The sequence below is a fragment of the Adhaeribacter aerolatus genome (assembly GCF_007991635.1).
Taxonomy (GTDB): domain Bacteria; phylum Bacteroidota; class Bacteroidia; order Cytophagales; family Hymenobacteraceae; genus Adhaeribacter; species Adhaeribacter aerolatus.
The window spans coordinates 1-57,671 of the sequence record NZ_BJYS01000017.1; the positions used below are offsets into that span (position 1 = coordinate 1).

Annotated in this window: 49 protein-coding genes (1 of these 49 running past the window's edge); 19 read left to right on the top strand and 30 right to left on the bottom strand. The window is 43.9% G+C overall.

Features of this window, described 5'->3' with window-relative positions; genetic code table 11:
- Window positions 1–96: 96 nt before the first annotated feature.
- The 5 genes from AAE02nite_RS11985 to AAE02nite_RS12005 all read right to left on the bottom strand — a co-directional run bounded on the left by AAE02nite_RS11985 (window position 97) and on the right by AAE02nite_RS12005 (window position 5,633).
- Window positions 97–1,155, bottom strand: coding sequence for a DUF3500 domain-containing protein (locus tag AAE02nite_RS11985; protein ID WP_246150993.1), 1,059 nt, complete (start codon window positions 1,153–1,155; stop codon window positions 97–99).
- A 239-nt stretch (window positions 1,156–1,394) separates the two neighbouring features.
- On the bottom strand, window positions 1,395–2,474 hold the full coding sequence (locus tag AAE02nite_RS11990; RefSeq protein ID WP_146897980.1) for a dipeptidase: 1,080 nt from the start codon (window positions 2,472–2,474) through the stop codon (window positions 1,395–1,397).
- An 8-nt stretch (window positions 2,475–2,482) separates the two neighbouring features.
- On the bottom strand, window positions 2,483–3,601 hold the full coding sequence (locus AAE02nite_RS11995; protein WP_146897981.1) for a D-TA family PLP-dependent enzyme: 1,119 nt from the start codon (window positions 3,599–3,601) through the stop codon (window positions 2,483–2,485).
- A gap of 16 nt (window positions 3,602–3,617) precedes the next feature.
- Window positions 3,618–4,079: a RidA family protein gene (locus AAE02nite_RS12000; RefSeq protein ID WP_218033487.1), complete on the bottom strand. Its 462-nt coding sequence runs from the start codon at window positions 4,077–4,079 to the stop codon at window positions 3,618–3,620.
- Between the two features lie 402 nt (window positions 4,080–4,481).
- On the bottom strand, window positions 4,482–5,633 hold the full coding sequence (locus AAE02nite_RS12005; protein WP_246150994.1) for a cellulase family glycosylhydrolase: 1,152 nt from the start codon (window positions 5,631–5,633) through the stop codon (window positions 4,482–4,484).
- A gap of 446 nt (window positions 5,634–6,079) precedes the next feature.
- Between AAE02nite_RS12005 and AAE02nite_RS12010 the strand changes: the two genes are divergently transcribed.
- Window positions 6,080–6,946 (top strand): universal stress protein, encoded by an 867-nt coding sequence (locus tag AAE02nite_RS12010; RefSeq protein ID WP_170252590.1) that lies wholly within the window; start codon window positions 6,080–6,082, stop codon window positions 6,944–6,946.
- A 99-nt stretch (window positions 6,947–7,045) separates the two neighbouring features.
- Here the strand turns inward: AAE02nite_RS12010 and AAE02nite_RS12015 are convergent, their stop codons facing one another.
- The gene (locus AAE02nite_RS12015) at window positions 7,046–9,403 is read right to left on the bottom strand and encodes a M1 family metallopeptidase (protein ID WP_146897985.1); all 2,358 of its coding nucleotides are present in this window, start codon (window positions 9,401–9,403) and stop codon (window positions 7,046–7,048) included.
- Between the two features lie 7 nt (window positions 9,404–9,410).
- Entirely contained in the window at window positions 9,411–10,025 is a 615-nt protein-coding gene (locus AAE02nite_RS12020; RefSeq protein WP_307725535.1) for a HupE/UreJ family protein, read from the bottom strand.
- 39 nt (window positions 10,026–10,064) lie between these two features.
- Here AAE02nite_RS12020 and AAE02nite_RS12025 point away from each other — a divergent pair, with 39 nt between their 5' ends.
- Window positions 10,065–10,541, top strand: a complete 477-nt coding sequence (locus AAE02nite_RS12025) for a DUF6702 family protein (RefSeq protein ID WP_146897986.1) — start codon at window positions 10,065–10,067, stop codon at window positions 10,539–10,541.
- Between the two features lie 164 nt (window positions 10,542–10,705).
- Here AAE02nite_RS12025 and AAE02nite_RS12030 read toward each other — a convergent pair whose 3' ends face one another.
- Both AAE02nite_RS12030 and AAE02nite_RS12035 read right to left on the bottom strand, forming a co-directional pair.
- Window positions 10,706–11,590 carry a universal stress protein gene (locus tag AAE02nite_RS12030; protein ID WP_146897987.1) on the bottom strand — a complete coding sequence of 295 codons (885 nt, stop codon included), beginning with the start codon at window positions 11,588–11,590 and terminating at the stop codon, window positions 10,706–10,708.
- A gap of 235 nt (window positions 11,591–11,825) precedes the next feature.
- Window positions 11,826–12,065, bottom strand: coding sequence for a hypothetical protein (locus AAE02nite_RS12035; RefSeq protein ID WP_146897988.1), 240 nt, complete (start codon window positions 12,063–12,065; stop codon window positions 11,826–11,828).
- 621 nt (window positions 12,066–12,686) lie between these two features.
- On the opposite strand from AAE02nite_RS12035, the gene AAE02nite_RS12040 reads away from it, so the two are divergent.
- Window positions 12,687–13,799, top strand: coding sequence for a fatty acid desaturase family protein (locus tag AAE02nite_RS12040; protein WP_146897989.1), 1,113 nt, complete (start codon window positions 12,687–12,689; stop codon window positions 13,797–13,799).
- A 398-nt stretch (window positions 13,800–14,197) separates the two neighbouring features.
- On the opposite strand, the gene ccoS is transcribed toward AAE02nite_RS12040, so the two are convergent.
- Together ccoS and AAE02nite_RS12050 are read right to left on the bottom strand one after the other, a co-directional pair.
- Complete coding sequence (gene ccoS / locus AAE02nite_RS12045; protein ID WP_146897990.1) at window positions 14,198–14,362, bottom strand: cbb3-type cytochrome oxidase assembly protein CcoS; 165 nt, start codon at window positions 14,360–14,362, stop codon at window positions 14,198–14,200.
- Complete coding sequence (locus AAE02nite_RS12050) at window positions 14,359–16,830, bottom strand: heavy metal translocating P-type ATPase (RefSeq protein ID WP_146897991.1); 2,472 nt, start codon at window positions 16,828–16,830, stop codon at window positions 14,359–14,361. Before AAE02nite_RS12050 ends, ccoS begins: the two co-directional genes overlap by 4 nt.
- A gap of 213 nt (window positions 16,831–17,043) precedes the next feature.
- Here AAE02nite_RS12050 and AAE02nite_RS12055 point away from each other — a divergent pair, with 213 nt between their 5' ends.
- Window positions 17,044–17,439, top strand: coding sequence for a group III truncated hemoglobin (locus tag AAE02nite_RS12055; RefSeq protein ID WP_146897992.1), 396 nt, complete (start codon window positions 17,044–17,046; stop codon window positions 17,437–17,439).
- 60 nt (window positions 17,440–17,499) lie between these two features.
- Here the strand turns inward: AAE02nite_RS12055 and AAE02nite_RS12060 are convergent, their stop codons facing one another.
- Window positions 17,500–18,708: a porin gene (locus AAE02nite_RS12060; protein ID WP_146897993.1), complete on the bottom strand. Its 1,209-nt coding sequence runs from the start codon at window positions 18,706–18,708 to the stop codon at window positions 17,500–17,502.
- 667 nt (window positions 18,709–19,375) lie between these two features.
- On the opposite strand from AAE02nite_RS12060, the gene AAE02nite_RS12065 reads away from it, so the two are divergent.
- Complete coding sequence (locus tag AAE02nite_RS12065) at window positions 19,376–20,665, top strand: citrate synthase (protein ID WP_146897994.1); 1,290 nt, start codon at window positions 19,376–19,378, stop codon at window positions 20,663–20,665.
- A gap of 773 nt (window positions 20,666–21,438) precedes the next feature.
- Window positions 21,439–21,762: a YMGG-like glycine zipper-containing protein gene (locus AAE02nite_RS12070; protein ID WP_146897995.1), complete on the top strand. Its 324-nt coding sequence runs from the start codon at window positions 21,439–21,441 to the stop codon at window positions 21,760–21,762.
- A gap of 106 nt (window positions 21,763–21,868) precedes the next feature.
- Here AAE02nite_RS12070 and AAE02nite_RS12075 read toward each other — a convergent pair whose 3' ends face one another.
- The 4 genes from AAE02nite_RS12075 to lepA all read right to left on the bottom strand — a co-directional run bounded on the left by AAE02nite_RS12075 (window position 21,869) and on the right by lepA (window position 27,287).
- The gene (locus AAE02nite_RS12075; protein WP_246150995.1) at window positions 21,869–23,692 is read right to left on the bottom strand and encodes an OmpA family protein; all 1,824 of its coding nucleotides are present in this window, start codon (window positions 23,690–23,692) and stop codon (window positions 21,869–21,871) included.
- 104 nt (window positions 23,693–23,796) lie between these two features.
- Window positions 23,797–24,378, bottom strand: coding sequence for a 7-carboxy-7-deazaguanine synthase QueE (locus tag AAE02nite_RS12080; RefSeq protein ID WP_146898081.1), 582 nt, complete (start codon window positions 24,376–24,378; stop codon window positions 23,797–23,799).
- Between the two features lie 79 nt (window positions 24,379–24,457).
- A complete protein-coding gene (folD, locus tag AAE02nite_RS12085; RefSeq protein WP_146897997.1) occupies window positions 24,458–25,339 on the bottom strand; it encodes a bifunctional methylenetetrahydrofolate dehydrogenase/methenyltetrahydrofolate cyclohydrolase FolD in 882 nt (293 codons plus the stop codon).
- A 160-nt stretch (window positions 25,340–25,499) separates the two neighbouring features.
- Entirely contained in the window at window positions 25,500–27,287 is a 1,788-nt protein-coding gene (gene lepA, locus AAE02nite_RS12090; RefSeq protein ID WP_146897998.1) for a translation elongation factor 4, read from the bottom strand.
- A gap of 269 nt (window positions 27,288–27,556) precedes the next feature.
- On the opposite strand from lepA, the gene AAE02nite_RS12095 reads away from it, so the two are divergent.
- The 5 genes from AAE02nite_RS12095 (at window position 27,557) to AAE02nite_RS12110 (ending at window position 34,258) form a co-directional block, all read left to right on the top strand.
- Window positions 27,557–28,108, top strand: coding sequence for a DUF1003 domain-containing protein (locus tag AAE02nite_RS12095; RefSeq protein ID WP_146897999.1), 552 nt, complete (start codon window positions 27,557–27,559; stop codon window positions 28,106–28,108).
- A 355-nt stretch (window positions 28,109–28,463) separates the two neighbouring features.
- Complete coding sequence (locus AAE02nite_RS12100; protein WP_146898000.1) at window positions 28,464–31,871, top strand: methylmalonyl-CoA mutase family protein; 3,408 nt, start codon at window positions 28,464–28,466, stop codon at window positions 31,869–31,871.
- A 191-nt stretch (window positions 31,872–32,062) separates the two neighbouring features.
- Window positions 32,063–32,191, top strand: a complete 129-nt coding sequence (locus tag AAE02nite_RS26840) for a hypothetical protein (RefSeq protein ID WP_262713461.1) — start codon at window positions 32,063–32,065, stop codon at window positions 32,189–32,191.
- A 384-nt stretch (window positions 32,192–32,575) separates the two neighbouring features.
- Complete coding sequence (gene bamJ / locus AAE02nite_RS12105; RefSeq protein ID WP_146898001.1) at window positions 32,576–33,199, top strand: BamJ family beta-barrel-assembly machinery protein; 624 nt, start codon at window positions 32,576–32,578, stop codon at window positions 33,197–33,199.
- Between the two features lie 438 nt (window positions 33,200–33,637).
- Window positions 33,638–34,258 (top strand): C40 family peptidase, encoded by a 621-nt coding sequence (locus tag AAE02nite_RS12110; RefSeq protein ID WP_146898002.1) that lies wholly within the window; start codon window positions 33,638–33,640, stop codon window positions 34,256–34,258.
- A gap of 482 nt (window positions 34,259–34,740) precedes the next feature.
- Here the strand turns inward: AAE02nite_RS12110 and AAE02nite_RS12115 are convergent, their stop codons facing one another.
- Window positions 34,741–35,127 carry a hypothetical protein gene (locus AAE02nite_RS12115; protein WP_146898003.1) on the bottom strand — a complete coding sequence of 129 codons (387 nt, stop codon included), beginning with the start codon at window positions 35,125–35,127 and terminating at the stop codon, window positions 34,741–34,743.
- 262 nt (window positions 35,128–35,389) lie between these two features.
- Between AAE02nite_RS12115 and AAE02nite_RS12120 the strand changes: the two genes are divergently transcribed.
- Window positions 35,390–35,830, top strand: coding sequence for a DUF2147 domain-containing protein (locus AAE02nite_RS12120; protein WP_146898004.1), 441 nt, complete (start codon window positions 35,390–35,392; stop codon window positions 35,828–35,830).
- A gap of 123 nt (window positions 35,831–35,953) precedes the next feature.
- Here the strand turns inward: AAE02nite_RS12120 and AAE02nite_RS12125 are convergent, their stop codons facing one another.
- Together AAE02nite_RS12125 and AAE02nite_RS12130 are read right to left on the bottom strand one after the other, a co-directional pair.
- On the bottom strand, window positions 35,954–36,436 hold the full coding sequence (locus AAE02nite_RS12125; RefSeq protein WP_146898005.1) for a GreA/GreB family elongation factor: 483 nt from the start codon (window positions 36,434–36,436) through the stop codon (window positions 35,954–35,956).
- Window positions 36,437–36,993: 557 nt separating this feature from the next.
- Window positions 36,994–37,632 carry a cytochrome c oxidase subunit 3 gene (locus tag AAE02nite_RS12130; RefSeq protein ID WP_146898006.1) on the bottom strand — a complete coding sequence of 213 codons (639 nt, stop codon included), beginning with the start codon at window positions 37,630–37,632 and terminating at the stop codon, window positions 36,994–36,996.
- A 478-nt stretch (window positions 37,633–38,110) separates the two neighbouring features.
- Here AAE02nite_RS12130 and AAE02nite_RS12135 point away from each other — a divergent pair, with 478 nt between their 5' ends.
- The 4 genes from AAE02nite_RS12135 (at window position 38,111) to AAE02nite_RS12150 (ending at window position 42,305) form a co-directional block, all read left to right on the top strand.
- Window positions 38,111–38,596, top strand: a complete 486-nt coding sequence (locus AAE02nite_RS12135; protein ID WP_246150997.1) for a DUF4920 domain-containing protein — start codon at window positions 38,111–38,113, stop codon at window positions 38,594–38,596.
- Between the two features lie 217 nt (window positions 38,597–38,813).
- Window positions 38,814–40,868, top strand: a complete 2,055-nt coding sequence (gene ligA, locus AAE02nite_RS12140; RefSeq protein ID WP_146898007.1) for an NAD-dependent DNA ligase LigA — start codon at window positions 38,814–38,816, stop codon at window positions 40,866–40,868.
- Window positions 40,869–40,948: 80 nt separating this feature from the next.
- Window positions 40,949–41,830: a 4-hydroxy-tetrahydrodipicolinate synthase gene (gene dapA, locus AAE02nite_RS12145; RefSeq protein ID WP_146898008.1), complete on the top strand. Its 882-nt coding sequence runs from the start codon at window positions 40,949–40,951 to the stop codon at window positions 41,828–41,830.
- Window positions 41,831–42,011: 181 nt separating this feature from the next.
- On the top strand, window positions 42,012–42,305 hold the full coding sequence (locus AAE02nite_RS12150; RefSeq protein ID WP_146898009.1) for a hypothetical protein: 294 nt from the start codon (window positions 42,012–42,014) through the stop codon (window positions 42,303–42,305).
- 57 nt (window positions 42,306–42,362) lie between these two features.
- Here AAE02nite_RS12150 and AAE02nite_RS12155 read toward each other — a convergent pair whose 3' ends face one another.
- Both AAE02nite_RS12155 and AAE02nite_RS12160 read right to left on the bottom strand, forming a co-directional pair.
- Window positions 42,363–43,103, bottom strand: coding sequence for a (Fe-S)-binding protein (locus AAE02nite_RS12155; protein ID WP_146898010.1), 741 nt, complete (start codon window positions 43,101–43,103; stop codon window positions 42,363–42,365).
- A gap of 5 nt (window positions 43,104–43,108) precedes the next feature.
- A complete protein-coding gene (locus AAE02nite_RS12160) occupies window positions 43,109–43,957 on the bottom strand; it encodes a hydroxymethylglutaryl-CoA lyase (protein ID WP_146898011.1) in 849 nt (282 codons plus the stop codon).
- 245 nt (window positions 43,958–44,202) lie between these two features.
- Between AAE02nite_RS12160 and AAE02nite_RS12165 the strand changes: the two genes are divergently transcribed.
- The 3 genes from AAE02nite_RS12165 (at window position 44,203) to AAE02nite_RS12175 (ending at window position 47,786) form a co-directional block, all read left to right on the top strand.
- Entirely contained in the window at window positions 44,203–45,111 is a 909-nt protein-coding gene (locus tag AAE02nite_RS12165) for a Ppx/GppA phosphatase family protein (protein WP_146898012.1), read from the top strand.
- A gap of 423 nt (window positions 45,112–45,534) precedes the next feature.
- Window positions 45,535–46,542 (top strand): aldo/keto reductase, encoded by a 1,008-nt coding sequence (locus tag AAE02nite_RS12170; protein ID WP_146898013.1) that lies wholly within the window; start codon window positions 45,535–45,537, stop codon window positions 46,540–46,542.
- Window positions 46,543–46,763: 221 nt separating this feature from the next.
- Entirely contained in the window at window positions 46,764–47,786 is a 1,023-nt protein-coding gene (locus AAE02nite_RS12175) for an LLM class flavin-dependent oxidoreductase (RefSeq protein WP_146898014.1), read from the top strand.
- 140 nt (window positions 47,787–47,926) lie between these two features.
- Here the strand turns inward: AAE02nite_RS12175 and AAE02nite_RS12180 are convergent, their stop codons facing one another.
- The 9 genes from AAE02nite_RS12180 to AAE02nite_RS12220 form a co-directional block, all read right to left on the bottom strand.
- Window positions 47,927–49,288, bottom strand: a complete 1,362-nt coding sequence (locus AAE02nite_RS12180) for a DegT/DnrJ/EryC1/StrS family aminotransferase (RefSeq protein ID WP_146898015.1) — start codon at window positions 49,286–49,288, stop codon at window positions 47,927–47,929.
- A 71-nt stretch (window positions 49,289–49,359) separates the two neighbouring features.
- Complete coding sequence (locus AAE02nite_RS12185) at window positions 49,360–50,166, bottom strand: amidohydrolase family protein (protein WP_146898016.1); 807 nt, start codon at window positions 50,164–50,166, stop codon at window positions 49,360–49,362.
- Window positions 50,156–51,139: an amidohydrolase family protein gene (locus AAE02nite_RS12190; RefSeq protein ID WP_246150998.1), complete on the bottom strand. Its 984-nt coding sequence runs from the start codon at window positions 51,137–51,139 to the stop codon at window positions 50,156–50,158. The genes AAE02nite_RS12185 and AAE02nite_RS12190 overlap by 11 nt, the downstream gene beginning before the upstream one ends.
- A 40-nt stretch (window positions 51,140–51,179) precedes the next feature.
- Window positions 51,180–52,121 (bottom strand): amidohydrolase family protein, encoded by a 942-nt coding sequence (locus tag AAE02nite_RS12195; protein ID WP_146898017.1) that lies wholly within the window; start codon window positions 52,119–52,121, stop codon window positions 51,180–51,182.
- A 241-nt stretch (window positions 52,122–52,362) separates the two neighbouring features.
- Window positions 52,363–53,085, bottom strand: a complete 723-nt coding sequence (locus tag AAE02nite_RS12200; protein WP_146898018.1) for a 3-keto-disaccharide hydrolase — start codon at window positions 53,083–53,085, stop codon at window positions 52,363–52,365.
- A gap of 248 nt (window positions 53,086–53,333) precedes the next feature.
- Complete coding sequence (locus tag AAE02nite_RS12205) at window positions 53,334–54,797, bottom strand: sulfatase family protein (RefSeq protein ID WP_146898019.1); 1,464 nt, start codon at window positions 54,795–54,797, stop codon at window positions 53,334–53,336.
- Between the two features lie 181 nt (window positions 54,798–54,978).
- Entirely contained in the window at window positions 54,979–56,247 is a 1,269-nt protein-coding gene (locus AAE02nite_RS12210; RefSeq protein ID WP_146898020.1) for a RidA family protein, read from the bottom strand.
- Between the two features lie 191 nt (window positions 56,248–56,438).
- The gene (locus tag AAE02nite_RS12215) at window positions 56,439–56,885 is read right to left on the bottom strand and encodes a high-potential iron-sulfur protein (protein WP_146898021.1); all 447 of its coding nucleotides are present in this window, start codon (window positions 56,883–56,885) and stop codon (window positions 56,439–56,441) included.
- 11 nt (window positions 56,886–56,896) lie between these two features.
- Window positions 56,897–57,671: the 3' end of a PVC-type heme-binding CxxCH protein gene (locus tag AAE02nite_RS12220; protein ID WP_146898022.1), read on the bottom strand. Its footprint extends 1,358 nt past the window's final position; only the last 775 of its 2,133 coding nucleotides appear in the window; its start codon lies beyond the right edge, outside the window; the stop codon is at window positions 56,897–56,899.

Here is a 57,671-nt window from a genome sequence, read left to right on the forward strand (position 1 = left end):
CAAAAATAAATATCAAACTCACCCGTATAGAGTCTCCGCCCAATTAATTTTAATATCTCATTTTATTTGATTATGAGGACCTTATTTTAAATAATGTCACTTCTTATGCAGATGCTTTTGGTAGTGTACTTTAAGTGCATCTTCGCCGAAATCATTGGTAAGATCTCTGATTACTGTGTGGACGTGGTTGGCGTTGTTCTGGGAGTTATCGTACTCTATCAATATTACCGGACTATGAATGCGGTAATAATGTGGCTTACCGGCGCCCGGCTCCGGACTGCCGGCCCAGGCAAAATACATGTTATCCATACCGGCTTTCTCTACTTTTTGCCGCAAGGCCCTGGCCAAATCCTGCTGATAATTATTCAAATAAAGTTGAAGCAACTGGCTGAATATTTTTTGCTGGGCAGGCGTCATTTGAGGGTAACGCAAGCCAACCGGCTTTTCGAGCATGGCCTTGCGGGCGTTACCGGTAACAATTTCGTTTGGGGCCTTCTCGGCAATTACAACTGTTTTAAGTTGTTCGGCCGAAAAAGAATGCAATAATGTAAACCCCAGCGCTGCTTCCTGCTTTAATATTTGTTTGCCTTTTGCCGGGCCGTCCGGAACAATGGCCGGATTGGCTCCCATAAAGGCAGGAGTTTGAGAAATTACCTGGCCCGTTATTGAAGAAAAGTTTAAGGAGAGATGATGTCCTTCCACGCGCCAGCCCCAAGGATCCTGGGCGGTAGGATTTCCGAATATAGAGAAATAATATTTATCGGGATCGCGGTAGGTATCATCGGGAGGCCTGTTTTCCAGGGCTTTTAAGATTACTTCCAGTTCCATGATAGCCTTGGCTTTGCCGTAGCCCTGCTCACTCAAAGTTTTCTGCAGCAGCGCCATGGCCAGTTCCCGTTGCCGGACATCCATCTCTTTCAAAGGTAACCCTTTTCGTTCCCGCGGCACAAAATGCCAGTTAAACCGCTCTTCATCCGAAAATTCAAAAACCGCTTGCTGCTGTTGCCCGGGCGTTAAGGACTGTAAAAACACTTGTGCTGCCTGCACCAGATTGTTATTTTGGCGGGCAGTTCCGGTAGTACCCGCCGGCTGCTGGGCCCAGACAAAATTGACTGCCATTAACCACATCAAGCAAGTGCCGGCCAGCTTATTCATAGAAAAACCTTTAAAACTTTGACTCCCTACTACCCAATATAAATTTACGAATTTCAATTTAATATATCTACCTCTGAAAAGCAGTAAGGCTAAAATGAACTTAGTGGCCATAACAAATAGGTGAATATACCCAACTCTACTAAGGCCAGCGCAAAGAAAAATACGATGACTTTAACGCCAAGTCGTACAGGTTCCAGCTAAAAATTGTTTGGCTTTTAATATTTTCAAGGAGTCTGCAACTACACCGCCGCACCCCAGGCCCGCCTCAGAAATCGTAGCCAGTTACCATGCATGATGTTTTGAATATCAGCATCGGAATAGCCGCGCTGGGCAAGTAAAACCGGAATCCGCTGTAAATCTGCAATAGTTTCGAGGTCATAGGGGCTTTGTTCTTTCCCGAATGCGCCATCCAGGTCCGAACCAATACCCACGTGCAGGGCATTGCCGGCTAACTGGCAAATATAATCGAGGTGATCCAGTACCTTATCCAGGTTGCAGTTCATCTCTTCGGGCGTAGATTTGCCTCTTTCCCAACCTGGTACTACCATCCAGGCATCCATTACACAACCTATTACCGCGCCCCGGTTTATCAGTTCGCGCAATTGTTCTTCGGAGAATTGGCGGTTGTGATTTACCAGCGCCCGGCAATTATTGTGGCTGGCCCACACTGAGCCGTTAAAATGGTCCAGTGCTTCCCAGAAACTATCGTCGCAGAGGTGGGTAGCATCCAGAATAATATTTAACCGTTCCATTTCTTTTAATAAATCCTTGCCCTGCGGACCTAAACCGCCGGTGGCATCGGTGCCGTTGGCGTAACGGCCCGTTCCGTAGTGTGCTAAGCCCACCGCGCGCAAACCCTGGGCATAAGCCCGCTCCAAATGCGCCGGGGTTAAAATAGAATCGGCACCCTCCAGACTTAAAATATAACCGATTGGCTTCGTTTCGGCCGCACCATCCTGCTGCCACAAGTGGAGGTGATTTTCTAAGCCCGGCAGGTCTTTAATCTGCACCAGTTCGCCGGCTTCTTCCATGGCCCGGTACCAGGCCAACTGGGCTTGCGTTTGCGCCCAGGCTTGCTCCGGCGAATGCCAGCCGGGCAGCGGGTTATCGGGAGCCACAAAACGGGCAATTTGGGTAGCGACTACCAGGCCAATATTTCCTTGTCGTAACTCCGGAAAAGCCACCGTACCTTTTCCCCGGTCCGGTAAATCGGTTTTACCCGCCTCTCTTTCCCGAATTTGGTGTACTGATTGTCGTAAATCCCGGTTCCATTCCATGGCGTTCATGGCCAAATCCAAATGAGCATCTATACTAAACATAAGCTTTGTTAAACGGTAATAAAACGATTGCGGGACACTACTTTCCAGGTGGTTTTAACCTCGCCGGCTTCGGCTACATACGCCTGTTCGTAAAGCGCGCAGGTTGGACAAATATGAATGGGAACGCCGTAAAATACATCACCTACCTGATAATTATTTCCCGGATTTACTTTTACCACCAAATGTTCTTCGCTTTGGCTGATGGCCTGCACATCCGGAGCATTTAAAAATATTACCCGCGGAAATGGATTTTCGGCGGCTACGGATTTATGCCCCAGGTCGAGGCACAAGGTTTCATTATTGGGTTTAGATATTACCCGCGTCAGGACCAGGGCGGCAAAACTAAAATTTTGTTCCGGCAGCGCTTGGCTGTAGCCCCAATCCCAGAAAATAAAGGTTCCGGGGCTGCATTCCACGCCAGAACGCAAGGCATGCACCGGAAAAGTAGGGGAACCGCCCACCACCAAAATGGGGTTGGGTAAGCCTTTCCCGGTTATTTCAGCAGCTAGAGCCGCTACGGGCGCAAATGCCACATCGCTTTTTCTTTTCCTTTCGGCAAAATCGGTATCGCGCAAGTGGCCGTCATAGGCGTGTAGCCCAATGGGCTTAACGCCGTCTATTTCCTGGCATGCGAGGTAAAGGCCTAAAGCTTCCGGTCCCGGTTTAATGCCGGTCCGGTTCATGCCCACATTTAAATCAACAAAAACTGGTAGCTCCCGGCCGGCTTCGTCGAATATTCCGCCAATTTCCGCAGCCGAATGAGCATTATCTATTAAACAACTGTATTGCGTGTCCGGGTAAGTTTCAGTTAGTAGCCGCAACCTTTTTATTTTGGGGCCCACCGGCTGGTAGGCTAATAGCACATCGGGAGCACCGGCCATTCCCAGCATTTCCGCTTCGGCAATGGTGGCGCACTTAAATTTGGTAATACCTGCCGCCAGCAACAATTGGCTAACTTCGGCCATTTTATGGGTTTTAACGTGTGGCCGCAACCACTCCACACCAGCCACCATACTTTTCAGCAGCCGGATATTTTCTTTTACCCGCTCGGGATAAACCACCAGAGCCGGCGTATCTATTTTGGCAATATTTTTAATGGTAAACCATTCGGGCTCAGAACCAAACATAAGGTAAAGATTGATTTTAAATTAACTCAAAAAGCGCCTCAACCTCTACGGGAATATTGTCCGGCAACGAGCCCATGCCTACGGCACTGCGTACGCCAATCCCGTTTTCTTCCCCCCAAATTTCAGCAAATAATTCGCTACAACCATTAATAATAAAAGGATGCTTTTGGAATTCCGGCACACAGTTTACCATGCCCAAAACTTTAATTACCCGTTTTACCCGGTTTAAAGTCCCTAAATTACTTTTAAGCGTAGCCAGAATAGCCAAGCCCACCTGGCGAGCCGCCAGTTTACCTTCTTCCGGGGTAAGGTCCTGCCCTATCCGACCTATAATCAGGCTACCATCGGTTTGTACGGTGCCATGCCCCGATACGTAACAATATTTACCGTCCAGCAGCAGGGGTTTGTACACACCCAGGGGTTTGGGAGCAGGCGGTAAAATAATTTTTAATTTTTCGAAGTTTGTTTTGGGCGTCATAATGAAAAACTTGGTAAATATTTTCGGAATTTAGTAAGTGTTGTCAGGCGAGGACCTCACCCTAAATCCCTCTCCTCCAGGAGAGGGACTTTGAATAGTTTTACAGCTATTGTAATAACCTTGTTTATTTCTTCAGGAAGTTTATACAGCGGTTTGAATAACTAATTCTGGTATTTTGATAGCAATAATAAATCATATTGTAGTTCTAATGGAATTTCCTGAATCTGCTATATGCTTTAATATGATACATTAAACTATACCATTTCTCCTACTCATAAAAGTGTTTCCCTTAAATGAAGCATTACCGGAGCTCCCCTTCGCCTTAAGGAGAAGGGGTTGGGGGATGAGGTGCCTTCCATCACTATTCTCTATAATATTAATTAAATTAATATAAATGTTGTATTAGTGTTGCGCAGCGGCTTTCTGTCTTTTCTTAGTCCGGGTTTGTAGCGGCGCTCTTTGGTTTTTATCATTTTTTGCATTTGCCTGAGTCAGTTCCCGGATAAGTGCTACTTCCTCAGCCCGGTAAGGGTCGCCGCCAGGCCGGTAAATATCATGAAACCACAATTCCGGCTCTGTAGGGTACGGCTTCTGCCACGAATCCCAGGGATAAATGGTATTGGTTTTACCGGCGACAAAACCCCAGTTGTAAGCGGCCACCTTGTATTTTTTGGCTACTGATAAAGAACCCTGAAAAGTGCTTTTGTTACCTCGGGACATGTACTCAGTGCATAACAGGGGACGTCCGAATACCTGCAGCCATTTTACCCGTTTTTCAAATTCCTGGGCATCGTCGTAATTATGAAAAGAAATAATATCGGAATTTTCAACCATTATTTTTTGCAGCGGGTTTAATTTCTCGGGCGAAGAACAGTCGCCATGCCAGATGCCGCAGGTTACGGGTTGCGAAGGTTCGGCACTGAAAGTCCAGGCAAATACCTGCGGCAGCAACCTGGTTACCAATTCTACCTTGTTGGTGGGTTCAAAGGTTTTATAGCTGGAATTATTGGTGTTGTCCGGCTCGTTCCAGACATCCCAGACCAAAATGCGGTCATCATTTTTAAAATGAGATACAATGCCTTTTACGTATCCTTCCAGATAGGCTTGCTTGGCCGGATCTTTCAGCACATCAGCCCCCGGCCCCTGCACCCAACCGGAATTATGAAGCCCTTGCACAGGTTCGTGTTGTTTGCCGAGTTGCGGAAACGGATCCCAGCAGGAATCAAAAAGCACCAGCATGGGCCGGATTTTATGCTTCTGGGCAATATTCAGAAACTGTCCAATGCGATTCTTAAACCCTTCCGCATCCTGCACCCACAGTTGGTCGTGCAGAAAAACCCGTAGGGTATTAAATCCTAAACTTTCGGCTAAGGCTAACTCTTTATCAATGGTAGTTAAATCAAAGGTTTCTGCCTGCCACATTTCGAGTTGGTTAATGGCATTAAAGGGGGTGTAGTTGCAGCCCAACAGCCAGGGTTGCTTTGCATACCAGGCATTCGCTTGCTCCTTTGACCAGACCGGGCGCTGTGCCCACCCCGATAAAGATATATTCAATAATAGACAGGTCAAAAAAATTCTGAGGGCAGTCATTAAGGGTAATATTATAGCTGTTGGTTAATCGCCCTTAAAAGTAAGAGAAAATTCCGGGCAGCAAAATATTATTCAGTTGCGAATAGCTACTTTGGTATTAAAACTAAATTGGGTATGTTGTAACACTAAGGCACTTATCTTACAACTCAATTAGGTAAAGGCGCATCTTTTTTGATTATAATCACCCGGAAAGCTGATGAAAATTATTTCAGATGAAAATTAAAAGGCGCAATTTTGAACCAAGCACAACCTGGCATAAAGGCAGCAGAAACCGAAAGGCTATTCACCGCTTACAGCCATCCTAGAATATGCCAGCCGGATGGAAAATTGCGGTTTTAGCAAATAGTAAGTAATATGCGTATAAAAATAGGTTTAACCGGGCGGCTATGCCCGCACTTAAATCAAGAAAAATGAAAAAAATTCTTGTTCCTACTGATTTTTCGGAGAATGCCGTTACGGCGGCAAATTATGCGGCCTGCCTGGCTAAAGAATCCGGTGCCTGCTTAATTCTGCTCCACACCGAAACGAACCAGGTAGCTATTGCCGAAAGTACCTTGGTAATGGATCCGGACCCAACCACCATATCGGGTTGTAAGCTAAAACTGGAAGAACAGGCGCAGCAAATACAAGCCGAATATTTATTAAACCAACCCATCGAAACGCTGTACCGGACAGGTAGTTTAAGCTTGGTACTGAACCAGGAAATAAAAAATAACCAGGTTGATTTAGTAGTGATGGGTACCCGGGGCACTACTAATTTTTTAGGAAAATTAATTGGCACCAACACAGCCGCCTTTATTAAAACCGCTGTTTGTCCCGTGCTGGTTATCCCACCGAAAACCGCTTACGGACAGATAAAACGAATTGGATACGCGGCAGATTTTCAGTCAGATGAAAGGTTCTTTTTACATCAACTCTTTCAAATATCTGAACCGCTGCAAGCGGAAGTTTACGTGGTAAATATTAAAAGCGAGCGACAGTTAAAAACCGTTACTGATGACCAGGTGTTGTACTACATTCAAAAAGAATTTCCCGAAAGTAACCTGCACATAAATCAGATAAGAGAAAACGATGTGGTAAAAGGCTTGCAATTATTTGCTGAGCAAAACGATATCCAGATTTTAGCCATAGCTATGCAGGATCGTAATTTTCTGGAAGACTTTTTTCATAAAAGTGTTAGCCGGCAATTGGCGTTGGAGGCGCAAGTGCCCGTGCTGGCCTTACCAATCCACCCCTACACCGGTCAGCCGAAACTAAACCACCAAACTTTCTGGTAAGGCCAAACTGCTCAGTATTTTAAGGGCAAGAAGACAAAAAAGCAGCATTTATTCGAATAAACGCTGCTTTTTTAAATAACGGCTATTTAGAGCTGTCTTTTAATTGGTGCCGGCATCGCGGTTTGGTTGGCTTTGCCGGTGCTGCTGCATCGGATTCTGGCCCCCGGAAGAACCGCGTGGTAATTGCTGTTCTTTAAATAATTCGAATTTAGATGGTACATGCTGGCGGGGCCAGGCATTATTACTTTCGTCAATATCCGCCGTTTCGCGGTAAGGGTCCAGTTTTACGCTCTTAACTTCTTTGCCTTTGGCAAATACCTTGGTAACCTGGTTTTCATTTTTGCGCCAGATATAAGCCGGTATTTTCTCTGTTTCGGTTGTGCCATCAGCATAAGTCCACTCCAGAATAATTGGCATTACCAAACCGCCAATATTTTGGAATTGCAGCTCGTAGAAGTAAGATTTTGCGTTATAAAAAGCCTGCTGCTCTTTAGAAAGCGAGCTGTAAAACTGCTGGAATTCGGCTTGGGATGAAGCCGTTACGGCGAATCGGTCCCATTTATTATAGAAGTCCAGCAAACTCGTATCCTGCTCTACTGCCGTTTTAATGCCGGCTACCCGGTTGCGTTCCTGGCTGATATGACGGGCATCCTGCTCGGTATTTTTTTTAACTACTACATTTTCTACCGTCGGGTTTTTTGTATCCATCCGGAAATAGCGCATCCCAGCTATGGCAATATCTACCGGGTCGGTGCCGTAAAACCAGCCGCGCCAGAACCAATCCAGGTCAACTGCCGAAGCATCCTCCATGGTGCGGAAGAAATCGGCCGGCGTAGGGTGCTTAAAGGCCCAGCGGCGGGAATATTCTTTAAAAGCATAATCGAACAACTCGCGGCCCATTACGGTTTCACGCAAAATATTCAGGGCCGTGGCCGGCTTGGCATAAGCATTCGGCCCGAACCGGATAATATTTTCGGAGTTGGTCATGATGGGCTCCAGCTGGTCTTTCGGCAGTTTCATGTAATCTACAATTTTGTGGGCTGGCCCCCGCTGTGTCGGGTAATTCACATCCCATTCCAACTCCGCTAAAAACTGCAGAAAGGTGTTCAGGCCTTCGTCCATCCAGGTCCACTGGCGCTCGTCGGAGTTTACAATCATCGGAAAGAAATTATGACCCACTTCGTGGATGATTACGCCAATCATGCCGTATTTGGTAGCCTCAGAATAAGTGCCATCTTTTTCGGCGCGGCCGTAGTTAAAGCAAATCATCGGGTACTCCATGCCGTTGTTAGCTTCCACCGAAATAGCCACCGGGTACGGATACGGAATGCTGTGTTTGGAGTAAGACTGTAAAGTATGGGCGACTACTTTGGTAGAATAACGGTTGTAGAGCGGGTAGGCTTCGGGGCCGTAGTACGACATAGCCATCACTTTTTTGCCTTCGATGGTTGTTGCCATGGCATCCCAGACCAAACGGCGACTCGATACAAAAGCAAAATCCCGTACATTTTGGGCTACGTAAGTCCAGGTTTTCTTTTTCGGGGCTTTGGCTTTCATGGCTTGCCGGGCTTCGGCCAACGTAACAATTTCGATGGGGGCTTTAGCGGTTTGGGCCTGGTTCCACCGTTTTAATTGCGCCGAAGTTAAAAGCTGGCTGTAGTTCTGGCACTCGCCGGTGGCTCCGATTACATGGTCGGCCGGAGCCGTAATATTTACTTTAAAATTACCGAAGGTTAAAGCAAATTCGCCGCTGCCGATAAACTGCTTGTTCTGCCAACCCTGGAAATCAGAATAAACTGCTAAGCGCGGATACCATTGGGTAATGGTATACAAGTAATTTCCGTCTTCGGCAAAATATTCCAGCCCGCCTCGGCCACCCACTGTCATCCGGTCGGGTATGTTGTAAAACCAATCTACCTTAAACCGGAACCGCTCGCCGGGCTTCAGGGTATTGGGCATTTCTACCCGCATCATGGTTTGGTTAATGGTAAATTTAAGCGGTTTACCGGCGGCATCGGTTACTTTTTTAATTTTAATGCCCAAATCCTGCCCATGTCCCATAATATTCCGCAAATCCCTGGCCGACATTTTTTCCTTCATCTGGCTCTCGTCAATTTTCTGATTGGCACTTTTGGGATCGTGCTCGTTTTCGTCGAGTTGCAACCAGATATAGGTAAGCGGGTCAGGCGAATTATTAAAGTAAGTTACAGTTTCGGAACCAGTGATGCGTTGTTTTGCATCGTCGAGTTCTACATCTATTTCGTAGTCGGCGCGTTGCTGCCAATATTTAGGGCCAGGCGCTCCGGAAGCCGACCGGTACATATTGGGGTCGTGCATCATGGTGCCCAGTTGCTCAAATTTATTGCCGTGGTTCGCGCCGGGGTTATTCTGGTGTTGGGCGCTAGCGGCCGTACCCAGGCCTAATAAAAGTAAAAGCGAATAAAATCGTTTGTTCATGAAAAATTTAGCGGTTAAAAAATAAAGCGCTGAAGCGCTCAACAGACATGGTAAAGGCAATCCCGAAAATGGCCGATGATAAAAACAAATTCCATTCGCGGCGGGAAGCCCGAAACCAGTTCAGGATAAAATAAGAAAGCGTTAAAGTAACCACCACAATGGCTAGCTGCCCCACCTCCAGGCCCACGTTAAAAGCTAATAATGGCCCCAATATTTCGTTGCCCAATAAGCTCCGCAAATAATTAGAAAAGCCCATACCATGAATTAATCCAAACAGGAGCGTAAGCAAATAGGTAAACAGCCAGCTACTCTGGTTTTGGTTTTTCCGCAGAATATTAACCAGGCTGGTAATGACAATGGTAATCGGAATTAAAAACTCGATGAGCGAAACCGAAACCGGAATGAGGTTGAAGACGCTTAGTGCCAGCGTAAGGGAATGGCCGATGGTAAATGCGGTTACTAAAATCAGTAGTTTCCGCCAGTCCTGCCACGCGTAAACCCCGCAGAGGGCCATCACAAACAAGATGTGATCGTAACCCTGCCAATCCAGAATATGCGTAAGCCCCAACTGAAAATATAAAGGAAAATCGTGCAACGCGAACTTTTGCTTAATTTGGCACAAAATTAGTTTTTTTGGCGTTCTTTAAAAAATATAAATCAGATGCTGCACCTCTTTTTAATAAACCTGTTCGCTTTCCTGCACCCATTTTATGTGAGCGTAACAGAGGTGAACCACAACGATAAAACTAAAAGCCTGGAAATAAGTACCCGCATCTTTTTTGATGATTTAGAAACGGTGCTGGAGAAACAATTTAAAACTCGGTTGGATATTTTAAAACCAGCCGAGAAAAACCGCATCGACCCTCTCCTACGGGAATATTTGCAAAAGCACCTGCAACTGCAAATAAACGGCAAGCCGGTAACGCTTACCTATTTAGGCTACGAAATAGAACAGGATGCTGCCTGGTGCTACCTGGAAGTGCCCCAGGTAAGCCGTATTAAACAAATTCAGGTTTTAAACGATGTGCTTTTTGCCGAACACGACACCCAAACCAATATGGTACACATAACGGTAAAAGGCAACCGCAAAAGCACTAAGCTGGATAACCCAGAAAGTAAATTCACTGCTACTTTCTAATTAGAGTGTTTTTTAAATGGTTTAATCTTAATACCTGATTATCAATTTAATATTTAAGCAAAATTATTCTGTAGTTTCTTTCTAAAAAATGCTACCCGGTAAAAATAAAAGCGGCGTAATCATTACGCCGCTTTTACCCAAATTACTAAACTTTATCTTTTAATTTATATAGCCACTAACTCCATGTTAGGCTTACGTTGTTTTTCAATGGTGCAAACCGGGCAATGGGCCGAACAAATAATGCCGTTGCTCTCCGGATAAATAATGGTTGGAATATGCCGGTGGTAGGCATCGGTTTTTAAATATTTTTGGCTGCACAGGCGATTTACCAGGTTTGCGTCGGGGGTGGCAATAACGAGTAAATCGGCCTCCCGCTGTTCGGCAAAATCATTGATGCCTTCCAGTTTATCATCTTCTTCGAGCAGAAAAAAATGTATTTTATCGTATGTTACCTCCACGCACAACTGGTTTAAAGCCTTTTTGTATTGGGCCAGGTACGGCCGCTGTGTTTTTTGGTAAACATGCACCAAATCCAGGTCGGCATTAAATAGCCGGGCAAAAGAAATTATTTTTTTCAGAATGCCCATATCCAGTTTTGTAAAATCGGAGGCATAACTGATACGCGAATAATTTTTAAATTCTCCCTGTGGCGGCACCAGCAAAACCGGACAGTTTACCCGTTCCAGAAAAGCCTGGAAAAAATGCGCATTTTCGGGTTCGTCTGCGCCATAAGGCGTAGGCATCAAGATCAAATTTATGTGGTAATCCTGTACCAAATCCTGCACCGAACTTACCAAAGAGCCCGACCTCACCACGCATTCGTTGTATACCACCGTGGCATTTACTTTGGGGTATTGCTGCTGCAACCGGCCGGCAAAACTCCGTAACCGCGACAAAGCCCGGTTCTCGGTGGTAGCCGTTAAGGTTTCGGATTGCAAACAATGCAACAGCACAATTTCGGCATCGGCTTTAGCCGCCAACTTGTTGGCAAATTGCAGCACCGGTAAGGCTTCCTGAGATAAATCGGTGATTACTAATATATTTTTCATGGTATTCAGCTATTAGTTGGGCGCAGGGGTTAATTTTCTATGGTAAAATTAGGCTAACCCAATCTACTCTCCGACGACTAGCATCAACCTGAAAGTTGATATTTATCATGTTTAGGTATTAGGGCTTAGTCGTAAGCGTAGTAAACCTAAAATTAAGTATAAAAATAAAGAGGGCTCTTGCGTAAGAGCCCTCTTTATTTAGATCCGGATAATAGCAGTTTAAACCTCATATCAGTTAATCTTCTTGGCATTGTCGTAATAATTGTTCTTCGGCCAAGTAATTCCGGATTTCTTTGGAAATTAAACGCATTTTTACTTTGCTTGTAATTGGCACCCGTACATTTTTTCCGTCGGTTAATTTAAATATTACTTCCAGGCTTCCTTCCGCCGGATTAAATTCGGCTAATTGCTGCCGCAGCTTTCTAATTTCTTCTACTTCGGTTAATGCAGGGGTTAAATTTTCAAATTTATTCATAATGTTTAATGTTGTTCCTTGCTTAATACGAGTAAGCGAAAAAAGTAACCGTAAACTGATATTATTTTTTTATTAAATGATTGAATAAACTTTAATTTTTATAATAACCCGTAATTTTAATTGATAAAATTTAAGACAAAGAAACTATTAGGCAAATATATTTCAAAATAATATCTTGTGTAAAAAGGGTCTATTCTAAGTCTTTATTTTCGTCTTTTATGGCATTTGAATCGGCGACTCACCAGTATTGTTTTTCCCCCGAACCCAAGAATATAGTACTGCAGCAGTTCTGATTAATAACTTTAAAGAATTATTTAAATATTGCAGAATGGAAAGCCTATTGGTGCAGAACTAAATATTTTAAGTATTATACTCAGACCTAAAGGAAAAATATCCTTTTGAAACGCTGGATATGCTTCGTCGCTTTATTCTCCAAACCTTGAACTGATATAGACCCGGGATGGTTAACTACGTACAATTGTTTAACTATTACGTATTTATCCGTAATATTTAGTTAGCTTTGGGAAGCGTTCTGTTTAAAGGATTATTCTTATACCTGAACCGCGCCGTTCCCTTTTGTACCAGTATATTTGTTTTTTCCTTTTCATCTATTCTTTATTTATGCAAACCACCAGACGCGTAAAGTTCACCAATCCTAATAAAAGTAACTTTTACCCCACCCTCAAAAAAAGAGTAGATCAGTATTTTGCCGATCAACAAATATCGAAATATGCTAACGGCAGCATGGTTTTAAAAACAGTTGTTTTGCTGCTGACGTATCTGGTGCCTTTTGTTATAATATTGGCTTTTCAGCCTGGTTTAGGTTTAAGTTTGCTGCTTTGGTTTATGATGGGTTTGGGAATTGCCGGTATTGGCATGAGCATCATGCACGATGCTAACCACGGCGCCTATTCCGAAAACAAAATTGTTAATTACCTGGTGGGCCACAGCCTGAATTTAGTAGGTGGCTCGGTCTTTAACTGGAAGCTGCAGCACAATATTTTACACCACACCTACACCAATATTGCGCACATTGACGAAGATATTCAGGACCGGTTGGTACTGCGGTTTTCGCCGCATACCCTGGTTAAAAAGTATCACCAGTTGCAATACATTTATGCTTTTTTCTTTTACGGCCTGCTAACCTTGTATTGGGTACTGGCCAAAGATGCCATTCAGTTTATTCAGTTTACCCGTAAGGGCGTAAATCCGCAGACGCAAAAAGAGAATGTTATTACGGTACTTAAAATCGTGGCCAGTAAAATATTTTACTTTCTAGTAATCTTTGGTTTGCCGGTTTTTGTATTCAACATCCCTTTTGCCGAAGTTCTGGCCGGTTTCTTTCTGATGCACTTTACAGCCGGCATTATTTTAACCGTTGTTTTTCAGTTGGCCCACACCGTAGAAGGTACCAGCCATCCCTTACCCAACAGCGAAGGCAATATTGAAAACGATTGGGCGATTCACCAATTAAATACCACTGTTAATTTTTCGCCGGATAATAAATTTATTGGATGGTACGTGGGGGGCCTTAATTACCAGATAGAACACCACCTGTTTCCGCGCATTTGCCACGTCCATTATCCACAAATTGCCGGGATTGTAAAAGCTACTGCCGCTGAATTTGGCATTCCTTACATGGTAAACCCCACCTTTATGCAGGCCCTGAAATCGCACCTGTCTACCTTGCACCGTTTCGGTCGCCTGCCCGATTGGAATACCGCGATTGGTTAAATTTCCGGAATATGCTTTCTTTTCAGAAGTTTGGTACCACATTCCGGTTAAATGTTATGAAGGTTTAATATAAAAAGGAATATTTGATACCTCGCCCAAAATCCTTCTCCTGAAAATGGAGAGGGATTTTGATTAGTCTTTCAGCTTTTGCAATACCGTTGTTTTATCTCTTAATGAAGCTTTTAAAGAGAATGGAACAACTAATGCTGGTATTCGAATAACAGTAATATAGGCCAAAGCAGTTTTAGAGGAATTTACTGCGTCTGCTATATGCTCTCTGCACTTATATATCACAAGATAATATTATTCCTTCTGTTAAAAGCGTTTCCCTTAAATGAAGCATTACCGGAGCTCCCCTTCGCCCGGAGGAGAAGGGGTTGGGGGATGAGGTCCCTCTCCTAAGACTTCCGGGGTTTTTCTTCGTTTTCTTCCTCAAATAATATCCGTACCGAAGGCGTATAATCATCTTCGTACTGACCCGACTTTACCGCCCACAGAAAAGAACTCAGAAAGATGATGGCAACGGTTAAGCTAATGGCGATTAATATATAAATAATGGTCATGCGATTACGGTTTTAGTTTCCTTAGATGATTTTGGTTGTGCGGTTCGGTTTAAGCCCATTCGCCAGGCCACTACCCGTACTCCGATAATTGCTGCCAGAACCACGCTGATAGAACTAATGGGCATGAGGATAGCCGAAATAACCGGCGAGAATTTACCCATTACGGCCAGGCTTAAACCAATAATGTTGTAAATAAAAGATACGCCAAAGCTGAATAATATTACCTGCAGGCTCCTTCGCGAAAAGCGCAGGAAATCGGCCAGGCGGGTAAAACTGCCGGAATCCAGAATGGCATCGCAGCCAGGCGAAAATCCGTTTACCGAATCGGTTACCGAAATACCGGCATCGCTCATCTTTAAAGCCCCCGCATCATTCAGGCCATCGCCTACCATAATAACCCGCCGGTTCTGTTTTTTTAGGTTTTCGATATAAGTCAATTTATCGGCCGGCGATTGGTTGAAGTGTAATTCAGCATCTTCGCCAAATAATAGCTGCAGGTTACTCTTCTCCGCGTCGTTATCACCGGATAATACCGCCAGCTTTTTAGTTTTGCGCAATTCCCGGATTAAGTCGGCCAAACCGTCGCGGTAATGGTTGCCGAATACAAAATAACCGGGTTGGTTTTCGCCGATTTGTACATAAACGCTGGTTTCGCGGTTCGACCGATTAGCTGTTTGGTGCTGCGTACCCGCGTAGGCAACCGAACCAACCCGTACCAATACTCCGTTCACCTCTCCTTCTACCCCTTTGCCGGGTAGCTCTTTGTAATTAACCACCGGCCATATTTTACCTGCTAAAGATTCGTAAACCCGCTGGCTTAAAGGGTGCGTGGAGTGCTGCAATACCGAACGTACGAACGCCTGCTGGTCAGTGGTTAATGGCTCTCCGTGGTAGTTTAAATCAGTTTGGTTGCTCACGGTTAAGGTACCGGTTTTGTCGAACACAATAGTATCGGCTTTGGCCAGCGTTTCGGCCACTTCTCCGTTTTTGAGGTAGAATTTATGCTTACCAAATATCCGGAGCACATTAGATAAAGTAAAGGGCGTAGATAGCGACAAGGCGCAAGGGCAGGCAATTACCAACACCGAGGTAAAAGCTTTGATAGCCATATCATGATCGCGCGGTACCCAATAAATTAAAGCCCCTAATGCGATGAGCAAAGTAACGGTGATAAAATATTTACCTACGTTGTGCGCGTACGTACCAAAGCTGGCGTAGCCCCGCTCCTTCCGGAAAATATCATTGTTCCAAAGCTGGGTCAGGTAACTTTGCGATACATCTTTAATTACTTCCAGTTGAATACTTTCGCCCGTTTGGCGCCCGCCCGCATATATTATTTCGCCGGCCACTTTGGGCACCGGCACCGATTCGCCGGATACAAAACTATAATCGATAAATGCTTGGCCGCTCAACAAAATAGCATCGGCCGGGACCAGTTCCTGGTTCCGGATGCGGATGCGCTTACCCGGCACCAGTTCTTTTACCGAAATAATCTTTTCCACGCCTTTTTCCAGCGTAGTAACCGAAATAGGGAAATAAGACTTATAATCCCGGTCAAACTCCAGGGCGTCGTAGGTGCGCTGTTGCACGTATTTGCCAATCAGCATAAAAAAGACCAGACCGGTAAACGAATCAAGAAAACCGGGGCCATGGCCTGTAAATATATCGTAAAGGCTTACCAAAAATAAAGAAAGTAAACCCAGGCTAATGGGTACATCTAAGTTGATGTGTTTTTGCTTTAAACCTTGCCAGGCAGATTTAAAAAATACCGGCGCGCCGTACAGGAAAACCGGTAAACTGATGAGAATATTCAGGTACCCGAAAAAAGAGCCAAATTCCCGGTTTACTTCATCGGCCAGCGAAAAATAATCCGGAAAGCTTAACAGCATAATATTGCCGAAACAGAAGCCCGTTAAACCCAGCCGGATGTAAATAGCATAATCTTTCTTCTTTTTCTTTCTCGATAAATTATCCAGGTTTAAGGTGGGCGCATAACCAATTTTGTGCAGCAAGGTTACAACGGCACTCAACTTGGTTTTAGCCGGGTTGTAAGAAATAGATATTTCTTTCCGGAGAAAATTTACCCGCGACTGAATAATTCCGGCATCCAGTTTAAATAAGTTTTCGAGGAGCCAGATACAGGAACTGCAGTGCATACCAGGTATCTGAAAAAGTACTTTATGCAGCGAATCATCTTTAAAACTCAGCAACTGGCCCAGTACCACGTCCTCGTCGAGGTAAGAAAATTTATTTATGTCTACCTCCTCCTCATTTACGGTTACGCCGGGTTTTTCACCGTCTTCGAGGTTATAGTAGGTACACAGGTTATTCGCATACAATAATTCATACACCGATTTACAACCGGTACAGCAAAAAGCTTTTTCATCGGCGTAAATCGGGGTAGTATCGCATTCGTCGCCACAATGGTAGCAATGCTCTTTTATTTGGGGTGAGGCAGTAACTTGCATGGTTATTTCCTTAAGCAAGTGCAATATTACAAACCCTTAGCCGGCCCACAGATGAGTAAAATCAGCCTTGAAAATGACTTTGCTCATGTAGCAAAAAGAAGGTAAATAAGAAATTTGTTCGGGTAAGATTATGTTCAGCTATCTGGAATGGTGCAAGCCAGCTTAAAACAGCAGCTTTTATCAAGTGCCCATTGCAGTAAAAGAAACAACAGAATGGAAAATAAAACAGAAATAAAGGGCCGGACCGAAGTAGAACTGCTGGTGAATAATTTTTACGACCGGGTAAACCAAGACCCTATGCTCAGCCCCATTTTTAATGTGCAGGCACAAGTAAACTGGCCGGCGCATTTACCCAATATGTATGATTTCTGGGAAACTTTACTTTTCGGGCGAGCCGTTTACAAAGGTTTTCCATTCCCGAAACACACCACTTTAAATTTACGTGCCGAGCATTTCGACCGATGGCTGGAATTATTTAACCAAACGGTAGATGCGGATTTTACTGGCCTGCTAGCCGAAGAAGCCAAAAACAAAGCCCTGAATATTGCCACCGTTTTCCAGATGCGTTTAGGTTTAAAACCTGTTGGCCTTGGGATAGTGGCAAAATAAAAAGCTCCCTGTTTTAGACTTCCGCCTTAAACAGGGATCTGCTTAAACTATTTCCAGTATTTATTTACCAGGTGAAAAATCGAAGGTATAAACAAAGGCGGCGCCTAAAGTTACCTGCGATTTTTTACTAAAATTACCATTGGTATCTTCAAAGAATTTATCTTTCGCTGTATCAATCCTGAACTCTGGTTTCAGATTAAAGTGGCCATCGGCCAGTTTTATGTCACCGGTTAAAGTAAATTCATTGCCTTTAAAGGGTCCGAAATACCGGACGCCACGGGGATCTTCGAAACGTTCTGCGCGTAATCCCAAGCCAAATTTATCAGAGGCAGCAATGTTCAGGTAAACGGCGGCTCCCTTCCAGGAAGCATCATCCGAATAAGGATCGGTTTCATCTATTACGGCTGCCCCGGAAGAAAATGAACCATAAGCCGCATTAAGGCCAAACTTCACTTTTTCACTTATCTGGTAAGAGGTAGTTATGTCCCACAAATCAGTTCTGCAGCCCTTAATGGTTCCGAAATAGGATTTACCATCGTGCTCATCACCGCCAATGTAATTAGCGTAAACATGAAAGCCTTCGGTGGGTGTCAGGTGCACCTGGGCGGTAACTGATTTTTGTTTATTAAAATCCATGAGCATATCCCAGCCGTTCACGACACCCAGCATCAGGCCCAGTTTATCATTAACAGCGTAGTCCAGCTTTGCCCCCGTATGGTAAAAGGGGCCGTTACCAAATAAATAAGATAAGCTGTAGTTAAAGTTTAGCGGCGCATCTATCAGTTCATAACCAATATGGGTACCGTACTGGCCAATGGTAAAAGCCAGTTTATCGGTTAAGTTATAGCTTAAGTAAGCCTGCTTTATCGCAAACGACGAGGATGTAATATTATCCTGGTTAGTGTTTAAACTGCGGTAGTTACCAAAGTTACCCAAATCGGCGTTCGGTCCGTAAGTTAAATCGGCTACTACTTTCGATTTGCCATAAGTATAGGTAATCATGGTTTGTACCAAACCTAAAGCAAAGTTATTAGCCGGTAAATCAAAAATCCGGCCCCGGTTTACGCCGGATTGTGGATTATTAAAGTTGTTAAAATAATAAGCATCAACGTAGCCACTAATGGATAAGGCACCGGTAGCCGGTATTTCGGGCTGTGTGATGGTTGCTTCAGAAGGACTGGTTACCCTTACCGAATCGGTGTGCTGGGCAAATAAGTGAAGGCTTGAACAAGCCAACAGGCAGGAAAGAAGTAAAGGTTTTTTTCTCATAAAGCTTTTTATTATAGGTTAAATTTTTACATCCGGGCTTTGCATTGGTGATTTATGTTAACTATTAACTATTAATAGTCACCATTTACAGTTCGACCTCTTTTTAAACACCAATTATCAAATATTATATTACAAATGTAAAAATTGCCTCTATAATTAATACCTATAATAATAAATATACATATTTTTCAGATAAATGACAATATTTTTTAACTGATTTAATAATTATGTTATATAAAGATGGTTTTCTAAAGAATTTCTAAACTCTTTACAAAACTTATATAATATCAAAAAAAATTATGCCTTAATTTTAAAGATGTTTTCAAAATTTTACGCTTTTTTTTTGAAAACATACATTGATTTTATAGTGTTTATTTACATACAATATGTATTTACAGGAAATATGCTAGTAAAACAAGCAGGATACCCCTTGCTTCTACTTATATTAATAGAATAGCAATTATTCAATTACTAGTACCCTATACCAGCAAGCAACTTGTTAATGGAAGGAATGAAGAGGGATTAATTACAGGGTGCCCTTGTAAGCACGACAAATTATATTAAATTAAATGCCCGTTAAATCATGAATTCATTTCATCTTTCTGCATTTTTACATAATTTCGCTCCGACGAGTAAACTGATTATATCTTAACCCTAACAACTTAATATGTCTGACACCGCTGAACTAATCATTGAGGGCAAGTCAATCCAATTGCCTGTTATAGTAGGTACTGAAAATGAAAAAGCCATAGATATATCATCATTGCGTGCTAAAACTGGTTTTGTTACCCTCGATTCAGGTTATAAAAATACCGGTGCCACAACCAGTGCTATTACTTTTTTGGATGGAGAAGAAGGTATTTTACATTACCGGGGTTACCCAATTGAACAACTGGCAGAAAAATCTTCTTTTGTTGAGGTAGCATACCTGCTTATCTACGGCGAACTACCTAGCCAAGCCCAACTCGATGATTTCAGCAGTCAAATCAGCCAGCATAGCCGTTTACCCGAAGGTTTGGAAAAAATATTAGCTGGTTTTCCCGCTAATGCACACCCGATGGGCATCTTATCGGCTCTGGTTAGTGCGCTCACGGCTTTCTACCCCGAATCGGTAGAACCAAACCAATCGAAGGAACAGATTGAATTAAATATTACCCGGCTTATTGCCCAAATTTCTACGATTGCCGCCTGGGTGTACAAACACGGTAAAGGGGAGTCGCTGGTTCAACCAAAAGAAAACCTGGATTACTGCTCTAATTTTCTGCACATGATGTTTTCTACGCCGGAGCAAGATTACGAAATCAACCCGGTGGTGGTAGATGCCCTGAATAAATTACTAATTCTGCACGCCGACCACGAACAAAACTGCTCTACCTCTACGGTGCGGTTGGTGGGGTCTTCACACGCCAGCTTGTATTCTTCTATTTCGGCGGGTATCAATGCGTTGTGGGGCCCGCTGCATGGCGGAGCTAACCAGGAAGTAATAGAAATGCTGGAGGCAATAAAGCAGGACGGTGGCAATTCGCAGAAATGGCTGGAGAAAGCCAAAGATAAAAACGACCCTTTCCGCCTGATGGGCTTCGGACACCGCGTTTACAAAAACTTTGATCCGCGGGCTAAAATTATTAAAGCGGCCTGCGATAATATTTTAAACAACCTGGGCGTAAACGACCCTACCCTGAACATTGCAAAAGAACTGGAACAAGCCGCCCTACAAGATTCGTATTTTGTCGATCGGAAGCTGTACCCCAACGTTGATTTCTATTCCGGAATTATTTACAAAGCAATTGGTTTGCCCAACGAAATGTTTACGGTAATGTTTGCGATTGGCCGGATGCCGGGTTGGATTGCACAGTGGAAAGAATTGCGCGAGAATAAAGAACCAATCGGTCGGCCCCGCCAGATTTATACCGGTCAATCTGCCCGGGATTATAGCTTAATTGAGAACCGTAGCTAAATAATAATTTAAAAAAAGATATAAAAAGAGAAGCCGGCTTTTGCCGGCTTTTCAGTTATTAACCAACTAAATTGTTACTATGAAAAATCTTTTTAAGCCGTAAGGCTCATTTAGATAACCAGAAATCAGCAATTCTGTTTTCATCAGGCAATTTATTTTTGCCACAAACTGATCTTTTTGCAGAATCACCTACCTTAACACTTCTTAACTTCCTCACCCGAATTACCAGCTTTTACCAAGACTTATTTTTAAAATTAAGCCGGGAAGTAAAACTTCAAATTCAAAACCATCTTTACATTCGGGTACAAACCTCTTTAGTTTTCTGGTAAGTTACTTACTTGACTTTAACCATCCGGCTATTCCCGGATGGCCAACTCCAAAATTTTAACTTCTGTACTCAAGGTGTTTATTAAAGGTGTCAGGGCTTTTATTTAATTCAAAGATAAAAGTTAAAAACCCGCCGATGTAAATTATTCGTTGAAACCGGCTCCTGCGCAGGTAAACTGAATTCGTAGCCCGACGAAATTGTTTTTAATAGCTTTTAAAGTAAATCCGGAAGTATAAACAAATCTTTTTTAAACCTAAAAACTAACTAAGCCGAAGCAGTTTTGTTTAAAAACTTTAGCTTACAAGAAAAACAAAATATAATTATTCGTTTAAAATGATTGGACTAAATAATATCAGCTCTGCTCCTGTTTACAGAAAGCCAAAACCTAAAAACAACCGATTTCGTTTAAATCGAAGAAATTATTAATTGAACAAAGAACAAGACTATGAAAAATATCCAAATTTATTTAACTATCCTTTTTGCATTTTTCTTATTAAACAGTCAGTCTGCCCAAGCGCAGGATACGAAACAAAAGGAGCCCGAAAAGAAAGGCTGGAGTAAAAAAGCCAAAGGAGCAGTAATTGGAGGTGCAACTGGCGCAACTGCTGGCCGGGTAATAGCAGGTAAGCGCGGGGGTACCCGTGGTGCTATTGTAGGAGGTGCGGCTGGTGCCGTTGCAGGTGGAGCTATTGGCCGGAAGAAAGACCGGCAGAAAGATCCCCAACGCTACGAACAATATGCCGACAAAAACAAAAAGCAGGATAAATAATTACTTTGCTCCATTGAAATGTAGTAAAATAACTACAACAAAAAAGACCGCTATTGAAGCGGTCTTTTTTGTTATAGTTTAAAGTATAAATTTAAAGTTCTAATGTTTAAATAATTTTTAACTCAATACGGCGATTAAGTTGCCGGTTTTCTTCTGAATCATTTTTAGCAACTGGTTTTCCCTCGCCGTAGCCAGCAGCCACAATCCGGTCGCGGGAGATACCGTGTTGGCTTAAATAATCCACTACCGATTGAGCACGTTTTTTTGATAGTGTCAGGTTAGCTGCTTGTTCTCCCACATTATCCGTATGGCCCGAAATTTCGATTTTAACGCCTTTGTTCTGGACCAGGAACTGAATTAATTTATTTAACTCGGTTTTGGATTTTGATTCGAGGCTATGTTTTCCGGTCGGAAAAAACAAGTTGTTTAACACAATGGCCGCACCACTGGTAATTGGCTCCAGGTACACATCCAGGGTTACCGGGTTAAAATCTTTTTTACCAATATAATCAAAACTCAAGCTCTTGAGCAGGTAATTACTAGCCGAAACGTATAAGGCATAATGCTTGCCTTCGGTCAGTACCGCCGTATAATCGCCCGAAACCACATCACTTTTTACCTGTTGTACCAATTTATCAGTGGTTACATCGTATAGCTGCACGGTTGCGCCTAGTGGCTTTTTGGTTTTGGCATCAAATACCCGGCCTTGGGCTATCGTACTTTCTTCCCGGCTCTTCCAGGCTGTTGGCACTTCAAACTGGTATAGCTCAATAGTATTAGGGCCTTGGTGGTTTGTTTGCTGCCGCGAATAATACCCGGTCCGGTTATCAGTGGTTATGAAAATAGAATTTTCATTTTCAAAAGTATTCAGCGGATACCCTAAATTCTGCGGCTCCAGCCAATTACCGGTAGCATCGGTGGTTACCTTAAATATATCCGTCCCGCCCAATCCTATCTGGCCATCGCTGGCAAAGTACAACGTTGAACCGCTGGAATGAATAAAAGGTGAATTTTCGTTGCCCGGCGAATTAATATTGGGGCCCAGATTTACCGGCTTCGACCATTTTTCGTCATCCTGCAGCGTAGTTACCCAAATATCTTCCCGCCCTTGTCCGCCAGACCGGATTGAAGAGAAATACAAGGTACGACCATCGGCCGAAAGGCAGGGTTGCGAATCCCAGCCCGTTCCGTTTACCGTATTACCTAAATTAACCGGCTTCGACCATTTTTCGCCGGTCCGATAAGAAATATACAAATCGCAGTTGCCAAAGGAATCCGGCCGGTCGCAGGAAGCAAATACCAGCGTTTTGCCATCGCCCGAAATACTGCCGGTACCTTCGTTGTAGCGGGTATTTATATTAGGCGAAATAGATACCGGTTCGGTCCAACCTTCTTCTCTCCTGGCCGATACAAATAAATTTTCGTCGTTTTCGGGTTTATTACCCATCCGGGCCGTAAATAATAAATGTTGCTGGTTGGCGGTAAGCGCCGGGAAATATTGTAAGGCAAAGGTATTAAAAGGTGATGTTAAACGCTGCGGCGCAAAACTAACCGGGTTGCGCATGGCTGTTTCGGCAAAGGAAATATTTTTTAGTTGCGCATTGGCGTAGTTGGACGCTTTGGTTCCTTGGGGTGAGGCCTGCAGAAATTTCTCAAAATTAGTTTTAGCTAACCTGTACTGGCCTAATGATAAACTCAGGTCAGCGAAGGCATAATATTCCTGCATCAGCTTCGGGTTATACGGGATCAGCCTTAAAGCATACTTGTAGTTCTCGTAAGAATTCTTCCTGTCGCCCAGTACCTTATACATACCGGCCAGTTTTAAATACGCTTCCCCAAATGCCGTATCTTTTTCCTTAGCGTCATTTAACGCTTCTATAGCCTTTGGAAAATTTCGGGCACGTACGTACTCATCCGCTTTCTGGTACAATGCAGCCGCCTTTTTTGAAGAGGTAGAAAGCTGTTTTTGTTGCCCAAAAGCAATGCCGGAATAAAATATAAAAAAAATTAAAAGAACGCGGTTCCTTACCATTATTAAGGAATATTCATGTACTTGTGGGTTTGCAGGGAAATTTGCCATTTCGGGTGCTCCTTCACGTAATCTATAATCAGGGGAAGCATTTCGGCGTGCCGGCTCCACTCCGGCTGCAAGTAAAGCCGGGTAGCCGGACTTACCTGAGCCGCGTAATCTTCCGCCCATTTAAAATCACTTTTATTAAAAACAATTATTTTTAGTTCCTGAGCCTTAGGCAATATTTCAGTCACTGGCTGTTTAAACTTTTTTGGTGACAAGCATACCCAATCTATGTTGCCGGACAAAGGATATGCGCCAGATGTTTCAATATTTATCTGAAAGCCAGCAGCTTTTAACTTTGCCGTCAACGGAGATAAATTGTAGATAAGTGGCTCGCCTCCGGTAATTACCACCAAACGGCCCGGAAAAGCCAAAGCGCCGGCTACAATATCATCCAAAGCGGTTAAAGGGTGCTGCTCGGCATCCCACGATTCTTTTACATCGCACCAATGGCAGCCCACATCACAACCAGCCAGCCTAATAAAATAAGCGGCATGGCCGGTGTAAAAACCTTCACCCTGAACCGTATAAAAAGCCTCCATCACCGGTAAGATGCTGCCATCTTTAGGTACCGAATGTATAGAGGCCTGCGTTATTTCTTTTAAATCTTCCAAACAAATATTAAGCGTAAACTTCTTTTTTAGCCGATTTTAAAGTGTTCAGCAGTAAAGAAGCAATGGTCATGGGGCCAACACCACCCGGAACCGGGGTAATGTAGCTGCACTTAGGTGCCACTTCATCAAATTTAACGTCGCCTTTTAGTTTAAAGCCCGATTTAGTAACATCACTTTGAACCCGGGTGGTTCCCACATCTATTACAACAGCGCCTTCTTTTACCATATCGGCGGTTACAAACTCCGGTTTACCCAAAGCGGCCACAATAATATCGGCCTGCAAACAAATTTCTTTTAAGTTATGGGTGTGGCTGTGACAAATGGTAACGGTGCAATTGCCCGGATATGCACTCTTTGCCATTAAAATACTAACCGGCGAACCTACAATGTGGCTGCGGCCAATAACTACGCAGTGCTTGCCTTTAGTAGGAATTTCGTAACGCTTCAGCAATTCCAGAATACCAGCCGGCGTAGCTGGTAAATAGGCAGGCAAATTGGCTACCATGCGGCCCACGTTTACCGGGTGAAAGCCATCCACATCTTTCTGCGGCGAAACCGCTTCGGTCACTTTATCCGAGGAAATATGCTTGGGCAAAGGCAACTGCACAATTAAGCCATCAATATCCGGATCGTTGTTTATTTCCTGTACCTTGTTCAGTAACTCTTTTTCGGTAACCGAATCTTCGTACCGGATTAAGGTAGATTTAAAACCTACTTTTTCGCAGGCCAAAACTTTATTATTAACATAAGTAATACTCCCGCCATCGTTACCAACCAAAATAGCCGCCAGATGGGGCGTTTTACCACCCTGTGCTTTTAATTGTTCAACTTCTGCTGCAATTTCTTCTTTAATCTGGTCTGATATTTTTTTACCGTCGATGAGTTCCACGTCTGAATTATGAATTAGAGATGATGAATTAGAATTGATTAGCTTAGTAATGAAAAAAGTTCTTTCCGAACATTTAAACTAATCTTAAACTGAAATTACTTGTTAGCAATTATCAAAGTAAAAAATCCATGAGCCAGTAAAATCCCATGGATTTTATTATTTAATCTAGCTTTAAAACGGCTAGGAACGCTTCCTGTGGAATTTCTACGTTACCAACCTGGCGCATCCGTTTTTTACCTTTCTTCTGCTTTTCCAGGAGTTTACGTTTCCGCGAAATATCACCGCCGTAGCATTTGGCCAATACGTTTTTGCGCATAGCCGAAATGGTTTCGCGGGCAATAATTTTCTGACCAATAGCTGCCTGAATGGCAATTTCGAACATTTGGCGGGGCAGCAGTTCTCTTAGCTTTTCGCACAAACGGCGACCCCAATCGTAAGCTTTATCGCGGTGTACAATAGCACTAAGCGCATCCACTTTTTCTCCGTTCAGCATTATATCTAATTTTACCAGATGCGAAGTCCGGAAACCAATTAGCTCGTAGTCCAGGGAGGCGTAACCGCGCGATAGCGTTTTGAGTTTATCAAAAAAGTCAAATACAATTTCGGCCAATGGCATTTCAAACACCATTTCCACCCGGTCAGAAGTTAAATAATTCTGGTTTTTAATCTGCCCCCGCTTATCTATACAAAGCGAGATAATGGCGCCCACGTAATCCGATTTGGTAATGATCTGGGCTTTGATGAATGGCTCTTCAATCCGGTCGATGTAGTTCGGTTCCGGCATATCGGAAGGCGCGTTAACCGTAATTTCGTCACCTTTGGTGGAGAAAACCTTAAACTGAACGCTGGGTACAGTGGTAATCACCGTCATGTCAAATTCCCGCTCCAGGCGCTCCTGCACAATTTCCATGTGCAGCATACCTAAAAACCCGCAACGGAAACCAAAACCCAAAGCCACCGAGCTTTCCGGCTCCCAAACCAAAGAAGCATCATTCAGCTGCAATTTTTCCATGGCCGACCGGAGTTCTTCAAACTCGCTGGTTTCTACCGGATAAATACCGGCAAATACCATGGGCTTAACTTCTTCAAAACCTTGGATAGATTCTTTCGTTGGATTCTCTACGGTAGTAATGGTATCCCCTACTTTTACTTCTTTGGCATTTTTAATACCCGAAATCAGGTAACCAACATTGCCTGCCTGCATCTCATCGCGCGGCTCCTGGTTTAGCTTTAATACGCCAATTTCATCAGCGTTATAAATTTTACCGGTATTTACGAACTTTACTTTATCGCCTTTCTTCAGCGTACCGTTCATGATCCGAAAATAAACCTCAATGCCGCGGTACGAGTTAAAAACCGAATCGAAAATAAGGGCTTGTAACGGAGCTTTCGGGTCGCCTTTAGGTGCCGGAATGCGCTCGCAAATAGCGTTTAAGATGTTTTCAATACCAATACCGGCTTTACCGGAAGCATGAATAATATCACTTTTATCGCAGCCAATTAAATCAATAATTTCGTCGGAAACTTCTTCCGGCATGGAATGCGGTAAATCAATTTTATTTAAAACCGGAATAATTTCCAGGTCGTTGCCAATGGCTAAATATAAGTTAGAAATAGTTTGGGCTTCAATGCCTTGCGAAGAATCTACAATTAGAAGAGCACCTTCACAAGCCGCAATAGAGCGCGACACCTCGTACGAAAAGTCGACGTGGCCAGGGGTATCGATCAGGTTGAGTACATAATTCTCCCCTTTGTAATTATAATTCATCTGGATGGCGTGGCTTTTAATGGTAATGCCTCGCTCCCGCTCCAAATCCATATTATCCAGCAACTGGTCTTGCATTTCTCGTTCCGCTACCGTAGAGGTAAACTCCAGTAACCGGTCGGCAAGAGTGCTTTTTCCGTGGTCGATATGCGCAATAATGCAAAAATTCCGAATGTTCTTCATACTAGCTTTATACGAAATACAAAGGTAAGAATTATGCTTTTAATTATAGTATTAAAATAAAATTGGGCAATTTCTTTATCAGCAACCCGCACAAGATAATTTTCAGGGAAAAAGAGAGGTAAAGCATTTCAAATTTAACCGGCTACCATCAGCTATTAATAAATTTAAAAGAGATTGGTAATTAATACGGAGTACTACCTTTCAATTTATGGGACTTATTCTAAATCATGGGCTTGTTGCTTTACGTATATGCGGGCAAATAATTTTTCATGAATACTAAACCAAAGAGAACAGATAACCAGGCGTCTACTCCCCACATGGCGGAGATTGTTGAACGTAATATCCAGGCCTTATTAGACCGGGAACAAGAAGAAGAAAAATCCAAGCCGCTGGAAACCCGGATAGCCGATACAGTTACCCGCTTTACCGGCAGTATGGCCTTCGTCTATATTCATCTGGTTATGTTTGGCGCCTGGATTATCATAAACCTAGGTTGGGTAGGTATCAAACCCTTCGATCCTTCTTTTGTAGTACTGGCTATGTTTGCTTCGGTAGAAGCAATCTTCCTTTCCACGTTTGTGTTGATCAGCCAGAACCGCATGGCCGCGCAGGCCGATAAACGGGCGAATTTAGATTTACAAGTAAGCTTGTTATCAGAACACGAGATAACCCGGCTGATTACTTTGGTAAGAGCCATTGCCAAGAAAATGGATATAGAAGAATCGGATAATCCGGAAATTGATGAACTTGCCCAAGATGTTCGGCCTGAGAAAGTACTCGACACCATGGAAAAGCGCGAGCAAAAAACCAAAAAAAATTAAATACAGGTAGCTAAATAAACATACAGGCAGTTATTTTCAAGTAATATATATATGGTATACAAGTTTGCCGGAATGACGAGTTTAAAAGCACTAGGCCCTATACAAAACCCCTAACTACATAAGATATTCAATATCAAATAGAAACGCTTATCCAAATAGAAATTAATTTAAATAAATATTTCTTCTCTTCCAACGCTTACTTACAGTTTAGTATTGTAAAAAAATAAAGAACAAAGCGACAAAAAGTACGCTCATTAACCCGAATATCAAAATCCGGGCAAGTACGTTTAGATAAAAAAGGGTGCTGATAATTTACTTATCTTCGCCGGGGAATTTAAATATCGTTGCTGCCTGTATGCAAAATATCAAAACCGAAATATACAAACCAGTAAACCAAATCCGCATTGTAACCGCTGCCTCTTTATTCGACGGGCACGATGCCGCTATAAATATTATGCGCCGCATTATTCAGGCTTCCGGTGCCGAGGTAATTCATTTGGGTCATAACCGCTCGGTGCAAGAAATTGTAGATTGCGCCATTCAGGAAGATGTGCAGGCCATTGCCATTACTTCTTACCAGGGGGGGCACCTCGAATTTTTTAAGTACATGTACGATTTGCTGCAGGAGCGCGGCTGTGGCCACGTTAAAATATTTGGTGGTGGCGGCGGCGTAATATTGCCGACCGAAATGGCCGAACTGCACACTTACGGTATTACCCGCATTTACTCGCCGGACGATGGCCGGGCCATGGGTTTACAAGGCATGATAAACGATATGCTGCAGCAATGCGATTTCCCAACCGGTAAAAACCTGAACGGCGAAGTTAAAAACCTGAATCAGAAAAATGCCAAAGGGATTGCTCGTTTAATATCAGCCGCCGAAAATTTCCCGGAAGATTACGAAGAGATTAAAGGCCAACTAATAAATATTGCCGAACAACGAACAACGAATAACGAACAACGATTAACACCCGTCCTGGGCATAACCGGCACTGGCGGCGCTGGCAAATCTTCTTTGGTGGACGAACTGGTACGCCGGTTTTTACAAGACTTTCCGGAGAAAGCCATTGCTATTATTTCGGTTGATCCGTCTAAACGAAAAACGGGCGGCGCTTTGTTAGGCGACCGTATCCGGATGAATGCCATCAGCAACGAACGGGTTTATATGCGCTCACTGGCCACCCGGCAGTCGAATCTGGCTTTATCGCGGTATGTGCAGGACGCGTTAGATATTGTAAAAGTTGCCGGGTTCGATTTGATTATATTGGAAACATCGGGTATTGGGCAATCCGATACTGAAATTGTAGAACATTCGGATTTGAGCCTGTACGTGATGACACCGGAATACGGTGCGGCTACCCAACTCGAAAAAATTGACATGCTGGACTTTGCCGATATTATTGCTTTAAATAAATTTGACAAGCGTGGCGCCCAGGATGCAATACGCGATGTTAGAAAACAATACAAGCGCAACCACCAGCTGTGGGATACCCCCGACGAGGAAATTCCGGTATTCGGCACCATTGCTTCGCAGTTTAACGACCCCGGCATGAACCAGCTATACCGGGCTACCCTTCAGAAAATAAGTCAAAAAACGGGAATTGCTTTTGAAACTTCTATCCAAGCTTCCGGAGAGTTATCCGAGAAAATATACATTATTCCACCAAGCCGCACCCGCTATTTATCCGAAATTTCAGAAACCAACCGGAATTATGATAAATGGGTAAAAACCCAGGCCGAAATTGCCCAGCAACTATACGGATTAAATAAATCAAAAGAGGCAATTACCAATCTTCGGTTAGGAAATAAAGAACAGCTACTACAGCAACTGGATGAAGCTTACCAGGAATTATCCTTACAACTGGACGGGCAGAACAAGCAATTACTGGAAAAATGGCCGGAGAAAGTAAAAGCTTACCAGCAGGATTATTTCGTATTCCGGGTGCGGGACAATGAGCTGAAAATTAAAACCAAAAACAAATCGCTGGCGCAACTGGATATTCCTAAAATAGCCCTACCTCGCTACGAGGCCTGGGGCGATTTATTAAAATGGAATTTACAGGAAAATGTGCCCGGCGAATTTCCATATACCGCCGGCGTATTCCCATTTAAACGCGAGGGCGAAGACCCTACCCGGATGTTTGCCGGCGAGGGCGGACCTGAACGCACCAACCGTCGCTTCCACTACGTGAGTTTAGCTATGCCGGCTAAACGCTTATCTACGGCTTTCGATTCGGTTACGCTCTACGGCGAAGACCCGGACTACCGCCCCGATATTTACGGTAAAATAGGCAATTCCGGGGTTTCGGTTTGCTGCCTCGACGATGCCAAAAAGCTGTATTCCGGTTTTAACCTGGCCGATCCACTCACCTCTGTTTCCATGACCATTAACGGTCCGGCCGCTATTCTCACAGCCTTTTTTATGAATGCCGCCATCGACCAACAGTGCGAACTTTATGTTAAGCAACATGGCTTGGAAGAGCAGGTATATAAAAAGATAGAGGAACTATTCAGAGATAAAGGCCAGGAGCGGCCGCGCTACCAGGGCGAACTACCCGAGGGAAACAATGGTTTGGGCCTGATGCTCTTAGGCGTTACCGGCGACCAGGTATTACCAAAAGAAGTTTACGATGATATAAAAGCCAAAACCTTAGCCGCTGTTCGGGGTACGGTACAGGCTGATATTTTGAAAGAAGACCAGGCGCAGAACACCTGTATTTTCAGTACCGAATTTTCGTTACGACTCATGGGCGATGTGCAGCAATATTTCATCGACCAAAACGTCCGGAATTTTTACTCGGTTTCTATTTCGGGTTATCACATTGCCGAAGCTGGGGCTAACCCTATATCCCAGTTAGCTTTTACCCTGGCCAATGGCTTTACTTTTGTAGAATATTACGCCAGCCGGGGCATGGATATCAATGCCTTTGCTCCTAACCTTTCGTTTTTCTTCTCCAACGGCATCGACCCGGAATATGCCGTTATCGGCCGGGTAGCCCGCCGCATCTGGGCCAAAGCCATGAAACTGAAATACGGCGCCAATGCCCGTTCACAGATGCTTAAATACCACATCCAAACGTCGGGCCGTTCGCTGCACGCTCAGGAAATAGATTTCAACGACATCCGGACTACGTTACAAGCGCTATACGCTATTTACGACAACTGTAATTCTTTACATACCAATGCTTATGATGAGGCCATTACCACCCCTACCGAAGAATCGGTACGCCGGGCCATGGCCATTCAGCTAATTATTAACCGGGAACTGGGCCTCGCTAAAAACGAAAATCCGCTGCAGGGTTCTTTTATAATTGAAGAGCTAACCGATTTGGTAGAAGAAGCCGTTCTGTTGGAGTTCGACCGCTTAACCGAACGTGGCGGCGTATTAGGCGCCATGGAAACCATGTACCAGCGGGGCAAAATTCAGGAAGAAAGTTTGTATTACGAAACTCTGAAACACACCGGCGAATACCCGATAATTGGAGTAAATACTTTCCTGAGCAGTAAAGGCTCGCCTACAATTATTCCGGCCGAAGTTATCCGGGCCACCGAAGACGAGAAGCGGTACCAGATTAAAATGCTGGAACATCTGCATCAGCGCCACGCTGATAAAGGGGCAACCGTCTTAAACCAGTTGCAGCAGGTTGCTATTACCAACGGCAATATTTTTGAAGAATTAATGGAGACTGTTAAATTCTGTTCACTTGGTCAGATTACCCATGCCTTGTTCCAGGTTGGTGGTCAGTACCGGCGTAACATGTAACGCTACTTAAAGCAAAGCTTTAGGACACTTTATAACTAACAATAATTGAATGTTTTAAACCGATTCTGATAAAACTTTAAATAAATACATATAGATTTTCAATTATTTCGAAATTAACAGTTTCATAACATAACTATTCAACAAGAAGCATATTTTTTCGTTATATTAGTAACAGTTAAAACGCTGCTTTTATGAAAAAATATACTACCTTATCTTCCCTGCTGGTTCTGGGCACCTTAGGTTATCTGGTGAAAGTTTGGATAACCCCAGAAGACATACAATTAAATTTTAAGGAAGAAGAAATTCATCTTTATTTGTAAACAAAAACCTTATTAAAAGCAAAGGCCATTTTCATCTGCAAAATGTCCTTTGCTTTTTTTCTGTGCAAAAAATTATCGTTTTAAGCTACGTACCTACTAACATAGTTGAAAGCGCCGCTTTTCATTCCAGAGCAGCAATAGTCGACTTCCCCTTAACCCCTATATTCAGTAACCTATTATAATACAGCAGTTAAATATATATTTCTAACTTATTTGTTTAGATAAAAATAAGCCTACCAGAGCACTTTCAAAGTCTGCTTAGCCAATCAGGTGAACAACCTACTTAAATCCTTTGCGTTCAAAAGAGACGTCATCATTCATTTAAATGATATATATTGGCGCAAATTTTGAAAATCCTACTAATTATTTTTCTTACCAAAAACTATGAAATCGAAAAACCTTAAAGACCGCATTAGTTATATTATTGGCCGCGATATGGCTGCTAATTTTCAGAAACAAGGGCTTGAAATTAATCCTGATATTTTTATTCAGGGGATGAAAGAAGCGATGAGCGGCACCAAATCGGAACTTAACCAGGATGAGGTGCAGGAAGCCATGATGGAACTACAACAACTAATGCAATCGCGGCAAGCCTCCTCCCACAGCCGGATAGGCGAAATAAACCAACAAGAAGGCGAAGCTTTTTTAGCCGAAAATAAAAACCGCGAAGGCGTTGTTACCTTACCGAGTGGTTTACAATATATGGTTTTGCGGGAAGGTAATGGCCAAACCCCTGGCCGCACCGACAAAGTTACAACCCATTACCACGGCACCCTGATTGATGGTACTGTATTCGACAGCTCTTACGAAAGAGGCCAACCGGCAACTTTCCCGGTTAACGGTGTAATATCGGGTTGGACAGAAGCCCTGATGCAAATGCAGGAAGGCGCCAAGTGGCGGTTGTTCTTACCTTCTAACCTGGCTTATGGCGCCCAAGGGGCCGGCGATGACATTGGACCGAATGCGACCCTTATTTTTGATGTAGAGCTCCTGGCAGTTAATAAATAATGCAAATTTCAAGAGAGCAAAAAAGGAAATCATACTTTTTTGCTCTTTTGGTTTATTTCCAAAAACGATTTATACAATTAAATTATAAGTTTATCACACCAGACATTTACTCCTAAAATACAAGTAGTTAAGTCTTTTAAATAATCCTTTCCCCCGTTTACGTATACCTAGTCTTGATATTTAGCAATAAACCGGCGTCTTATATTTATCCTTATCAATTGCCCCTCTTCTCAGAAATAGTAATTCTGTAAATTAAATAAACTTAGAAAACCCGCAAAATATTAGCTGTAGGCCATTTTTAACCTTTTCTACACCCCTTTTCTGGACAATTTTAATACTCATCTATTTTCAGAGGGCTAATTACACTTTGGCTTTAATAAAAATTTATCCGTATACGTGTATAGAAATTAAGATTTAAAGCTTAAGAATTGTATAAACATGAAATTAGCCTGGATAATATTCTGTAGCGTAATAGTACTTTTGCTGGTTTACGGCATCTGGAACAAAGAAAGTATCCGGCACGAACAACTTGCATCCGACTTCCCGCAAACCTATTCGGATAGCAGCCGGAACGGCGGTGTTGATGCCAAAGCCAATGAGAATTTATTTTTGAAAATATTTAAAAATAAAAAAGAAAAGGCCCGGTTAAAAGTGCCCAATGCCTTATTGGCCGATAGTATTGTGCATTATGGCTTAAGCCTGATTGGAACCCCTTATTTGCCGGCCGGTATTACCTGCGAAGGCTTCGACTGTTCTGGTTTTATTTACCACATTTACCAGAAATACGGCATCGACCTGCCCCATTCATCGGCCATGCTGCTAAAAGAAGGTACCGCAGTGCCATTGGCCGAAGCCCGGAAAGGAGATTTAATTGTTTTTACCGGCACCCAGGAAGGTGATACAACTGCCGGACACGTAGGCGTGGTAATAACCATGCCAGGACAACCCGTTGAATTTGTTCATGCTTCTTCATCTACCCGCAAAGGCGGCGTAAAAATAAGTAAAGTAGACAGCACTGGTTATGCGCGCCGCTTTTTACAGGTTCGCCGGGTACTATAAAAAAAATACCTGATTGTCTGCCGGTAGATACGCCAACGTGACAATCAGGTAATAAATCCTAAAAATCTTACCAAGCTACCCATCTGTTTTGCAGATCGGCAATCCTATAAATAAGATCTAAAGAACCAGGTTGTTTTGTGTATCAGGCAAAAACCCGACCTAAAACTTTAAACCAGTTGAAGGTACAACATGATTCAGGCTTGACAAAATTTGTTTCGGACTAGACATTTAGACCTCCTTTCTTTAAGTTCGACATCTCTTACAGGGGGTCTCCAAGCACCTTATGGATTCAGCCGGTAAGCCGTAGCACTCGCTACTAGTTACTAAAGTAAAAATTAAACGCTAAGGTTCAAAAGTAATTGCACTTTTTTTTATAATTTTTCTTAAGCATCTAAAAAACAGCCTTTTGAACTAAAAATAAAGCTTTTTATAATTGAGGTAAATATATTAAATAGCATTATTAAAATATAAACCATTGACTATTAAGGCCTTGTAATTCGGCTTTTCACTTTTAAAAAAACAACTAACCAGGCCAATATTATTCCCGCTTCCGCAACTGCGTCGAGTAAATAAATATCCCAAATAACATCATGTAAGGCATAATAAATATCTATTGCCATTAATCCCAGCGCACTACTTAGCACTAGGGTAAATATTGCCCCATTAAACTCCCGCCGGAAACCAGCCACCAGCAAAGTAAGTCCTACGGCAATAATCAGCGCCGATACTGTTTTTAAAAGCCAGATGTCGTTTTTAGGTCCGGTAATCCACAGAAAGCTTCTTAAATGAATAAAGGGCCATAGGCCCGTTAGGGCAAAATAAATGCCTTGAATCAAAAGTAAAATACGAACGGGCTTGGCGTTTGTCATTAAAAAATTTTACAGGAGGTTAACAGCATTAACGCCTCAGGGCTGGTTTGGTTTTTTCTTCAAGCAGCCGCTTGTTTGAATACCAATTATATATTGCTGATCAATTTTTATTAAATTTAAAATCGGGTATTGCCGGAAATATTTTTATTAAGATTTACAGAATCCGTTTCGTATAACTTTAAGCTACTATAATATTTAGCCAGTAAGCATTACTTTAAGTTCTGACCTAAAAATTTGACATTATTCCTTAAAGATTTCCCCTATGAAGCTGATTGCCAATATATTCTTAAGTTTGCTTTTATTGGTTAGTAATATTTCTCAGGCACAAAAAGCAACTCAACTTCCCCTTGGTACCTGGACCAACGAAGACAAAGAAGCGCGTTTCCAGATTTATAAATGCGGGGAAAAATTGTGCGGAAAAATAAGCTGGCTAAAAGAACCCATGCTAAATGGTAAACCTAAAGTAGATAGTAAAAACCCGGATGAAAAACTAAGAGGCCAACCGATATTGGGCATGGTGTTCCTGAAAGATTTTAGTTATACCGGAAACAACAAGTGGGACAATGGCAGTATTTACGACCCAAAAAGCGGCAAGATTTACGCCTGCTACCTGAAAATTTTAGATGAAAATAAAATGGAAGTAAAAGGATATATTGGGATATCGCTGATTGGTCGTTCGCAAATCTGGACCAGGATAAAATAATTTTTTTCCTGAAATTTAAAATTGCCAGCAAGTTGCTTTTAGCTAATTATTATTTAAAAACTGCTGAAAAGCCGAAGGCCAGCTCCTGTCACAAGAGCTGGCCTTCGTTTTCTTAAATTAAAATTAAAAAATACTTTCTATCCGGTAAGCTTTATCCCGAAAGGTGAACTCTTCGCCTTCTGATTTTCCGGCCATGGCCTTAAACAACGGCGACATGGCCGAAATAGCAAAAAACTTTTCGCCGTTCACGGTTATTTCGCCCAGACTAACCGATATAAAAAATTTCTGCAGGTTGGTGATAATTACGCTTCCCAGCATAATGTGCTTGTTTTCTTTCGTCGCCACAATCCGCTTCAGTACAGATAAACTGGTTATGGCCTCATCTAATTGCTTAGCGTACATATCGCGCTGAATCTGGCAGGCCTCCCGGAAAGACTCAAACTTATCTTCTAAAGCGCCCTGGTGCTCATTGGCGCTCTCCTGTGCTTCATCCATCGCACTTTTAGCGGTTTGAATCACCGAGTTTTGGATGCGCAGGCATTCCGCTAATAATTGTTGCTTCAATAGTAAATTTGTAGCAGGTTTAGTAGTGGTTTCAGGAATCATATCGGAATTAATTTTAGTACTGTTTAGTAGAAAAGATTTCCTTATTCGAAAAAAAGAAAAATAAGTTACCAATTGGTAAAATTCAGAAGCACCATCAATTTAATGGTTTTTTAACTAATTCTTAACCAAATCAGGAAGATATTGTTTTTTTATAGTCTAATTATTTATTCTTAAACAGGGGTAAACTAATATATATTAATCTACTAAGTATTGTATAAATATCTGCTGTATATAGAAAAAGCTTATATTTTCCTTTCCCAAGTTTTATTTAAGGAAAATTTTTTTCCCATTATTACCCGCAATTTTACCAGGCAAAAACAATAGGAATGAATCAAACGAAAAACGCTTATAATAACTCACTTACAGAACAACAGTTAAAAATGAACGAAGCATATATTAGCATCTGTTTGCCTGCACGTTGTGTTATTAATTTAAATTTAAACCACGCGTTAAAATCACCAGCTTTTCAGCCAGGATAAACTATCAGTAAAATGCAAATCACAATACAATTATTGGGAGCTGGAAAATGTATCTGAACTATACCTTAGAGGAGGAAGTTAAGCCTTTAAGGTAAATACAAATACCAGGAACAGGAAAACCCACATGGCATCCATAAAATGCCAATAAATATTCAATAATTTTATCTGTTGACGCACATAAGGGTTCCGAATGTACAGGAGCATCCGAATAGGATCAGATGCTGCATGTTGGGTTTTAAAATACAAATACGATAAATAAAAAAAACCTGCTATTAAATGCACCGCATGCAACGCCGAAATCAGGTAAATATAGGTACCGGCTGCTAAACCGCTAAAGCTGATACCACTCTGCGAGATTTCGTACCAACTGGCTAACTGCACCAAAATAAAGCTTATACCCAGCAACATGGTATACAGTAACGTTTTCTTTAGTTTGGCTAAACTGTCTTTTTTATACTGGCGCGGTGCTTTGCTGATGGTATAGCTGCTAATCAGGATTAAAATAGTACTTAGGCTAAAATATTTAGGCATCCGGATCTGGGAAAAACCATTGTCGTAAGAACGGGTTTGCAGATAAGCAATTACCAGCATCAGGAACAATACTCCAACCCCCATAATAGCCAGATAAAGCATCATCTCGAACGGATGAATCTTTTCGATCTTAGAAAAAGTTGATTCTTTAGACGATCCTACCTTATTTTTTTTATCAAAATTCATGCTTACTGCTCCTGCTAAATCTCTTTTTGAATAGCTAAATGCCCCAGTTATTATTTTCGGCCGGTAGCATAACACCCTCTTTTCTATACTTTAAAACCCTCAGATTGTTTAATATGTTTATAGTTAATATCAGCAAATTTTTATCCTAAGCTATTGCCGGATAAATTGGTGGTTACGAGCACCTTCTATCCGGCTTTTTGTAAAACTAATATAGCACATTTTAACACCTAATTAAAGAAAAGATTTGTTTTACCCGAATATAAACGGCACCAGCATTGCATTTTGGTTTACCCGCTAAGTTTTTAATCGCTGTTTAACCAATAGCCAACTTTTAACTTTTAAGCTAACGAATACCACCCGGTAATATTTAATAGATCTGTTTTTATAGATTAATATTTCTGTTGACCTGATGGCTAAAGACGCTATAATATATTTTGGTACATAACATCGACCTCAAAAATTATTTATCTTTGAATAAATGCTTTTAAAACTTATGAATAACCTGAAACTAACACTGCTCGTGCTAATCGGCCTTTTATTATCTAATTGCCAGGGGCAAACAGATGAGGCTACTAACAGCAATATTTTCGGCAAGGCGTTAAATTCCCAAAACAGCGTTGCCGCCGCTGCTTTACCGGAATTGCTGGGTCCGAAAGATTCGGTTGCAGTAAAGGTGGCCGGTGAGGTACTGGATGTTTGCCAGGCCAAAGGCTGCTGGATGGATGTAAAGCTGAAAGACAACAACGTTATGAAAGTACGGTTTAAAGATTATGGCTTTTTTGTGCCGAAAGATATTGCCGGCAAAACGGTGGTAATGCACGGAATGGCTTATAAAGAGATGATTTCGGTAGCCGATCAGCGCCACTATGCCCAGGATGCTGGCAAGTCCGAAGCCGAGATAAAGGCCATTACCCAACCTCAAAACAGCATTACTTTCGTAGCAGATGGCGTGCTGGTGCAATAGCCTGCCCCACATTAAACCTAAAAGAATAAATACACCTTCGCTTTAGCTGCTTTTGAATATATAAAGCACCTCAGCGCTGTATCTGGTGGTACCATAATAATTTAATATTCTGGCTATTGTCTAAAACGAGGCGTTACCAGAACCAGAATCTACTTTATGGTATGCGCCGACTTTTAAAAATATCCGTAATTTGGAGCGGCGAAAACATTTCATTTCCATGACCGAACAAGAAGCTGCTGCCCGTATTAGCGAACTTAGTGCCCGTATTCACCACCTTAATTACCAGTATTACCAAAACAGCCATTCTGAGGTATCGGACTACGAATTTGATATGCTCCTGGAAGAGCTGAACAACCTGGAAACCCAGTTTGCGCATTTGCGCTTGCCTAACTCGCCTACCCAACGGGTGGGCGGCAGCGTTACCAAAAGCTTTCCGACCGTGGTGCATAAATATCCCATGCTGTCGTTGGGCAACACGTATTCGGAGGAAGATCTGCGCGAATTTCATAACCGGGTGCAAAAGGTGCTGGAGGGCGATTATGAATACGTATGTGAGCAGAAATTTGACGGCGTAGCCATTAGCCTGACTTACCGGAACGGTGAACTGGTAAGAGGGGTTACCCGCGGCGACGGCACCCGCGGCGACGATATTACGGCCAACGTGCGCACCATTAAAACCATTCCGTTGAAATTACACGGTCAGGATTTTCCGGAAGAGTTTGAAGTACGCGGCGAAGTTTTTATGCCTTTCTCGGTTTTTGAAGCGCTTAATGCCGAACGCGAAGATATTGGTGAAATGTTGCTGGCCAATCCCCGCAACGCGGCTTCCGGTACCTTAAAACTACAAGACTCGGGCCAGGTAGCCCGCCGGAAGCTCAGTTGCTACGCCTATGGTTTTCTGAGTACGCCCATGGCTTTCGAAACCCACGCCGAAGCTTTAGCCGCTTTAAAAAAATGGGGCTTTAACGTATCAGATACTTACCAGAAATGCAGCACCCTGGAAGAAGTGCTGACTTATATTAAGCTTTGGGAAACCAAGCGCTTTGAACTGCCTATTGCCACTGACGGCATTGTAATTAAAGTAAACAGCTTTAACCAGCAGGAAGAACTCGGCTACACGGCCAAAAGCCCCCGCTGGGCCATTGCCTATAAATACAAGGCAATGAGCGCTGCCACCCGTCTGCTCAATATCCAGTATCAGGTAGGCCGCACCGGTGCGGTTACGCCGGTAGCTTTGCTGCAGCCGGTGCAGTTGGCAGGCACGACTGTAAAAAGGGCCTCGCTGCACAATGCGAACGAAATATTGAGGCTCGATATTCATACCGGCGATGTGGTTTACGTGGAGAAAGGCGGCGAAATTATTCCCAAAATTACCGGCGTCGATAAATCGCAGCGCTTACCCGAAAGCCAGCCCGTTCAATATTTGGATACCTGCCCGGCCTGTGGCACCCCACTGGTCCGGACCGAGGGTGAAGCACACCATTATTGCCCGAACGAAAAAGGCTGCCCACCTCAAATCAAAGGGAAACTGGAGCATTTTATCAGCCGCCACGCCATGAATATTATGAGCCTGGGCGAAGGCAAAATAGATTTATTGTTCGAAAAAGGTTTGGTAACCACGCCCGACCATTTTTACGATTTAACGCACGAAAAATTATTTGGCCTGAGTAAAGATTATGTGGATGAAAAAACCGGTAAAATCCGCACCATCAGCTTTGGCCAGAAAACTGTAGATAATATTCTGGCTGCCATCCAGAAGTCAAAAGAGGCGCCTTTTGATCGGGTATTATTTGCTTTAGGCATCCGTTTCGTGGGTAGCACGGTAGCGCGTAAACTGGTGCAACATATTTCCAGCATAGAAGCCTTAAAACAAGCTTCCTACGAAGACTTAATTGGCGTACCGGAAATTGGTGACCGCATTGCTTTATCTATCCTGGCCTGGTTCGCCGACCCGGATAATCAGGCTATTTTAAAGCGGTTGCAGGAAGTCGGTTTGCAGTTTAGCCAAGAAAAAGCCACAGCCCATATTACCCAAAGCGATAAATTAGCCGGGTTAACGTTTGTAATTTCGGGGGTTTTCGAACAGCACAGCCGCGAAGAATTGCAGGATTTAATAACCGCTAACGGCGGCAAAATGGTAAGCTCTATATCCAAGAAACTTTCTTATTTGGTGGCCGGCGATAAAATGGGCCCGGCTAAGCTAGAGAAAGCCAATGAGCTGGGTATAAAAATTATTTCCGAAACCGAGCTTTTAACCTTAATAGGTCATTAATATCTTTTGATTTGCGGGATAGTCTGCCTATTTTTGGAACCTGTTTAGTAAAAAAAGCCTGTTGTTTTTAGTAAGATCACATGAATAATTTAAGAGGTACGGGTGTAGCGCTTGTTACGCCTTTTACCAGCCAGCATAAAGTTGATTTTGAGGGGTTAGCCCGTTTGCTGCAATATACCATTTCGGAAGGTGTAGATTACCTGGTGGTAAATGGCACCACCGCCGAATCGGCAACCTTAAACCAAACCGAAAAAGAAGAAATTTTGGCTTTTGTAAAACAACAGGTAAATAACCAGGTGCCGATTGTTTATGGCGCCGGCGGCAACTGCACCGAAGAAATCGTGGAAATTATTTCACACCTGAACCTGGATGGCGTTTGTGCCATTCTTTCGGTTTCGCCATACTACAACAAACCTTCTCAGGAAGGCATTTTTCAACATTATACCCGCATTGCCGATATTTCGCCGGTTCCTGTAATCCTGTACAACGTACCCGGCCGCACTGCCAGCAACATTTCTGCCGAAACTACTTTACGGCTGGCCAAGCATCCTAATATTATCGGTACGAAAGAGGCCTCGGGTAACCTGGAACAATGCATGCAAATTGCCAAAAATAAGCCCGATGGTTTTATGCTGATTAGCGGCGATGATATGCTCACCTTACCCATGATTACTTTTGGAGCTGAAGGCGTAATATCGGTTCTAGCTAATGGCTTCCCGGGCAAATTTAGCCGGATGGTAAAATTAGGTTTGGAACATAATTTTTCTGAAGCCTCTAAAATATTATTCGAGCTTATAGACCTGAACCCTTTAATGTACGAGGAAAGTAATCCGGTAGGCATTAAGGCGGTTTTGGATTTATTGGGGATTTGCCAGCCAGCCGTCCGGCTGCCCTTGGTAGAAGCTTCTCCGGCCTTAAAACATAAATTAGGCAGATTACTACAACACGCGGAAGCTCACTAAAAATTGTACTATTTTGCGCAATCTATATAAAGTAACAAAATAATTGTACTTTATTTTAAATATTTGCATCTATCGCTTTTATTTTTTCGCCTAATTTAGTAGGTTAGCATACCTTAATACTAACAAAACCCGTTAGTATTTAAGCTATTAGCATCAGCATAATTCTAAACCAAGAAAAATTATGGCAAAACCCTACTTTGAAATTTACAACGATTGTCAAAATAAGCTTTCGCGCTTTACCGTAGTTAAAAATATACTAATCAAAGCCGGCTTGCTTTTTACGGCCATTAGTCTGATTGTTTTCGGCATAAATCTAATCAACGAAAGCCAGGATCAAGCTTTGTTAATGGCCTCGGCCGTTTCTTTTATTCTTACGGCTACCTGCTTTCTGGCTTTAGTTCCGGTGAATAATAAAATAAAAGATTTACGCTCCCAGCGCAAATACCGGGTCCGGAATATACTCGTGCACAGTTAAGATTTCTGGAGCGGTATTTTTCAATTTAAATTATAAACCAGGCTCAGGGCAGAAATATTAAAGCCCCTGCGCTAAAACATCGGCCAGGTGCATTACCTTCAGGTTAATGTTTTCGCGGCGCATATATGCATCCAAGTGCATCAAACAGCTTGAATCTGTAGACACTATATAGTTGGCCCCGGAGGCGAGTGCATTTTCTACTTTTTGCTGCGCCATGGCCACCGAAATAGATTCGAATTTTACCGCAAAGGTGCCGCCAAAACCGCAGCAGGTTTCGGTGTCTTCCATTTCGAGCAATTCCAAACCGGTAACATTCTGCAACAAGGCCCGTGGTCCGGCTTTAATGCCGCATTCCCGCAAGGCACTGCACGAATCGTGGTAAGTTATTTTGGCATCCAGCCGGGAACCGGGCACTTTGGTAACCTGCAGCACATCCACCAGAAATTCGCTAAACTCAAATACTTTTTTTTCAAGGTTCCGGTAATTCACAAACTCCGACGAAGACATAAATATATCCGGGTAGGCATTCCGGACCATGCCCACGCAGGAGGCAGATGGTGCTACTACAAAGTTGGTTTGGTCGTTTGTAAAGTCTTTTAAAAATTTGTGGGCAATGCGGCCGCTTTCTTCTATAAAGCCTGCATTAAAAGCCGGCTGCCCGCAGCACGTTTGATTGGGATTATACCGCACCTCACAGTTAAGTTTTTCCAGTACCTTTACCATATTCAAGCCGGTTTCCGGAAACAACTGGTCCACAAAGCAAGGAATAAAAATATCTACAACTGGTTTTCTTTTCATCTGATTTAAACAAAAACGGCTGGTGCCTGCGCCAGAGCGGCTTCTAAAGCTATTTTATTTAACTTCAAAGGTAAATTAATATTTTGGAAGTACCGGATTAAATTTTCCGTGGCCACGTTCCCGACCAGCTGGTCGTTGGCCATGGGGCAGCCTCCAAATCCTTTTAAAGCGCCATCAAAACGCCGGCAACCAGCCTCATAAGCCGCACTTATTTTTTCGGTCCAATTATCTGGCCGCGCGTGCAGATGTGCGCCAAATTTTACCCCTGTAAAACCCGGAATCAAGCGAGAGAATAAAGCATTTATATCCTCCGGGGCGGCAATCCCCACGGTATCGGCCAGCGAAATAATTTTAACTTCCAGCTCTACTAATCGCTGCACAAAATCGAATACAAGGTCTGGGTGCCAGCGATCTCCGTAAGGGTTGCCAAAGCCCATTGATAAATAAACCACCAGCGTTTTACCCGTCCTGGTACAAAGTTCCTGTAGCTGTGCCAGGAGATCAAAGGCTGCGGCTATAGATTGGTTGGTATTGCGTTGCTGAAAAGTTTCGGACAAGGATAAAGGAAAGCCCAGGTAAGTTATCTCCGGAAAATTAGCGGCTCTTTCGGCACCACGCAGATTAGCCACAATGGCCAGCAGTTCCGTAGCGGTATTTGCTAAATCCAGGCCGGCCAGAACTGCTTCGGTATCCTGCATTTGGGGTATCGCTTTCGCAGACACAAAACTGCCGAAATCGAGCGTATCGAAACCTACCTGCAATAAATTATTCAGGTAATGAATTTTTACGCTGGTTGGAATAAAGGCGGGCCACCCTTGCATGGCATCCCTCGGACATTCAATTATTTTAACCATTATTATAAATGAAAAAGTAAATAGGCTTACCTCTATTTATTACCAAAACTAACCGGTACAAGTTATATCATTCACCTCCGGCTTCAACCATAAATTACACTTAGGTATACACTTATTTTTACAACAAATCAGAAATTAAGGCAAAACTAATCTACCCGAAATAGAGTAGCCGTTAAAAATTATAATTTTACCGGCTTACCTGCTATCTTTGGTTCGTTTTTAAATAATATAAATTTTTATTTCGATTGAAATTAGCTGCTATTGATATTGGCTCTAATGCGGTTAGATGCCAGATTTCGAGTGTATTGCACCACCAGGAACGAAATATATTTAAACGGGTTGAATACCTGCGTTACCCCATTAAATTTGGCGAGGACGTATTTACTTCCGGCATTATTTCTACGGCCAAAGAAGAAAGGTTTACCAAATTTCTGCACGCGCTTAAATTATTGATGGAGGTACACGATGTAAGCCATTACATGATTTGCGCTACTTCGGCCATGCGGCAGGCGCACAATGCCCCCGATATTATAAATCGGGTACACGAAAAGCTGGGCATGAAAATTAATGTAATTGATGGCCAGACCGAAGCTGAACTGATAAACAAAGTTATTTACAACCTGCTCGACGAGAAAAATTACCTGCACATAGATGTGGGAGGCGGCAGTACCGAGTTTAACGTTTACATCGGCCGCGAAAAGGTAGCTTCTCAATCTTTTGAAATGGGTTCTATCCGTTACCAGGTGGGCAGCAAAAACGACGAAATCTGGATGGCTATGAAAGAATGGGTTAAAGATAACGCCCGTAAATGCCACGTTTCCAGAGCCATTGGTACCGGCGGTAACATTAATAAGATTTACGAAATGGCCGGTAAGATGGCTGGTAAGCCTATTTTCCGGAAGCAGATTGAAGAGATAGTAACCCAACTGGAAGGCTTGAGCATGGACGAAAAAATAAGCGTTTTGCTCCTGAACCCCGACCGGGCCGACGTAATTGTACCTGCCGCACGTATTTATTTATCGGCCATGAAATGGGCGCGGATCGAAAGTATGCTGGTGCCCACCGTAGGTTTAAAAGACGGCATTTTGCAGGCTCTATACGAAAAGCATTATACCCGGTCGCAGCCGATTAGTGCTGATTTTGAGAATAAGTAGGCTATAATTTAAATTAAAGTGGTGAGTTGTCTATAAACGGAAGCACTATTAAGTAGCGGTAATTATTTCAATGGGGTAATATTTTCTGACGTGGAAAAGATATTGCTCCTGATGGTTGGTTAAATAAAATATAAAACAGATTTAGTTTTTTACCACATTTATAATATTCGCAAATAAATATTTAGCTCTTTCCCTACTTTGGGCAAGGTAAAAACTCATATTTTTTTCCAGGGCAAACCTTTAGTGGATTGTCCTGGTTTTTTACTGCCAGCTAAACTCGTTAGAAGGTAAAAAAGTCTTTTAATTAGCTGTTTCAATTTTTTAGATCTCTTCTTACCGCTACTTCGTACAAAGGCAAAATCTGCAAGAGACCGCCCAGCGAGGCTCATACTTTATGAAAATCAAAAATATAAAAGCATACTAATGGAATTAAGAAAATTAGGAAAATCAGAGGTAATGGTAACGCCTATGGCTTTTGGGGCCTGGGCAATTGGCGGCTGGATGTGGGGCGGCGCCGAAGAAAACGCTGCTATTCGGGCTATTAAGGCTGCTTTTGATGCGGGCATCACCACCATTGATACGGCGCCGGTTTATGGCTTCGGCAAGAGCGAAGAACTGGTGGGCCGGACCATGACAGGCGTTCCGCGCGACCAATATCAGATTCTCACCAAATTTGGAATGAACTGGGAAACCGAGCAAGGCGAATACTTCTTCGACTCGGTAGATAATGACGGTAAACCTTTCCGGATGTTTAAGTGGGCTTCGAAAGAAAAGGTTATGCAGGAATGTGAAACCAGCCTGCGCCTGCTTAAAACCGATTACATTGATTTGTACCAGATTCACTGGCCCGATGCCACCACGCCCGTCAGCGAAACTTTTGAAGCCGTGCAACGCCTGATTGAACAAGGTAAAGTAAGAGCCGCCGGTGTTTGTAATTACAATACTGCTTTGGTAGCCGAAGCCCTTGATACCATCCAACTGGCCTCTAACCAGGTACCGTACTCTATGGTAAACCGGGGCATCGAGAAAGATGTAATTCCACAGGCTCTGGAGAAAGGTTTAAGTATTATTCCGTACAGCCCGCTACAAAGAGGTTTGCTCACCGGCAAAATTAAACCCGGCCATAAATTCAACGAAGGCGATACCCGCGAGGGCAACCTTTTCTATACCGATGAAAATATCCGCCGGACATTAAGCCTGCTGGAGGAAATTAAACCCATCGCGGATGACCACGGGGTTACCCTGGCCCAATTGGCTATAAACTGGACCTTAAACCGTCCCGGTGTAGCCTGTGTTTTGGTGGGTGCCCGCGATGAACACCAGGTGGCCGACAATGCCAAAGCCCTGGCATTTACCTTAAGCACCGAAGAGCTAAATACCATAACCGAAGCTGCCGACCGGTTCAGTCTGGCCCCGGTCAATCAAGGCTAAATGCTGAGGTTGAAAGAGCAGGTAATATTTTGTTTGCCTGCTCTTTTAACTTTATCATACTGCGGGATAAATTTTAGACAGTTATTATTTATTAAAGCTTAGCCAAAGGTAAAAGCCAAGCTCTTCATTCTGTTCAAATTTAACAGCTACTTGCTTGGTTAAACCGGCCAGAAGTATCGGGTGTTGGTATTTACAGAATATAACCCTATTACTGCCGATTAATGATGAAGTTAAAGTTAAGTATTCTGGATCAATCGTTGGTGAATAAAGGGATAACGGCCAGTGAAGCCCTGCACCAGACGGTAGAAATGGCGCGGTTGGCCGATCATTTGGGTTATACACGCTTCTGGGTATCGGAGCACCACAACCTGGCTGCGATTGCGGGCTCGGCACCCGAAATATTAATGGTAAAGCTGGCCGATGCCACGCAGCACATCCGGATTGGCTCCGGGGGTATTATGCTGCCCAACCACAGCGCTTTAAAAGTGGCCGAAAACTTCCGGTTGCTCGAAGCGCTTTTCCCCGGCCGGATTGACCTGGGAATTGGCCGGGCTCCCGGCGGCGACCGGGTTACAGCCTATCTACTCAACCCAGCGAATGATTTCAGCGAAGATAGCTACCGGCAGCAACTTGATTACCTCCAGTTGTTCTTCTCCGATACTGCAGGCACTGAAAAAGGCCAGATTTTGGCTATACCGCAGGCTGCTACCACGCCAATGCAATGGATGCTGAGTTCCAGCGGGGGTAGCAGTAAAATTGCAGCCGAATACGGCATGGGCTTGGCCGTAGCTAAATTTATTAACGGCAATGTTCAACCCGAAGTAGTTACGGATTACCTATTACACTTTAAACCATCTCCCCTATTTCCGGTACCGCAAGCTATTTTATCTATTATTGTACTTTGCGCTGACACGCCTCAAAAAGCTTTGGAGATGCGTAGAGTCCTCGATTACCGGTTCATTCAAATGGAGCGGGGCAATTTTACTTCGCTGAGCACCTACGAAGAAATCCGGGATTATCAATTTTCGGATATGGAATTAATGCGCATCAAAGCCAACGCGGGCCGGGTAATTTCAGGTACTCCCGAAACGGTAAAACCCCAACTGGAAAAGTTGGCTGCTGACTTTGGCGTGGACGAAATAGTAGTTACGACCATGGCCGACTACCCGGAAAGAAGACGTTCGTTCGAATTGCTAGCCGAAGCTTTTGGCTTAACACCACGCCCCGTTACTAAGCCTGCATAATTATTTGGTATGGCGTATTCCTTCAGAAAATCCGTTCAAGTAATCTGCCTAAATTTTTTAAATGAACTACTGGTACCTGCCTGAAGCGGAGATTATATCGGAATGGTTATAAATCAGCGCAAACAACGCTTGCTATTGGTCTAAATGGCTGCTAGTTTGTCACGGTTGTCGTAAACCTTCATAATGGCGTTAATAACATCGTCCATATCCTGTTTGGTACCCAACAAAGAATTTACCCCAGATAGGATTACCATTTCTTCGTTTACCACGGCATCGCAGTTGGGGCATTTTAACTCCTGGCGATATTGCTGCAGACGGGCCGCCGTATACATTTCTTTATATTCGGGTAAACCTAAGATGTGCTCTACCCAAGGTTCGCCGTGTAAGCCCTTGGCAATGTAAGGGCTCAGTTTAACACCTTCGGCCCCGATGGCTTTCAGAAATTTACTCCGGTCGGCGTTTTTAAAATGCTCTTTGTGGTACGACATGGCATAATGGTAATAGCCACCGCTTTCGGTACCGGCATATTGCTTTTGGGGAACCAAACCTTTAAAGCCTTTTAGTTTAGATGCTAAATATTTGGCGTTTTCGTTGCGCAGGTTAAAGCGTTCTTTGGCTCCGGGTAATTGACCCAGCAAAATAGCACCTTCAAATTCATTCATGCGGTATTTGGGGCCAATGGTTACGTTGCTGCCTTTGCGGTCGGTTCCGTGGTTTTGTACGGTATAGCATCTATCCATCAGGGCTTCGTCGCTGCCAATAATAGCGCCGCCCTCGCCGCAGGAAATTTGCTTACTGGCCTGGAAACTAAAACAGCCTACCTCGCCGATGGTGCCTAATTGCTTGCCCTGGTAGCGGGCAAAATTAGCCTGGCACGCATCTTCGATAACCCGCAGGTTGTGCTTTTTAGCCAGGGCCATTATGCTTTGCATGTCGCAGGGCATGCCCATCATGTGTACCGGAATAATGGCCTTGGTATTTTTATTTATTTTTTTAGCTACATCGGCCGGGTCCAGCTGAAAAGAAGCCCGGTCTAAATCGGCTAGAACCGGTAAGGCGCGGCTCGTTAAAATGGCTGATATGGTACCAAAATCGGTATACGGCGAGGTTATTACTTCGTCGCCGGGGCCAATGCCCATGGCCTCCACGCAAGTGGCCAGCGCCTGGGTGCCGGAGCCGGTGCCCACGCAATATTTAGTACCCATGAGTTTGGCATATTCTTTCTCGAAAGTTACTACCGTACCGGAAGGCGACTGAATCCGGGACCAGATACCACTTTTGGTAGTATTGGTAATAGATTCGAGCATTTTATCGTCTACAATCATGCTGGGCCACTTGGGCCAGTCTTTGGTACGTACCGGTGAACCACCCAAAATAGCTAACTTATCGGCTTTGGTGCTGATGGGTTTACCAAAGGACGGAATAGCCTGGGCAACTATGGCCCCAATGGAACCAACGGACACGGCGGTCAAGAAACGCCGTCTGGTAAATTCATTTTTCATTTTTCCCGGATTTTGAAGGTTAATTAAATATTCTTTAAAATCGATCATTCATTCTGCCCAACACGGTTATGTCAGATACCAATCAGGCGTTTGGCGTTGCCCGAGCGCAGCAGCTCTTTGGTCTGGGCATCGGCTTCTGTGTCGTACAAAGATTCTATGCGCAATTGCCCGGTTACATAATCCAGAATAGGCGAATGCGTACCAAAAGCAAATTTTTCTTTACCAAAGTTTTTCAGTTCCACGCCCATATCGTTTATCGAGCGGCCGGAGGTGTCAATCAATAAATTTGTTTTTTTCACCAGCGCCATCTCCTCGTCGGCTAGTTTGGTGGCATTGGCCAGGTTCAGGATAATAAATTTGGCATCGGGCACGGCTTTAATAATGGGCAAAATATTTTTCAGGTTCCACTCCGGTTTGGGTGTACCTACCACGTAATCAATGTCCATCCAGGAGCGCTGGCGGCTGTCTATCATGCGCAAGTTAAAAGCCACCGGAATACCTTTGTCGCGGGCTCTTTTTACCAGTTCAATACATGCCGGGTCGGTAATGTCGTAGTCGTGGTATTTGGGGTACAGGCGCAGGCCCTTCATGCCCATTTTATTAATACAGGTATCAAAATCCTCGCGCCAGCCGGCGTAAATGGGGTTAATCACGGCAAATGGCACAAAGGCATCACGGAACCGTTTATTACTTTTCAGTTCTTCGTAGAGTTCTTCGTTGGCTGATTGGGTATTTTTATAAAATATGCCGTTCAGGTTGCTGATTACCGAAATAGCTACCCCAAACTGATTCATTCTTTTCAGCAGTTTTTCGCAGGTATTGTATTGCAATTGCTGAAAGGGCCAGTGACCCACGTAGGCATTTATATCAATTAACATGTCTTCCGGCCTTTTTTAAAAGGTTATTATAATTATGAAAGAATATTTTCTGCTTTTGGACATCGGTCAGGTTAGCGGCTAATATTTTGCCTACCGACTGGTAATAGCAATTATCGGAACCGAACAAAAGCCGGTCTTCGCCTAACTGGCGCACGGCAAAATCAATCAGGTTTTCTTCGTTATTGGTGCCCGAGGTATCTACATACACGTTGGGCGAATTTTTCAGGGCTTTGCACATATATTCCCAATCGCCCCCGCCGCCAATGTGCGCGTACTGGAAAACACCTTCGGGGTACCGTTTGGCCACCGCTACAAAATCTTCGGGTACCGAAACCCCAGCCGGTTTGTAGCCATTATATTTCATGCGGTAACCGCCTACCCCTAGCTGGCATTCGGCGTGGCTATGAATAACCATTTTCTGGTCGATGAACTTTTCGAGAATGGGTGCATACGAAGGGTCGCTGATTTTAACCTGGTAGTATAATTTGGCGCCATTCATGCCGGCATCGGTGCAGCGCTTTATTTCTTCCAGGGCTTCTTTGGGGTTAAAGGGGTTTACCGTCATGTTGCCGGTAAAGCGGTCGGGGTGCAGCTTCATCACATACAGTACCACATCGTTGTGGTCTTTGTATGCCTCGGTGGTACCTACCGGTACGCCGCTAACCAGTCTGGTAACCGGTTTCGAGAGTACTAACTTTTCTACTCCCAGCCGGTCCATGTAATCTACCAGTTTATCCGCCAGTTTTCTTTGTACAGCTAAATCGCTGCTTCCCAAATCCACGTGCACGTGGGCATCTATCTTCCGGAACTTCTTTACTTCCTGCATTAAATTAAAGGAAGCCGCCGGCTTAACTGCAGATGGAGCATTAGCCGCCGTTGCCGGTAAACCCCAGCTGTTGGTCGCTACCAGTACGCCGGCTGCCGAAAGGGCAGTATCTGTAAAAAATTTCCGGCGGTTCATTTTATGCTTCATAAAGGCTTACATCAAATATTGGTTGGGGAGCTTTGTTCTTTCAAGCAATATTTTTCCCGGATTTTTTAAGAACCCGGTTATAGTTATCGAAGAATATTTTCTTTTTCTGAGTTTCGGTTAAATTGGCAGCCAATACTTTGCCCACCGATTGGTAATAGCAGTTATCGGAGCCAAAAAACACCCGGTCTTCGCCTAATTCTTTCACGGCGTAATCGAGCATGTACTCGTCGTTGCTGCTGCCCGAAGTATCGACGTACACGTTGGGCGAGTGTTTGAGCATTTTGCAGGTGTACTCCCAATCGCAGCCAGCGCCAATGTGGGCAAACTGAAACATGGCTTCGGGGTAGCGCCTGGCTATGTCCACAAAATCTTCCGGTATGGAGGTGTTGGGCCGCATCTTGGTGTCGTACTTCATGCGGTAGCCGCCCAGGCCCAATTGTAACATGGCATGCATGTGGATTATCATTTTCAGGTCGGCCATTTTCTCGACAATCGGGAAAAATAGCGGATTGTTTATTTTAACCTGGGTATAAACTTTTAAGCCTACCATGCCCAAATCCACGCAGCGTTTTATTTCTACCAGCGACTCCTGCTGGTGCTCCACGTTTACCGTAAATTGCCCTATAAAGCGGTCGGGGTACTGTTTTATGGCCTTCAGGACAATATTATTCGATTCGATAAAATCCTGGGGTGTACCCGGGCCGCTGGTAATGGGCCGCGAAATAAACAGCTTTTCGATGCCCAGACGGTCGGCAAATTTTATATTCTCTTCCGGTCCTCCGTGGTATAAATTTACGTGCACGTGCGCGTCTAATTTCCGGTATTTCAGCACATCCTTCATCAGGTTGTAGCTCGCGGCAGTACCAGTGGCCTCGGTAGTTGCGGCGGCATTGCCCCGGAGCGTTTTAGCCGCCAGGGTGTTGCCCAGCATTGCACCTGCTGCCGAAAGGGCCGTACTGGAAAAAAATTTCCTCCGGTTCATTTTTACTTACTTAAATATTTAATCACTTATTTATGCCGCGGCAATATTTAAATGTTCGTTGTTATAAATATTTAATACTTGCTAGTGAAACTGTTTAGAATATTTATTCCGAACAGCTTCGGACACCATTGGTGGTGTTATCACCGCTAATTCTAAAGCTTCTGTCAGCCTATAGGCTGGTGAAAACACCCTGCCAGGCAGCCGTTTCAGCCATTATAAATAATGTTAAACCGCTTAAATATCATAATTCCCGAATCCGGATATTTTTAAAATAAGCTTTGTTACCGTGATCCTGCAGGGCGATGGGGCCGCTTTTAGCCGAGCCGTAATCGGGATAATCTTTCCACTTGCCTTCGGTTTTTTGCTTCGTCCACTCGGGTGTCCAGGCTTCGAAGCTCAAAATTTTGGCACCGTTTAACCAGTGCTCTACTTTACCTTTGTTAAATATTATTTTACTCGTGTTCCATTCGCCCACCGGTTTTAATCTCTTTTTATCATTGGCCAGATTCATGGCGTAGTCGGCACCGGTTTTTTGCCAGTCTTCGAGTTTAGCCGGGAAATTCACATCGTCAATCAGTTGGTACTCGGGACCGGTTTCGGAAGGCTTTTTGTATTTCGGGTTTTCGACTACATGGTAAAACACGCCGCTGTTACTACCCTGGTCTATTTTCCACTCCCAGGTTAATTCAAAATTTTCGAATGGCTGATCGGTTACTAAATCGCCGCCGCTGATGCCCTTTTTAGCGCCTAAACAAACCAGCGCGCCATCTTCAACCACCCAGTTTTTAACTTCACCGGTTTTGTTGTAGCCGTGCCAGCCATTCAGGGTTTTGCCGTCGAAGAGGCTAATCCAGCCTTTCTTTTTGTTGGGGCGGGGATTATTATTGGGTTGACCAATGGCATATGTAAAAACAAAAAAAGTAATGATAGCTAGCAGATTGGCAAGATTCAAAGTTCGCTTCATGATAAATAATGTACTTTAGGTAATTAGTAGCCGGGAATATTTCAGAAACTGGTTTAATAGGTTTATATGGAAGCTGTTCAGAATTTCTTTTTGAACAGCTTCCGGCACCATTGTTGATTTTATCACCGCAGATTATAAAGCTTCAGCCAAACCACTTGCTGGTGAAAACACCATAACCGTCAGACAGAAGGAAAACTTAACCCTCCCCAGGAGGACTTTGCATTGTTTTTGGGTAAATTCTACTAAAATTAATTTTTAGCTACCCGACCCACCGGCCGGACGTTGGCACCGGTGCGGTTTTGTAAATCGTCGCCCAAATCGGTGCGGGCCGCTTCGGCTAATTTTTCCAGGTCGGCTACTATTTCGGGGAACTGGCCCCGTACATCGTAACGCTCACCCGGATCCCGTTCTAAATTATAGAGTGCCGCCGGCATTTCGCGCTTCTCGGTGGTTTCACCGGGCTGCCCGTTCTGGCCGGGCAGAAAACCCTCGTAAGACCGGCTTGGATGGGCAAACACTAATTTCCAGTTTCCCTGGCGCACGGCTTCCAGGCTGTTTTTCCGGTAATAATATAAAAATTGCTGACGTGGGTTCTGACTGTCATCGCCTTTCAGCAGACCGGTAAATTCCAGGCCGTCTGTTTTCCGGCGCGGTTGCCGGGCGCCGCATAGTTTTGCCACGGTAGGCAGAATATCCAAAGTTGAAAGTAATTTATTGCTGACACGCCCGGCCGGCACTACCCCTGGCCACCGTACTATTAGCGGCACCCGCTGTCCGCCTTCAAAAGAAGTCCCTTTGCCCTCGCGGAATCCGCCCGACGAACCGGCGTGTTCGCCGTAGTTCAGCCAGGGACCGTTATCGCTGGTAAACAGAACCAGGGTATTTTTATCTAAACCCTGCTTTTTCAGTTCGGTTAATATTTCCCCCACCGACCAATCCAGTTCCATCATCACATCGCCGTATAAACCCCGTTTACTTTTGCCTTTGAACCGGGCTGAAACCGCTAAGGGTACATGGGGCAAGGGGTGCGGCACGTACATAAAAAAAGGTTTCTTTTTATTTTTCCGGATGAAATTTACAGCGTGCTCGGTTATAGCACTGGTAAGCCCGCCGGCATCTGCTAAGGTATTTACCGGCTTCGTAGGCTGGTTGCCTTCTATAAGTTTCAACGACGGATATTTGGCGTTGGCCTGATTGGGGTGCAATGGCCACATATCGTGCGAATAAGGTACCCCAAAATATTCATCAAAACCTTGTTGTAAGGGCAGAAAAGTCGGATGGTCGCCTAAGTGCCACTTGCCGAATATTCCGGTAGCGTAGCCTTTTCCCTTTAATAAGTCGGCAAGTGTTTCTTCACTGGGGTTAAGGCCGATTTGCGAATTTGGTCCCAATGCACCGCTTAGCCCAATGCGATTAGGATAACACCCGGTTAATAAAGCGGCCCGGGAGGCGCTGCATACGGCCTGCGCCGCCAGGAAATTTGTAAACCGGGTCCCCTCGGCGGCCATTCGGTCGATGTGGGGTGTTTCGTAACCCAAGGCGCCCGTTACCGATAAATCGCCGTAGCCCATATCATCCAGAAAGAAAAGAATAACATTTGGCGGTTGGGGAGCGGCTTTTTGGGCTACGGTGCCGGTAAATAAAAATAAGCTTAAAAAAAGCCCGAAGAACGTGTAAGTAAAGAGACGGTAAGAATTAAAAAATTTATTCATAAGGTATGCTGGTATAAGCTAAGCTGAAGACGGAAACCAATAATATATTTTGGGCATAATTTACCAGCATTTTTCTACCCGCAAAATATTACCTGAACGATTTACTTAAAACAGCCTATGTTACCAGTACCTACCCGACTCCTCTGCTGCCTTTAACCTGCTAGTTAGTTACCGTGCCGTCCTATTTGGCTACTACCCCAATCATATCGATGGTAATGCCCAGATTGGTCGCTCCTACCCCTCTAACCATAGCTTTGGAGGCCGCTGGAGGCCGTAGCGGATTATAGTATTTCGGGCGCAGCGCATTTAACTGGGTGCTGGTTTCGTTATCCGAAACGTAATAGGTTGCTTTGGCGAGGTGCTGAAAACTGCTGCCTGCTTTTTCCAGAATAGCACCCAGATTTGTAAATATTTCGGTTACCTGGGCCGGCGCCGATGCCGGAGTTTTGCCGTAAAGACCCGAGACATACACTTTTTTACCGTGATTGATGCGGGTAACTTTGCTGTAAACCGGTGAAGCTGTCATGAACGGCGGGGTAATAAATTCCAGTTGCGGAGCACCGGACGCAGCCGTAACTGGAGCGGCAGAAATTAATTCAATTTCTACTACCGGATCCTGGCTCAGCCATTCTACATACACAACCGGCGGCACCGTAAAACCGGCAAAAAAACTGGCAATCTCTTTTTCTACCACTTTCACATCGGTCATGGGGCGGATAAAAGATTTAAGCTGGATTACCTGGTCCTTTTTTAAACCCAGATGCATCAGGGTTGCTTCCAGTTGTTTCAAGGTACCGCGGGTTGCTTCTGGTAAGGCGCCTTTATCGGCCTGGCCCGCCACGTACACCACCTCTCCTGCGGGTAAAACCGCCACATGAGCCGCCGGCGAGTTGTTTTGTAAAGCTGCGGACCTAAAATATTGAACCCTCTGGTTAGCGGCGGTAGTAGTGGCAATGGCATCCATCGCTATCAGCAAATCGGTGTGGGCTAAATCGCCTACCACATAACTAACGGCCGGCTTGGCCCGGCCTTTCAATTGCTTTCCGAGCTGCGCCTGCACTTGCGGCATCAGGTCGGCCTGTTTTAAGTAAATATTTAATTTAACCAGCCCGTTTAAGTTAGCATCAGCCGCTTTTAAGGCCAGTGTAATATTGTTCAGCACCTGGTTTACTTGTTTAAGAATATTGCCTTTACCAATCAGTTCGCCTTTTTTATCCAGTGGCAAAAGCTGGGTGGTATGCGCCAGGGGCACTTCATCCACTACTACAGCCTGCGAACTTCCGGTAGCAGCATCGGCATTTATTTGCTGAATAATCGGATTACTTTGGGCAGCGGCAAACATGCGCGGGCTTTCTACAGCAGCTCTAGTTTGGATGTAAGCGCTTGTGCCGGCTGGTGCCCCAATGCCAAACAAACTAATCAGCGATGAAAACAAAAACCGGTTTCTCATTTTCTTATCAATAAGCAAATTTTACTCATCAAGCGCTTAATAGGCTATTTACTTAAAAAAGCATAACTAAACTTTGCAAGGCTTCCACAGAATTCTGCTCTAGCTAAGTTCTTTATGCCAATGCAGTTGCCTTTCCTGAACGTCCGTTTTAACCACCCTTATTATTTAATAAAGGTCATCTGTTTAAATTATTATTCGATGGGCGCCCAATAGGTGCAATAACCCGTTTCGCGTACGGGGCCTTTAAACAGCAAACAACCGCCACAAGCCTTGCCGGCGCCTGGCGGCAAAAAAAGCTTGCAATTACCGCAACGGTTATCTGGTATCGGCGATACACCTACATAAGCAAATTTCTTGCGCTTTTCAATTTCGCCCGGCACTACGCCGGTTAAATCGTCGCAGGGATTCTGGCCAGTTATAGGCGTTTGCTGGGCCGCGCCTTTGGGCGTATTTTGCGCCGGTTGGGGTGAATTTTGGGCCGCCGCCTTTTGCCCGTTTTGGGCAGTCTCATTCATTTCGCCCGGGATAGCTGTTGCGGCCAGCTTGCAGGAGGCCATTAGCCAGCCGCCGCCTACCAGCGTTGCGGTACCCAATATATTTTTGTATAAAAACTTCCGCCGCGAATATTTCTTATCCATGCTGCACTTAATTAATATAATTTCTTTAAATCCTGAATGGCGGCCGTCACTTCCTGCGCCGAAGAGGTTTTAATACCTTGCAAAGTCTCTTTTAATTTGGGGTCAGCGGCGGCGGCTTTGTTTAAGCCTTTGGTTAGCCCCGTAACGGCTGCCGTCCGGAGTGATTCTTCTTTTTGCATAACCGGCTGCGATAACAAATCTAAATAGGCAACAACCTGGGCTTTTTGGTTACGTGCGCCAATTACCTGAGAGAGGTCGCCGATAAAAGTTGTTTTCCAAGGGCTGGTACTTTGGCTGAATTTTTCCCGCAGGCTCAATGCTTTTAACAGTTCCGGCGACGAACCGGCTTCGGAACTTAGTACCGCCATCCGGAACCATTGATCTTCGCCGTATTTTTCCATTACTTTTACCAGCGCCGGCGTAATTTCTTTGCCCCGGAACTCGGGTAAACTCAGGCTGACCTGAAAGGCTACCCGAATATTTGGGTCGTCTAATTTTTCTAAAACCTGCGGGTAAGTTTCCGGGAAACGCTCCGCTAAAATAATGGCGTTTTCGCGTACGCCCGGTGAAGCATCTTTCAGCGCTAGCCGAATTGCCTGCACATCCAGGGCATTTAAACCTTCGAGCACGTATAAAGCATGCAGGCGGGTTCTGGGGTCTTTGCTTGTGGAGAATAGTTTTTTTACCGCCGGTACCACAGTTTTATCCTGCCGCTCCAGCAACAACCGGTGGGCTTGCAAACGCCACCACATGTCCGGATGTGCCAGGGTTTCGAGGAGTTTAGCA

Excerpts from the sequence above, each read along its gene's own strand:
- AAE02nite_RS12210 (WP_146898020.1), bottom strand. The coding sequence starts at position 56,247 with ATGAGAAACCGGTTTTTGTTTTCATCGCTGATTAGTTTGTTTGGCATT.
- lepA (WP_146897998.1), bottom strand. The coding sequence starts at position 27,287 with ATGAAGAACATTCGGAATTTTTGCATTATTGCGCATATCGACCACGGA.
- AAE02nite_RS12065 (WP_146897994.1), top strand. The coding sequence starts at position 19,376 with ATGTCTGACACCGCTGAACTAATCATTGAGGGCAAGTCAATCCAATTG.
- ccoS (WP_146897990.1), bottom strand. The coding sequence starts at position 14,362 with ATGACCATTATTTATATATTAATCGCCATTAGCTTAACCGTTGCCATC.
- AAE02nite_RS12115 (WP_146898003.1), bottom strand. The coding sequence starts at position 35,127 with ATGACAAACGCCAAGCCCGTTCGTATTTTACTTTTGATTCAAGGCATT.
- AAE02nite_RS12025 (WP_146897986.1), top strand. The coding sequence starts at position 10,065 with ATGCTGCACCTCTTTTTAATAAACCTGTTCGCTTTCCTGCACCCATTT.
- AAE02nite_RS12185 (WP_146898016.1), bottom strand. The coding sequence starts at position 50,166 with ATGTTAATTGATATAAATGCCTACGTGGGTCACTGGCCCTTTCAGCAA.
- AAE02nite_RS26840 (WP_262713461.1), top strand. The coding sequence starts at position 32,063 with ATGAAAAAATATACTACCTTATCTTCCCTGCTGGTTCTGGGCACCTTA.
- AAE02nite_RS12070 (WP_146897995.1), top strand. The coding sequence starts at position 21,439 with ATGAAAAATATCCAAATTTATTTAACTATCCTTTTTGCATTTTTCTTA.
- AAE02nite_RS12055 (WP_146897992.1), top strand. The coding sequence starts at position 17,044 with ATGGAAAATAAAACAGAAATAAAGGGCCGGACCGAAGTAGAACTGCTG.
- AAE02nite_RS11995 (WP_146897981.1), bottom strand. The coding sequence starts at position 3,601 with ATGTTTGGTTCTGAGCCCGAATGGTTTACCATTAAAAATATTGCCAAA.
- dapA (WP_146898008.1), top strand. The coding sequence starts at position 40,949 with ATGAATAATTTAAGAGGTACGGGTGTAGCGCTTGTTACGCCTTTTACC.
- AAE02nite_RS12150 (WP_146898009.1), top strand. The coding sequence starts at position 42,012 with ATGGCAAAACCCTACTTTGAAATTTACAACGATTGTCAAAATAAGCTT.
- AAE02nite_RS12110 (WP_146898002.1), top strand. The coding sequence starts at position 33,638 with ATGAAATTAGCCTGGATAATATTCTGTAGCGTAATAGTACTTTTGCTG.
- bamJ (WP_146898001.1), top strand. The coding sequence starts at position 32,576 with ATGAAATCGAAAAACCTTAAAGACCGCATTAGTTATATTATTGGCCGC.
- AAE02nite_RS12205 (WP_146898019.1), bottom strand. The coding sequence starts at position 54,797 with ATGAATAAATTTTTTAATTCTTACCGTCTCTTTACTTACACGTTCTTC.
- AAE02nite_RS12000 (WP_218033487.1), bottom strand. The coding sequence starts at position 4,079 with ATGACGCCCAAAACAAACTTCGAAAAATTAAAAATTATTTTACCGCCT.
- AAE02nite_RS12180 (WP_146898015.1), bottom strand. The coding sequence starts at position 49,288 with ATGAAAAATGAATTTACCAGACGGCGTTTCTTGACCGCCGTGTCCGTT.
- AAE02nite_RS12190 (WP_246150998.1), bottom strand. The coding sequence starts at position 51,139 with ATGAAGCATAAAATGAACCGCCGGAAATTTTTTACAGATACTGCCCTT.
- AAE02nite_RS12120 (WP_146898004.1), top strand. The coding sequence starts at position 35,390 with ATGAAGCTGATTGCCAATATATTCTTAAGTTTGCTTTTATTGGTTAGT.
- AAE02nite_RS12050 (WP_146897991.1), bottom strand. The coding sequence starts at position 16,830 with ATGCAAGTTACTGCCTCACCCCAAATAAAAGAGCATTGCTACCATTGT.
- AAE02nite_RS12095 (WP_146897999.1), top strand. The coding sequence starts at position 27,557 with ATGAATACTAAACCAAAGAGAACAGATAACCAGGCGTCTACTCCCCAC.
- AAE02nite_RS12170 (WP_146898013.1), top strand. The coding sequence starts at position 45,535 with ATGGAATTAAGAAAATTAGGAAAATCAGAGGTAATGGTAACGCCTATG.
- AAE02nite_RS12010 (WP_170252590.1), top strand. The coding sequence starts at position 6,080 with ATGAAAAAAATTCTTGTTCCTACTGATTTTTCGGAGAATGCCGTTACG.
- AAE02nite_RS12200 (WP_146898018.1), bottom strand. The coding sequence starts at position 53,085 with ATGAAGCGAACTTTGAATCTTGCCAATCTGCTAGCTATCATTACTTTT.
- AAE02nite_RS12040 (WP_146897989.1), top strand. The coding sequence starts at position 12,687 with ATGCAAACCACCAGACGCGTAAAGTTCACCAATCCTAATAAAAGTAAC.
- AAE02nite_RS12215 (WP_146898021.1), bottom strand. The coding sequence starts at position 56,885 with ATGGATAAGAAATATTCGCGGCGGAAGTTTTTATACAAAAATATATTG.
- AAE02nite_RS12080 (WP_146898081.1), bottom strand. The coding sequence starts at position 24,378 with ATGGAGGCTTTTTATACGGTTCAGGGTGAAGGTTTTTACACCGGCCAT.
- AAE02nite_RS12195 (WP_146898017.1), bottom strand. The coding sequence starts at position 52,121 with ATGAACCGGAGGAAATTTTTTTCCAGTACGGCCCTTTCGGCAGCAGGT.
- AAE02nite_RS12160 (WP_146898011.1), bottom strand. The coding sequence starts at position 43,957 with ATGGTTAAAATAATTGAATGTCCGAGGGATGCCATGCAAGGGTGGCCC.
- AAE02nite_RS12060 (WP_146897993.1), bottom strand. The coding sequence starts at position 18,708 with ATGAGAAAAAAACCTTTACTTCTTTCCTGCCTGTTGGCTTGTTCAAGC.
- AAE02nite_RS11985 (WP_246150993.1), bottom strand. The coding sequence starts at position 1,155 with ATGAATAAGCTGGCCGGCACTTGCTTGATGTGGTTAATGGCAGTCAAT.
- AAE02nite_RS12130 (WP_146898006.1), bottom strand. The coding sequence starts at position 37,632 with ATGAATTTTGATAAAAAAAATAAGGTAGGATCGTCTAAAGAATCAACT.
- AAE02nite_RS12100 (WP_146898000.1), top strand. The coding sequence starts at position 28,464 with ATGCAAAATATCAAAACCGAAATATACAAACCAGTAAACCAAATCCGC.
- ligA (WP_146898007.1), top strand. The coding sequence starts at position 38,814 with ATGACCGAACAAGAAGCTGCTGCCCGTATTAGCGAACTTAGTGCCCGT.
- AAE02nite_RS12035 (WP_146897988.1), bottom strand. The coding sequence starts at position 12,065 with ATGAATAAATTTGAAAATTTAACCCCTGCATTAACCGAAGTAGAAGAA.
- AAE02nite_RS12015 (WP_146897985.1), bottom strand. The coding sequence starts at position 9,403 with ATGAACAAACGATTTTATTCGCTTTTACTTTTATTAGGCCTGGGTACG.
- AAE02nite_RS12135 (WP_246150997.1), top strand. The coding sequence starts at position 38,111 with ATGCTTTTAAAACTTATGAATAACCTGAAACTAACACTGCTCGTGCTA.
- AAE02nite_RS12175 (WP_146898014.1), top strand. The coding sequence starts at position 46,764 with ATGATGAAGTTAAAGTTAAGTATTCTGGATCAATCGTTGGTGAATAAA.
- AAE02nite_RS12155 (WP_146898010.1), bottom strand. The coding sequence starts at position 43,103 with ATGAAAAGAAAACCAGTTGTAGATATTTTTATTCCTTGCTTTGTGGAC.
- AAE02nite_RS12125 (WP_146898005.1), bottom strand. The coding sequence starts at position 36,436 with ATGATTCCTGAAACCACTACTAAACCTGCTACAAATTTACTATTGAAG.
- AAE02nite_RS12030 (WP_146897987.1), bottom strand. The coding sequence starts at position 11,590 with ATGAAAAATATATTAGTAATCACCGATTTATCTCAGGAAGCCTTACCG.
- AAE02nite_RS11990 (WP_146897980.1), bottom strand. The coding sequence starts at position 2,474 with ATGTTTAGTATAGATGCTCATTTGGATTTGGCCATGAACGCCATGGAA.